Below are 56,606 nucleotides of genomic sequence, written 5' to 3' on the forward strand. Positions count from 1 at the left end.
CGACCTCGGCCACCTCGACGATCTCGCCGGCGTACATGACCGCGACCCGGTCGCACGCCTCGGCGACCACGCCGAGGTCGTGCGTGATGAGCAGGATCGCCATGCCGAACTCGTCGCGCAGGTCGAGCAGCAGGTCGAGCACCTGCGCCTGCGTGGTCACGTCGAGCGCCGAGGTCGCCTCGTCGGCGATCACGAGTTTCGGGCCCGCGGCCAGGGCGATCGCGATCGCGACGCGCTGCGCCATTCCGCCCGAGAACTGGAACGGATAGTCGTTCAGGCGGTTCGCGGCGTCGCGCACGCCGACCCGGTCGAGGAGCTCGGCGGCACGCACGCGCGCCTGTTTCTTGGACAGGCCGAGGTGCACGCGCAGCGGCTCCATGAGCTGCTTGCCGACCGTGTGCACCGGTGACAGCGCGGCCATCGGGTCCTGGAAGACGGCGGCGATCTCGGTGCCGCGGATCGCGCGGAGGTCCTTCTCGCCGCGGCCGGCGATGTCCTCGCCGTTCAGCAGGATCCGGCCGGAGGCCACGCCGATGCCGGGCGGAAGCAGGCCGAGGATCGAGCGGGCGAGCATCGACTTGCCCGAGCCGGACTCGCCGAGCAGGCCGACGATCTCTCCGCGGCCGATCGTGAGGTTCACGTCGCGCACCAGCGGCACGTGAGGTCCGCTGGCGGGGCGCAGCTCGACGTCGAGCCCCCGCACCTCGAGGATGTCCCCGCTCGAGCGGTCGGGCGCGACGCCGAGCGGCGGCAGGGCGCGCACGGGCTCGCGACGGTCGGCGTCGGGTTCGCCCTCGACGTCGCGATCGGTGACCGGCTCGGGCCAGATCGGCAGCGGGTTCACGACGGCGTCGGGCGACGGGTCGGTCGCGGGGACGACGGATGCCACGGCCGCCCCGGCTCGACGCGAGCGCCGCACGGGCTTGATGCGCTTGTGCTGGTCGCCCGCGAGCGCGTCGTTGACCGCGTCGCCGACCATGTTGAACGCGAGCACCGTGAAGATGATGACGAGGCCCGGCGGGAACGCGAGGAACGGCTGGATGGCCTGCTTCGCCGCGGCGACGCCGAGCAGCCCGCCCCACGAGGGCACTGCCGACTCGAGGCCGATGCCGAGGAAGCTCAACGCCGACTCGATGATGATCGCCGAGCCCGTGAGGATCGCGGCCTGGATGACGAGCGGGCCCGCGAGGTTCGGCAGGATCTGGCGGAACAGGATCGCCGATTCCCGGATGCCCGAGACCCTGGCGGCGTCGATGTAGAGCTTCGAGCGCTCCGAGAGCGTGATGGCCCGCGACATCCGCGCGAAGTTCATGCAGAAGATGAGGCCGATCGCGAGCATGAGCGACGGCAGGCCGCGGCCGAGGATCGCGATGACCGCGAAGGCGACGAGCATGCCGGGCAGTGCGTCGAAGATGTCGACGAAGCGCGTGCCGATGCGGTCGGACCAACCGCCGCGGAACCCGAGGAGCAGGCCGATCGGCACGCCGATGAGCATGGCCACGAGCACCGAGCCGAAGCCGACCGCGAGCGCGACGCGGGCGCCGAAGATGATCCGGCTGAGCACGTCGCGACCGTTCTCGTCGGTGCCGAGCCAGTGCTCGGCGCTCGGCCCCTGGAGCACCTCGTCGGGCGTGAAGTTGTTCTGGAGCGGGTCGTAGGGCGCGAGGACGTCGGCGAAGACCGCCCACAGCACGATGACGGCCAGCCAGGCGAAGGCGATGATCGCGAAGGGCTGGCGGGTGATGCGGCGTACGACGCGCGAGGCCTCCGAGCGCTCCTTCGGCGGTGCGAGCGCGCGGAACGCCTCGGTCTTGGGAGGGGTCGGCTTGTTCACTGCGGCCTGGCCTTCGGGTTGATGATGCCGTAGCTGATGTCGGCCACGAGGTTGACGAGGATCACGAGCGCGCAGACGATGAGCGCAGCGCCCTGCACCACGGGGAAGTCCTTCGAGATGACGCTCGAGAGCAGCAGCGTGCCGATGCCGGGGAACGCGAACACGCGCTCCATGACGAGGCTCGTGCCGAAGAGGATCGACACCGCGAGAGCGGAGGCCGCGAGCACCGGGATCATCGAGTTCTTCAGCGAGTACACCCAGATGATGCGGTGCCGGGGTACGCCGGCCGCGGTCAGGGTGTCGGCGTACTTCGATGAGAGGGCGGATGCCACGGCCGTGCGCGTCTGCCGGGCGATGAGCGCCGAGGCGCCGACGCCGAGGGCGAGCGCCGGGAGGATGAGCCCCTGGGCCCACTTCGCCGGGTCGACCGCGGGCGGCACCCAGGCGACGACGGGCGCCCAGCCGAGCTGGATCACGAAGACGAGGATCAGGATCAGTCCGAGCCAGAACTCGGGCACCGCCTGCATGATCGAGCTGAACGCCGTGACGCCGCGGTCGACCGGGCGGCGTGCGTGGGTTCCGGCGAGCACGCCCAGTCCGACGCCGATGACCATGGCGACGAGCAGGCCGGCTCCGACCAGCGAGAGCGTCGCGGGCAGGCGGTCCAGCACCATGCCGGTCACGTCGCGACCGTAGATGAGCGAGGTGCCGAGGTCGCCGTGCAGCGCGTTGCCGAACCAGGTCATCATCTGCTCGAGCATCGGTCGGTCGAGGCCCAGCTGCTGCTCGAGACGTGCGACCTCGTCCGCGTCGGCCGCCGCGTCGCCGAGGGCGACGGCGGCGGCCGAGCCGGGCACGAGGTAGACGAGCAGGAAGACGAGCATCGCGACGATGAACATCTGCGGGATCGCGAGGAGCAGTCGGGTTGCGATCAGCTTGATCACGGCCTGCCCTCCCGCCTCGTCGCGCGTGGATCCATCGTGTCGCCTGCCTTCCGTGGTGCGTGTGGTGCGAATGGTACGTCGTGCCGGTGGTGCGTCGTGCACGCGGTGCGTGCGGTGGTTGCGCGGCGCCGTGGGGGCGGCGCCGCGCACCGGGGTCACTGGCCCGCGGGGGTGACGGCCCAGTAGTCGATCAGGTTCGGCTCCCAGACGGAGTCGGACTGCTGCACGTTGGCGACCTGGTTCGTGTTGTAGGTGATGACCTGGTCGACCTGCACGTGACCGCAGGTGAGCGCCTCGTCGGTGACCTCGGCCATGACGTCCTCCCAGGCTGCTTCTGCGCCATCGGTGCCCGCCGCGCCGAACGCCTTGCCCGCGAGGCCCTTGAGCTCGTCGCTCGCGGTCTTCGACGGGTTGTTGCCCGCGGTCTCCGACCACCAGGCGCCGTACCAGTCCTGCGGGGTGATCTGGCCGTGCTGGCCGATGCCGAGCGCGTACTGCCCGCTCGCCCACGTGGCGATGTAGTCGGCCGGTGCGAGCTCCTGCACGGTGATGTTCACGCCGGGCAGCTGGTTGAACGCCTCGGCGTACACCTCGACCTGCTGCTTGTTGAACGGCGCGGCCGGGAACACGGTCTCGATGGTCGGGCTGCCCGCCTCGGCGAGGAGCGACTCGGCCTTGTCGAGGTCGACGGGGTAGCCGACGATGTCGGCGTTGTAGCCCTGCTCGCCCTCGATGAAGTGCTGGTCGGCCGCGTGCGTGGTCGGGTCGAGCGCCGTGTACACCGTGGCGTCGAGCGCGTAGCAGAACGCCTGGCGCACCTTCTCGTCGCCGAACACGCCGCCGGTGGCGCGGTCGAAGAAGGTCACGTTGTTGCGGATCGCGGGGTACTGGTACCAGTCGGCGACGCCCGAGGACTCGATGCGCGAGGTCTGCTCGCTCTCGGTGTCGGTCACGTCGATCTCGCCGGAGAGCACGGCCGCGACGGCCGCGGTGTCGTCGGGGATCGCGTAGAGGTCGATGTTCTCCATCGCGGGCAGGTCGCCCCAGTAGTCGTCGAACTTGTTGAAGGCCATCATGGTGCCCTCGATCGAGGCCGACTCGTCGTAGGCCCACGGGCTCGTGCCGACGGGGGTCGTCTCGATCGAGCCGTCGGCGATGGCCGCCGGGCTCGCCATCGGCAGGTTCCGCTGCGAGAGGAGCGTGGTGAACGTGCCGTAGGGGCGGGTGAAGTCGATCTGCACGGTCGTGTCGTCGACGACCGTGACGGCCTTCACGCCGGCCTTCAGCGGGCCGCCGAACTGGCCGCCCACGACATCCTTCACGTACTCGATGTTGGTCTTCACGGCCTCGGCGTCGAAGGGCGTGCCGTCGTGGAAGACGACGTCGTCGCGGAGCTTCAGGGTGAGCGAGAGTGCGCCGTCGCCGAAGGTCCACTCGGTCGCGAGGTTGGGCTCGATGGTGCCGTCGGGCAGGCGCTTCAGGAGCGTCTCGTACGGGATGCGCATGACCCCGGGCTCCATCGCCTGGGATCCGGGCGCCCACGTCTGGGGGAAACCGCCCCAGTTGACGCTGAGCGTGGTGTCGGCGGCCGAGGTGTCGGCCGAGTCGTCGCCGCCGGCGGTGCAGCCGGTGAGCAGGAGCGCCAGTACGGCGGCTGGGATGAGTGTGGTTTTCATGATGGGCTTCATGAGAGGACGCCCCCTTTGCGTCATTGCAATGCTCTTGGGTGGGTGCGGGCACGCACCCCGGGCGGGAGCGCGTGCCACCACGGTAGCCCGCACGCGCTCAACGACTGAGACCCGAGCCTGCAAGCAAACCGTGCAGGGAACGCACCCCACGCGAAGGCGACGGAGACCGGGGCGCCGCCGTCGTCCACCCGCCGACGCACCGAGGGGACGATACCCGAAACCGCGGTTCCGGAATCGCCCCCTCGGGATCCGTCGAGCAGCGCTCAGTGCGCGAGCGCGGGCAGCCTGCGGTTGCCCGAGCCCTCCTTGCTCTCGGCGAAGGGACGCTCGATGACCTTCGCGCGCACCTTGGTCTGCGCGTGCCGCTCGATCGCCGGGTTCGGCGAGCCGCCGTTCGGTTCGCCCCAGACGAGCTCGACGTCGTCGCCGACCTGCGCCTCGTCGTGCAGCGAGCCCAGCGAGATGAAGCTGCGCGTGTTGGGCGAGTAGACCGACAGGTTCATGAGGCCGACCAGCTCTCCTGCCTTCTCGACGCGGTCGAACTGGCTGGCCGTGTAGGTCGCCATGGGCGTCTCGAGGTACTTGAAGCGGTCGGCGCCCGTGTTGTACATCGAGGCGTAGATCGCGGCGACGTCGTCGCGGTTCCACTCGATCCAGGCCTTGCGGCGGTGCTTCTCGCCCTGGCGGGCCTCGAGCGCCTCGCGGCCGATGAAGTCGTGGTCGAACTTGGCGATGTGGGTGTACCCGATGTCCCAGGGGGTCACGTAGTAGTCCTCGACGCGCTCGCCGATGAAGCTGCCGCCGAGGGCGAGCGTGCCCTCGAACGAGCGGGCGTTCTGCCACTCGCGGAAGGGCTTCATCGCCTCTTGCGTGTAGATCGCGGGCAGGGTGTTCGCGATCCAGCCCGACTCGGTGGCCACCGCGGCGTAGGCGCGACCGCCGATCTGGGTGATGCCGTACTCGGCCCCGGCCTCGAGCAGCGTGGCGCGCACGCCCTCGAGGTCCTCGTACGGGCCGAAGAACTCCAGGCCAGGGAACCCCGACATGCGGTGGTTCAGCGCGGTCGCCTCGTAGGCGCCGATCCTGAACTGGCCCATGTGGAAGAACTTGATCTCGGGCATGGGGCCGCCGTTGACCTTCTCGAAGATCTCGTTCGCGAACGGGCCCTGCAACTGCAGGCGGTAGAGCTCGCGTCCCTTCGGGTTGAGGATCGCGCGCTCGTCCTTGCGGACGGTGACGTTCCAGTCGCCGGTCTCGGCGTGGAACTGCACCCAGTTCAGGGCCGGCGGGCGGCCGACGATGCGGACGAGGTTCTCGCCGAGGCAGAACAGGATCGCGTCGCCGACCATGTTGCCGTCGTGGCCGACGGCGATGAGCTGCTTGGCCTTCATCGGGCCGAAGTTGCGGAAGCTGTTCGCGCCGATGTGCTCGAGCAGGCGGAACACGTCGGGGCCCTCGACGATGAGGTCGGGCATGTGCAGCGAGAGGTCCATGAGGGCGACCGTGGTGCGCCAGGACTCCATCTCGTCGCGCCAGTTCGTGAACTCGGGCTTGACGGGGAAGACGTAGGCGCCGGAGCGGCCGCTGCGCAGGAGCTCGAGGGCTCCGCCGGCCTGTTGGATCTCTTCTTCGAGGGTGGCCATGGTGGTCCTTTCGGGGTTCTCGGATCGCACGACATCGTGGGAACGATCGTCACGTTATCAGTCATCTGAAACCTTTGCATCCTTCTCCAAGAATTTCCGTAGTGGATAATGTCTTCAGACACTAGGGAGTCACATGACCGCCGAGACCGCAGCATCCGCCACCGCCAGCGCCACCGCAGGGCGCTCCGAGCCGTCCGCGTGGCTCGACGGCCTGCCCTACCGGCTCTGGCGCGCGAACCAGGCCCTGCACCGGCAGGTCGTGACCGAGATCGAAGACCTGGGCGTCACCGTCACCCAGCTCGGCATCTGCGTGCACCTCGACGAGCTCGGCCACATGTCGGCCTCCGACCTCGCGAGGCTCTTCCGGCTCACGCCGCAGAGCGTGACGACCGCGCTCGGCCACCTCGAGCAGCTCGGCTGGGTCACGCGCCTTCCGCACCCGGTGCACAAGCGGGTCATCTGGTACGAGCTCACGCCGGCCGGCCTCGCCGCGGTGGTCGACGGGCGCGAGCGCGTGGCGCACGTCAACGCGAAGGTCGACGCCCTGCTCGGCCCCGAGACCCGCGCGGCGCTCGTCGAGGCGCTCGCCCTCATCACCGGCGAACTGGGCGACGACCTGCCCGTCGGCACGCTCTGGCCGACGGTGGGCGACGCCCGACGCAACGGGGCGCGCACCGAGCTCTGACGCCCGGCACGGGCCGCGCCGTCAGAGGCGCGCGATGGTCGCGATGTCCTCGAGGAACTCGCGCGCCGCCTCGGCCGAGACGGTCGCCCTGGTCGCGGCGAGCGCCGAGAGGTAGTGCTCGGTGCGCAGGTCGCCCGACACCTCGCTGACGGATGCCGCCTCCGCGCGCAGTGCGCGGGCGAGCGCCTCCTGCGAGGCGCGGCGGGCCGCGTACTCGATGTCGGCGGGCGTGAGCCCCTCGCTCGCGGCGGCGAGCTTGTCGACGTCGATCGTGCCGGCGACCACCGCGGGGATGTACCGGCCCCAGATCGCGACCCGCGCCTCGGCGTCGGGCAGCCCGATCGGGATCACGTAGTCGAACCGGCCGTGGCGGAGGAACGCGGCATCCAGCGCCCTGATGAAGTTCGTCGCGCAGATCAGCAGCCGGCCGTCGCGCTCGCGGAACTCGGCGACGAGCTTCAGCAGCTCGTTCGTCACCCCCTGCGTCGGCGAGGGCGGGTCGCCGCGGCGGCGCGACGCGATCTCCTCGACCTCGTCGATGAACACGACGGCGTGCTCGAGCTCGGCGACCTGCTCGAACGTCTGCCGCAGGGCGGCCGCGAGCCCGCCGGGGGTGTCGGCCATGCGCGAGGGGAACAGCTCGACGAACGGCCAGTCGAGGCGCGACGCGACGGCCTTCGCGAAGGTCGTCTTGCCCGTGCCGGGCGGCCCGAACAGCATCACGGCGCGAGGCGGCACCACCCCGAACCGGTCGGCCATCTCGGGCCGCGAGAGCGGGGTCACGAGGCGCTCCTCGAGCAACTCCTTCTCGTGGCGCATGCCGCTGACGTTCCGCCAGAGGTGGCGCGGCAGCACGCGGCCGCCGACGGACTTCAGCAGGTCGAGCTCACGGCGCTGCACCGGCATCCGCCGTTCGAGGTAGCGCAGCGGATGCCGCGTCTCGAAGCCGTTGGCCGTGAGGCTGTCGAAGCCCGCGCCGTCGTCGGCGACGAGCACCGAGAGCTTGCCGAGGCCGAGCGGGGCCATGCGCCGCTCGAGCGCGTCGAGCAGTCCGCCGCCGGCGCCTCCGTCGTCGCCGCGGCCCTCGTCGCTCCGCCTCTCGTCGCCCGACCGCTCGAGCACGTGGAAGAACACGATCCACCCCTGCGCGTGCGCCGCACGCCCGACGGCCGCGCCCACGAGCTCGTCGTCGCGCACGGCGACGACGGCGTGGTCGGCCTGGCACGAGGCGATCACCTCGGCGAGCGAGTAGACGTGGCTCGACCCGTGGGCGTCGGCGTCCTCCCAGAGGCGCACGATGCCGTCGAGGTCGTCGTCGTGGAAGTCGCGGACGTGGATTCTGCCGGTCGGGGTCATGTCGCTCGCCTTCGCGTCGGCCGGGTGGTGCGCAGTCGGTGCGGCGGGTGGTTCCGCGGCCCGGGGAGACGTCACCCCGGGCCGCGAGTCTCTCACACGGTCGCGTTCGAGCGATAGGCCGTGCGGGCGTACTCGTTGTACGGCGAGAGCTGCACGGTCGCACGGATGCGCTCGAAGCCGAGGTCGGCGTCGGGCGCGGTGCCGTGGCCCGGGTGCTCGCCCCAGACGACCTCGACCTGCGTGCCGGGCGTCGCCGCGACGGTGTCGACGAGCGAGAGCGCGAGCACGCGGCCGACGGGGGCGATGTTCGCGGTCCAGAACGTCATGCCGACGAGCTCGCCGTCGCGTTCGATGCGGAACCGGCCGTAGTCGTAGAGATGGCCGAGGTCGGCGCCGAACACGCGGCGCACGTCGTCCTCGTCGAACTCGAGCGTGACCTTCGTGCGGCGCACCTCGTCGCGTGCGGCCTCGAGGGCGTCGCGGCCGATGAAGTCGTGGTTGAACGAGATCGAGCGGCCGTAGCCGAGCTCCCACGGCGAGATGTAGTAGTCCTCGATGCGCTCCGAGTAGTAGCTGCCCGTGAGCGGCTTCTTGCCCTCGTACGAGAACGCCGAGAGCGACCGGCGGTAGTCCTCGAGGCGGGGGTCGGTGTAGATCGCGGGCGTCGGCGTGGGGATCCAGCCGCTCTCGACGCCGTTCGTGAAGTACGCGAGTCCCCCGACGTGTCGGAGTCCGAGCGGCTCCCCCGCCCGCATGAGCGCGCCCTTGATCGCGTCGTAGTCGGCGAAGTCGCCGATGAACTCGTAGCCGGCCTGGCCGGCCATGCCGTGGCGGAGCGCGCGCACGGGCCGCCCGTCGAGCTCGGTGACGAGCGAGTGGAAGAACTTCGTCTCGGGCAGCGGTCCGCCGAAGGCCGACGCCACGAGTTCGAGGGCGGCGGGCCCCTGGATCTGGAAGCGGAACACCTTCGGGTCGCCGCCGCGACGCACCGACGAGTCGGGGTCGGTCGTGTGCGTCACGTCGTAGCCGCCGCGGTCGGCGTGGAAGTTCACCCAGCTCTGCGATGCGGGCACGCCCGTGAGCACGTAGCGCTGCTCGGCCTCGCGCAGCAGGATCCCGTCGACGATGATGTTGCCGTCGTGCGCGACGGGTACGAACTGCTTGGCCTGGCCGATCGCGAACGACTCGTAGTTGTTCGCACTCACCTCGCTCAGCAGACGCGTGGCGTCGGGCCCCTCGTAGACGGTGTCCGACATGTGGAACGACAGGTCCGAGATCGCGACGGCCGACCGCCACGCCTCCTGCTCGAGCGCCCAGCCGTCGTACTCGGGCTCGACGACCGGCACGGTCCACGGGGCGGTGCCCGGCTGCCACAGCAGGCGCACGGGCGAGCCGGCCCGATCGATGGCCTCCTGCAGCGTGGGGGCGTTGGCGGGTGCGGTCATGGTGGTGCTCTCTTCCTCGAGATGGTGCGGATGCCGCGGGGCGGCGGAGTGCTGGCGGATGCCGCGGGCCGGCGAGCGTTCGCCAGGGCCGGCTCAGCCGGTCGGGCTCACTTGGCGCGGAACGCCTGGATCCACTCCGACGTCGCGGTGAGCCCGCCGAACGTGTAGAAGTGCAGGCCGACGCGGCCGTGGCGGGCCTCGTCGTATCCGGCGGCGAGGCCGGTGATGAGCTTGTCGGGGCCGGCCGTGCCCACGAGGTTCGCGAGCGAGAAGCCGTACTTCTTGATGATCATGGCGTTGGCGCCGACGCCGAACCGGGTCGCGAACGCGATGAGGCGCTTGACGCCCGCCGGCCCCGGCACGCCGATGCGGATCGGCAGGTCGATGCCCTCGGCGCGCACGCGCTCGATCCAGGCGAGCACGGCCTCGTCGTCGAACGCGAACTGGGTGAGGATCGTGCCGTCGAGGCCCTGCTTGGCGAGCGAGTCGGCCTTGCCGCGAAGGGCGTCCCACAGCAGCTCGTCGTCGATGTCGGGATGCCCCTCGGGGTATCCGGCGATGCTGACGTGGCGCACGCCGTACTCGGGCAGCAGGCCCGAGCGGATCACGGTCTCGGAGTCGGCGTAGGGACCCGCGGGGGTCGCGGGGTCGCCGCCGACCGCGAAGACGCGCTCGCTCGCGCCGGCATCCCGAAGCGCACCGAGGTACTGCTCGAGTTCGGCGCGGCTGGCGAGCCGTCGTGCCGAGATGTGCGGCACGGGCGCGAAGCCGCTCTCGAGCACGGCGCGGGCGGCCGCGAGGCGCATCGGCAGGTCCTCGTTGCCGAGGAACGTCACGTTCACGCGCGTGCCCGCTGGGATGAGCGGGGTCGCCTGACGCAGGTCGTCGACGTCCTTGCCGGTCATCTCCAGCGAGAAATCGGTGAGCAGGTCCATGGGGGTGAGCACTTTCGTCATTGAAGAGCCTTTCGAACGTCGGATGTGAGAACACCGGATGCCGCGGGCCTCGGCCGTGCGACTGCGGCGGGTGGGGTGCGGCGAGCGACGACGGGCGGGTCCCGGCCGCCCGCCGCCGCGGGCTAGAAGACGACCGTCTCGCGGCCGTTGCGCATGACGCGGTCCTGGCAGTGCCAGGTGACGGCGCGGGCGAGCACGGCGCGTTCGACGTCGGCGCCGCGGCGCTGCAGGTCGGCGGCGGTGTCGCTGTGGGTGACGCGCACGACGTCCTGCTCGATGATCGGGCCCTCGTCGAGGTCCTGCGTCACGTAGTGGGCGGTCGCGCCGATGAGCTTGACGCCCCGCTCCTTGGCCTTGCGGTAGGGGCCCGCGCCGATGAACGCCGGCAGGAACGAGTGGTGGATGTTGATGACGGGCACGCCGATCTGCTCGAGGAAGTCGCCCGAGAGGATCTGCATGTAGCGGGCGAGCACCACGAGGTCGACGTTGCCCTTCAGCAGCTCGACGATGCGGGCCTCCGCGGCGGACTTGTCGACGCCGCCGGACGGCACGTGCACGAACGGGATGCCGAACGACCGCACGTCGTCGGCGACATCCGTGTGGTTGGCGATCACGAGCGGCACGGTCATGGCGATCTCGCCGCGGCGCTGGCGCCAGAGCAGGTCGAGCAGGCAGTGGTCGCTCGTCGAGGCGAGGATCGCGACGCGCTTGGGCACCGAGCGGTCCGAGAGGGTCCACGTGAGGCCGAGCCCCTTGCCGAGCAGCTTCGCGAGCGACTCCTCGAGCGCGGGCCGCACGGCGGCGTAGTCGTTCACGTGGAACACCGTGCGCTGGAAGAAGCGCCCGCCCTCGGGGTCGTCGGTGTGCTGGTCGAGCGAGACGATGTTCGCCCCGTTCTCGGAGAGGGCCGACGAGATGGCCCGCACGAGGCCGGGGCGGTCTTCGCCGTGCACGAGCAGGACGCCCTCGTCGGAGGGCAGGCGCAGGCCGAGGTTGGGCGTGCGGGGTGCGACGATCGTCATTGTTCGCGCTCCTTCTTTGTTTCAGTTGACTGAAACATTACCATCCGACTTCAACCGCACAAGGGTTTGCGATGCAGGATCGTGCACGTACGAATGCAGAAACGGCGCGCATCGGATGTCGATGCGCGCCGTCCGGGCACGTGCGGATTCCGGAGCGGGCAAGCCTCGGCCCGACCGCTCGTCGGAGCTACCGGGTGCGGGCCTCCAGCGTCGTCGGGTCGACCTTCGCGTACCCGCGCACGTCGGGGAACGGCGGCACGCGGTCGGCCTGGAGGTCGACCTGGAAGGTGTTCAGGCACATGGAGAGCAGCGTGAAGTTGCCGAGCAGGCCGATCGCGTCGACGAGTTGCTGGTCGGTGAACACCTCGCGGGCGCGGGCGAACGTCTCGTCCGACACGAAGTGCGTCGTGAGCAGCTCGGTCGCGAACGCGTGGAACGTCGCGAGCTCGACGTCGTCGCCGAAGTCGGGCTCGCCCCACGTCGCGAGCGCTTCGACGGCCTCGGCCGGGATGCCGGTGGAGATCGCCTTGTCGAGGTGCGAGTTCCACGAGAACTGCGCGTCGAAGTGGCGCGAGGCGACGAGCAGCGCGTACTCGCGGATGCGCTCGGGCATGCTGCAGTCGAAGCGCACGAACGCGCCGAGCGCCTCGACCCGGTCGCACAGCTCCGGGCTGTGCAGCCAGACCTTGAACGGTCCGCCGATCTTGCCGCGCTTGGCGATGATGCGGTCGGCGAGCGCGCGCTGACGCTCGTCCATCTCGGCTTCGGGAATGACGTCGAGTCGCATGCTCGGCCTCCGGGGTGCTCGTGGTGCGGGTGTGGAGTGTGCGGAGAAGGGTCTCTCCGCTGGCGAGCGTAGGCGCGCGGCATCCGCTTCGGGATGCCCTGCTGAGCAAGCTCAGCGTGCATCACCCGACGCGATCGGCTGCCTAGCGTTGAGGCATGACGACCATCATCACGTTCGCCGACATCGAGGTGCTCGACCGCGGCGGAGCCGTTCGCACCTGGCCGCTGATCACCTCAGAGACGAGCCGCGGCGAGAACGAGCTCGCGACCGGCATCAGCATCTACCCCGTCGGCGCGGGCGCTCCCCTGCACTCGCACAACTGCGACGAGCAGGTGCTGATCCTCGAGGGCGAGGGCTTCGTCGAGGTGCACGAGGGCGGCAAGGATGTCGCGAGCGGCGTGCTGCGCAAGGACCTCGTGAAGGACGACACGGCCTACGTGAAGGCCGGCACGTTCCACCGCTACCAGAACACGGGCGAGACGCCCATGCGCATCCTCTGGATCTACCCGCAGGCGTACGTCACACGAACGTTCGGCGACACGGGCGTGACGGTCGAGCACCTCACGGCCGAGGACGCGATGGGCGGTCGCTGAGCCACTCCCCGCCGAGATGCCGAAGCGGCCCCCTTCTCGATGGGCCGCTTCGGCGTGTACTCCGGCTCAGACCGTGAGCACGACCTTGCCGCCCGCGTGCCCGGAGGCCACGAGCCGCAGCGCGTCCTTCGCCTCGGCGATCGGGAACGTGCCCGCGATCGCGAGCTCGAGCTCGCCGTCGGCGGCGAGGCCAAGCACCACGGCGCGCTGCGGCATCCGGAACGCGATGCTCGCGGGCGCCATGCCCGCCGAGATCCGCACGCCGGCGTCCTTCGCCCGCGGACCGGGCGCGAGCGTCGCGATCCGTGCGGGGTCGGCCACGAGCTCGAGCGAGACGTCGAGCGCCTCGTCGGTGCCCGCAGCATCGATCGCGGCATCCACGCCCTCCGGGGCGAGTGCGCGCACGCGACCTGCGAGCCCGTCGCCGTAGGTCGTCGGCAGGGCGCCGAGCGCGCGCAGCCGCTCCTGGTTCGCGACAGAGGCGGTCGCCACGACGCGGATTCCCGCGCGTCGCGCGAGCTGGACCACGAGCGAGCCGACCGATCCCGCGCCGCCGTGCACGAGCAACGTCTGCCCGGCCTCCGCGCCCGAGAGCGCGAGCAGCTCGGCCGCCACGACGCCGACGTGCAGGAGCCCCGCCGCGGTGACGTCGTCGACGCCGTCGGGCAGCGCGAACACGTCGCTCGCGGCCACGGTCAGCTCGGTCGCGAACGCGCCGGCGATCTTGAACGCCACTACCCGGTCGCCGACGCGCACGTCGCCCGTCGCGATCGAGGCGCCCTCGCCGACGGCGGTGACGATGCCGGATGCCTCCTGGCCGATGCCGACCGGCAGCAGCGACGGGTCGGCGTTCCAGCCGCCCGAGAGCGACTTCGCGTCGGACGGGTTGACCCCGACCGCCGTGACGCGCATGCGCACCTCACCTGGCCCGGGAGCCGGCACCTCCACGTCGACGAACTCGATCGCGTCGATGCCGCCGTACTCGGGCAGCACCCACCTGCGCGCCATGCTCAGCCGACCTCGATCGGTGCGGGCACCGCGACGCCCAGCGTTCCGGCGACCTCGACGAGCTCGTCCCAGAGCTTCTCGCCCACGGGGATGCCGTCGGCCGAACGCTGGTCGAACGTCTCGGCTCCGCGCTGGCCTGGCACGATCACGCGGTCGGAGCCGGCGGCGACCGGCAGCGCCTGGATCGTCTCGACCGTCTCGTCGACGTTGGCGGCGAACTCCTCGGGCGAGCCGACCGCCGACGGGTCGATCGCGATGAGCGTCGCGTTCTGGCGGTGCTTGCGGCCGTCGGGCGCTCCGCCGTGGAAGCCGGTGAGGATCGGCGCGGTGACGAGCACCGACGTGAGCAGCTCGAACATGAGCGAGAGGCCGGAGCCCTTCGCGCCGCCCACGGGCAGCGGGATCTTCGCCTCGTTCGGGTCAGTCGTGGGCGTGCCGTCGGCCGTGGTCGCGGCGCCCTCGGGCAGCGGCGTGCCTGCCCGCTTGAACTGCGCGATCTTTCCGAGCGCGATGACCGCGGTCGCCATGTCGAGCAGCACGGTGGGGTGCGCGCCCGTGCCCGGCACGGCGATCGCGAGCGGGCTCGTGGCGACGGATGCCCCGGCCGCTCCCTCGTAGGCCATGTTCGGCATGCCCGCGACCATGCCGAGCCCGACGAGGCCGGCGTCGGCGATGCGCGACGCGTAGTAGCCGATGGCCCCGGTGTGCACGGTGCCGCGGACGCTCACGAGGGCGATGCCCTGCTCGCGCGCCCGCTCGATCGCGAGGTCGGCCGCGCGCGTGAGCGCGACCGGGCCCGGTGCGCGGTCGGCGTCGACCACGACGACGCCCGGCTTCGACGAATCCACGGTGATGTCGGGCGTCGCGTTCGCCTCGCCGCTCGTGAAGAGCTCGAGGTAGCGCGGCACGCGGGCCAGGCCGTGGGAGTCGACGCCCCGCAGGTTCGCCCAGACGAACACGGGCGCCGCGACCGCGGCATCCGCTTCGCTGACGCCCGCGGCGACGAAGAGATCGGTGATGAACTGCTCGAGTGCAGCCGGGGTGACGTTCACGGAGCCGGGCATGTGAGGGCCTTTCGAAGGTGCCGCAGCGATGCGGCAGGAGGTGCGGGACGTACGGGACGACGAGTGGGTGTCGGTTCGCAGCGTGCGAACGATGGTGCGGAACGGGCCGGCGATCGCGCCGACCCGCTCCGGGTCTCAACGGCTGACGGCGACGTTCACGATCGCGGTCGTGCCGGCCTTGACGGCCGCCGCGGCCTCGGCGAGCACACGATCGAGCTCGCTCGCGTCGTCGACGGCCGCGTGGAACATGCCGAACGGCGCGGCGAACGCCGACAGCTCGGGCTGGGTCGAGAGGTCGACGCCGAGGTGGTTCGAGGTCGCCACGGCCGAGCCCTCCGGGTAGAACCGCAGGTGGTTCATCTTCATCGACAGGTACTTCCTGTTGTTGAAGATCACGATGAGCAGGGGCAGCCCGAGGTCTTTCGACGCGAGCAGGGACTGCACGACCGGGTTGTAGAGGAACGCCCCGTCGCCGATGGTCAGCACGACGAAGCCGTCGGCCACCGCGAGCTTCACGCCGAGCGCGACCGCGATGCCCTGGCCGAGCCCGCCCTGCACGTAGAAGTACGAGTCGGGGCGCTGCCAGCCGACGTGCCGCTGCACGACCCGGCTGTGCGTGATCGTCTCGTCGACGACCACGGCCCGCTCGGCCTCGACGAGCCCGCGCAGCTTCACGCCGAGCAGCACCGGGTCGATGCCGGACGCGCCGGACGCGCCGGACCCGCCCGCCCCGCCGGAACCCGCCGCCGCGAGCGCACGCTGCTCTGCGGCATCCGTCGCCGACCGCCACGCATCACGACCCGAGGCGAACTGCGCACCGCGCGCCGCGAAATCGCCGCCGCGCTCGAGCGTCGCCTCGCGCAGCTGCTCGAGCGTCTCGGGCAGTGCGCCCTCGAGGTAGTGGTCGGCGTTCAGCACCTGGTAGACGATGTGCGGACGCTGCGGAACCTCGTCGATGACGACCGTCTTCGCCTTCGCGGGCTTGCGGCTCGGCGGGTAGTACGGGGCACGGCAGTTGACGAGCAGGATCAGGTCGGCGTCGTCGATGTAGGGCTCGAGCTCGCCGCCGAGGTGCACGGGGCTGTCCTTCGGCAGGTTCGCGCAGACGGCCGAGGTGGGCTCGATCACGCCGATGCCGAGGTCTTCGGCGAGCGCGCGCAGCGCCTCGAATCCGCCGGGCTCTCGGCCGGCGGTCTCGGTGATGATGATCGGGCGCTCGGCCGCGGCGAGCAGGTCGGCCACGGCCGCGATGTCGGCGGGGTCGCTCTGCCGGCGGCCGCGCGGCACGACGGCCTTGCGCACGGGGCGCTCGCCCGCCTCGAGCAGCACCTCGAGCGGCACGTTGAGGTAGGCGGGGCCTGCGGGCTGGCGTTCGGAGAGCTCCCCCGCGCGCTTGACCAGGTCGTACAGCGTCGACACCGAACCGGCCATCTGCGACCACTTCGTGAACGGCTGCGCGATCTGGTGCGTGCCGCCCACGATCGAGAGGTTGCGGTACCACTGGCCGCCGGGGTCCTGGCCGGGCCCGTCGCCGTAGGTGAGCGACTCCGACGAGGCGACCACCATGGGCACGCCGGCGAGCAGTGCGCCGTGCACGGCCATCGAGCCCTGCAGCAGGCCTGGGGCCGCGTGCAGCAGTACGGCCTGCACGCGACGGGTCACGAGTCCGTAGCCCGTGGCCATGCCGGCCGCCACGGTCTCGTGCGTCAGGTCGAGGTAGCGGGGTGCGGCTTCGCCCTCCGCCTGGCGACGAGCGAACGCCTCCCATGCCGGGGCCCATTCGGACCCCGGCGAGGAGAAGACCACGTCGACGCCGAGGTCGGTGAGCGCATCGATGAGCAGCTCACCGCCGTCGTACGTCTTCGTCATGTCAGTTCCCGGCTGCCGCGCCGACCGTGACCGCCTCGGCTTCGGCGGGGATCTCCCAGTCGAGCACCTTGCAGATGCCCTTGCCCATGATCCAGTCCAGCTCCTCGGGCGAGAAGGAGTAGTACTTCGTGAATTGCTCGATCGTATCGGTCCACGTCAGGCCGTGGCCGAGCAGGCGCGTGATGTCGGTGCCGAAGTGCGCGCGCTCGGGGCCCATCTTGTCGACGACCTCGTGCACGTACTTCTCGATGTTGTAGTTCGGGAAGGGCTGGGTCGAGTACCCGGGCAGCGCCGAGACCTTGACCGAGATGTTGGGGTGCACGTGCAGGTCGGCGGTCTCCTGCACCCAGTAGCCGATGGCGTCGTCGACGCAGCGGGCCATGATGCCCATGTGGTCGATGATGATCTTCAGGTCGGGGTGCTTCTCGGCGATCTGGCCGAGCTCCGCCTTCCAGATGGGCGCGTGCACCATGGTCGGGATGCCCAGCTTCTCGGCGAGCGGCCAGTACCAGTCGTTGGTGCCGTCGATCATCCAGTTGCGGTCCTGCGGGCGGTGGAACGTGAGGCGCACGCCCTTGATGTGCTCGCTGTCCTTGATGAGGTGCAGCAGTCGCTCGCCCTCTTCGGGGTCGTTCTGCGGCACGCGCGCCATGATGCCGAAGCGGCCGTCGTACTGCTCGGCGGCTTCGAGCGCGTAGTCGATGCGGTCGCCCTCCCAGGAGGGCGGGAGGATGAGGGCGCGGTTGACGCCGGCCTCATCCATGAGCGAGACGGCCTCTTCTGCGAGGAACGCCTCCTCACGGTGGCCGTTGAGACGGATGCGCTCACGCGCGCCGGGCACCCAGGGGCGATCCGGCGTCTCTTCCTTCCAGAGGTGGATCTGCGAGTCGACGATGAACACGGGGTCTTTCCTTCAGGTCGTGAGGGAGCGCCGTTCGGTGCCGCGGTTCCGCGGCAGGCACCCACCGACCCATCGAGCTCGGGCCGGTGAAGCGAAGCTATCCCGGGGTCGAACGCGGTTCCAGCCTCGGCGACGCACCTTTAGTTGACGCATCGTGCACGCTCATCGGGCCCATGCGCTCGCGGCGGATGCTTTGCTGGAACGGGCCGCTCTGCTCACGAGCGACACGAAGGAGAAGACGACGATGACGGATGCCGCGACGGCACGAACCAGGCCGACGTCACCGGCTGCACGCGGGGCGTCCGATGCCCGCCGTGCGCCGGCCGACCCGGCCTCGCCCTTCTTCCGCGCCGGCGGGCGCCTGCGCTTCACGGCTCGCGAGGTGGTCGTGTCGGCCGTGTCGCGACCGGTCGACGAGTACGTGCGCGTGACGTTCTCCGGCGCGGATCTGGCCGACTTCGAGAGCAACGGGCCGACCGACCACGTGCGCGTGTTCTTCCCCGACCCGGCGACGGGCGAGCTCGTGGCCCCGGTCGCGGCCGGCCCCGGGGAAGACGGCATCGTGCGCCCCGACGGCCCCGTGGTCTCGCGGGACTTCACCCCGCTGGCGCCGCGCACCGACACGGCGACGGGCGCCCGCTCGTTCGACCTCGACTTCCTGCTGCACGACGACCCGGGGCCCGCGGCGAGCTGGGGTGCCGCCGCGAAGGTCGGCGATCGGCTCGTCGTCGTCGGCCCGCGCGGATCGAAGGCGGCGCCGCAGAACGCCGCACGCGTGCTGTGCGTCGTCGACGGCACGTCGCTTCCGGCCGCCGGCCGCTGGCTCGCCGAGGTTCCCGCGACGACCGCGGTCGAGGTGGTCTTCGACGACTCGGCCGCCGAGGCCGAGGGCGATCTCGTGTGGGTGCGCACGTACCTCCGCGGCGCCTCGGGCCGCGAGGCCTCCGTGCGCAGCAGCTCCGGCGACCTCGCCGACGAGGTGCTGCGACTCGGCGTCGACGCCGGTACGTTCGTGTTCGCCGCCGGCGAGGCCTCCCGGCTGGTGGGCCTCCGGCGCCTGCTCAAGGCGGAGCTGCGGCTGCCCCGCGACCAGTACGCGCTGAGCGGCTACTGGAAGCGCGGCACCGTCGGCTTCGATCACCACGCGCCGATCGATCCCGACGACCTGGAGGACTGAGCGGCACCCGTGCGCCTGGCTGTGCAGAACGGAAAACCAGCGATCGGGGTTACCCGTATGATGCTCGGGCGGGTCGGGCCTGCGAACGTACCCGGGGGCGGGGTTCGAGAACAGGGCGTACGCCTTCGCCCCTCCCGATCCCGGCGTCGCCCGTCGTCGCGGATCACCCCTGAACCCACCGGAGGCCCACCGTGGGCACGCTCGTCTACAACGGCAACGGCAGCATCCCGATCGACGACCGCCTGCTCGCGCACCTGCAGGTCGTGATCATCGACAAGCTGCGCCGTCAGGAGTTCTTCGCCTTCACCTGGGAGCTCGGTGGCCGCGAGTCCACCGTGTGGTTCGGTCCGTCGATCGCGCTCGAGTTCGTGTACTCGGGCGGGCGCGTGCCGTCGCTCAACCGAGCCTGGCTGCACCAGCTCGCCGAGGCCGCGTCGTCGAACGCCGGCCTCTCGGCGCTGCCCGAGCCGCAGATGCCCGGTGCCCCGGCGCCCGCGGTTCCGGTGCCGGCCATGGCGCGGTCGCTCGCCGCGTCGACCCCGGCACGCGCGACCGTCTGACCGTCCGTCCGTCCGTCCGCTCGTCCGTCCGACCGGCCTGACCGGGGCGGATGCCTCAGCGCGCCGCAGCCCAGTCGAGCAGCTGCTCGACCGGCCAGGTGTTCACGATCCGCTCGGCGGGCACCCCATTGGCCTCGGCGCGGGCGGCTCCGAGCTCGAGGAACGCGAAGTGCCCCGGAGCGTGCGCGTCGCTGTCGATCGAGAAGCGGCATCCGGCCTCGAGCGCGAGCTGGATCAGGTCGTCGGGCGGGTCCTGTCGCTCGGGGCGCGAGTTGATCTCCACCGCCACGTCGTGCTCGGCGCACGCGTCGAACACGGCCCTCGCGTCGAACGTCGACTGCGGGCGCGTGCCGCGCGACCCCTCGACGAGCCGCCCGGTGCAGTGCCCGAGCACGTTCGTGCGCGGGTTGCGCACCGCGCGCAGCATCCGCTCGGTCAGCTCCTTCGACTCGGTGCGGAGCTTCGAGTGGATGCTCGCGACGACCACGTCGAGCCGCTCGAGCATCTCGGGGCTCTGGTCGAGCGAGCCGTCGAGCAGGATGTCGACCTCGATGCCCGAGAGCAGGCGGATGCCTCCGCCGGGCCGCGCATCGCGATTCAGGCGGGCGAGCACGTCGAGCTGGTCGAGCAGGCGCTCGACGCTGAGGCCGTTCGCGATCGTGAGGTTCGGCGAGTGGTCGCTGACGACGAGGTACTCGAGCCCGACCAGTTCGGCGGCGCGGGCCATCGTCGAGATGGGCGTCGTGCCGTCGGACCAGTCGGTGTGGCTGTGCAGGTCGCCGCGGAGCTTCGCCCGCAGACCCGTCGGCGCCGCGCCCGCGGCCGGCCCGCTCTTCTCCCGGAGCGCCAGGAGGTAGGTCGGCACCTCGCCGGCGACCGCCTCGGCGATGACCGCGAACGTCGTGTCGCCGATGCCCGCCGTGCGCTTCAGCCGGCCGTCGCGCACCCGCTCGGCGAGCTCGGCCGCCGGGATGTCGCCGATGATGCCGGCCGCCTTGCGGAACGCCTTCGACTTGAACGCCGACGCCCGGTCGCGCTCGAGCAGGAACGCGATCTCCTCGAGTGCCGCGATCGGGTCCATCCGCCCATTCTGGCGCGGACGTGTCGGGCGGGCTAGAGCTCGACGACCGTCATGCCCGAGCCTGCGGCCCCGGCCGTGCCCATCGCGGCGAGCGCGTCGGGCACCTCGTCGAGGCTGATGCGACGGCCGACGAGCTCGATCGGGCGGAAGAACTCCTCGGCGACGGCGCCGAGCATCGACGGGTACTCGTGCGCGGCCATGCCGTGGCTGCCGAGGATCTCGAGCTCGCCCGCGATCACGGCGTCCATGGGCATCGCGGCGAGCGCGCTCGTGCCGACCATGAGGCCGATCTGCACGTGCCGGCCGCGCTTCTTCAGGCTCTGCACCGAGGCGAACGCCGTCTCGCTGCTGCCGAACGCGTCGACCGAGACGTCGACTCCGCCTCCGGATGCCGCGAGGATGCGCTCTGCGGCACCCTCGCCGCCGCGCACCGGCACGGCGCCGAGCTTCTCGGCCGCGTCGAGTGCGGCATCCGACACATCGACGCCGTAGACCGTGACGCCCGCGGCGACGGCGATCATGATGGCCGAGAGGCCGACCCCGCCGCATCCGTGCACCGCGATCTTCTCGCCCGGTGCGAGGCGGCTGCGCGAGATGATCGCGCGGTAGGCCGTCGCGAACCGGCAGCCGAGCGAGGCGGCCTCGACGAAGCCGAGTGCGTCGGGCAGACGGATGAGGTTGAGCTCGGCCTCGTCGACGACGACGTACTCGGCGAACGAGCCCCAGTGCGTGAAGCCGGGCTGCGACTGGGCGTCGCAGACCTGCTCGTTGCCCGAGAGGCACTCTGAGCAGCGTCCGCACGCGCAGATGAAGGGTGCCGTGACGCGGTCGCCGACCGCCCAGCCCGAGTCGGAGTCGATCTCGGAGCCGAGCTCGGCGATCTCGCCTGCGAACTCGTGGCCGGGCACGTGCGGCAGCGAGATGGTGTCGTCGTGGCCCATCCAGCCGTGCCAGTCGCTGCGGCAGACGCCGGTCGCGCGAACCCTGATCACCGCGCCGCGCGGCGGGCATTCGGGTTCGGGCACGTCGGCGAGCTCTGGTCGCTCGCCGAATTCGCTGAAGAGCACGGCACGCACGGGTCCTCCGTTGGGTCGACGGATGTCGCAGCTGAACGGGCGGGCCGCGTCGGGGTCGGCGGGGCGCTGGGGGACGCGCATCCGCCACGCGGCTTCGCTGGCGACAGGATGCGAGCCTACCGGCCCGCGCGGGCCGGGCGCGCGCGCTCGTGCTGGGCTGGGCTGGTGACACTCGGATGAAATTGTGGAACAATCGCGCACATGCGTTTCGTCGTGGCCGTACTGCTCGCGTCCGTGTGCTTCGGCACCACGGGTGCCGCCCAGGCGCTCGGGCCCGACGCCGACCCGGTCTCGATCGGCGCGGCGCGCATCCTCATCGGCGGCGGGGCGCTCGCCCTCGTGGCCGGCCTCACGACCTGGCGGCGCCGCACGTCCACGGCGACCGGGGCGACAGGGGCGGCATCCGGGGCAGCGGCTGCGGCGGCGAGGCCGGCGGTCGGGGCCCGCTCGCGGCATCCGCTCGGCACCGTGGTCGTGATCGCGATCGGCGCGGCCGGCGTGCTCGCCTACCAGCCCGCGTTCTTCGCCGGCACGGCCTCGAACGGGGTCGCGATCGGCACGGTCGTCGCCCTCGGATCGGCCCCCGTCATCACGGGCGCGTTCGACTGGGCGCTGCGTCGACGGTTCCCGGGTCGCCGCTGGCTCGTCGCGACCGCGATCGCGACGGTCGGCGTCGCCGTGCTCGCGGCGGCATCCGACCCCTCGCAGGCCGCGTCGAACCCGCTCGGCATCGCCGCCTCGGTCGCCGCGGGCGCCTCCTACGCGGTCTACACGCTCGCGGCGAAGCACCTGCTCGACCGGGGCTGGTCGCCCGCCGGGAGCATGGGCGCACTGTTCGGCACCGCGGCCGCGGCGAGCCTGCCGATCCTGCTGTTGACGGATGCCGCGTGGCTGACCACCGGCCCCGGTCTCGCGATGGCCCTGTGGCTCGGCCTCGTCGCGACCACGCTCGCCTACACGCTGTTCGGCGCGGGGCTCGCCGGACTCTCGCCCGCCGTCGTCTCGACGCTCACGCTCGCCGAGCCGATCACCGCGAGCGCGCTCGGCGTGCTCGTGCTCGGCGAGACCCTCGCGGCGGGATCGGTGCTCGGCCTCGCGATCCTCGGGGCCGGCATCGTCGTGCTCGCGTCGAGCGGATGTCGGAGGTCGAACGTACGTTCGAAGACATGGACATCATCCTCATCCCCGGCTTCTGGCTCGACGCCTCATCGTGGAACGACGTCGTCCCCCTCCTCGACGAGCAGGGGCACCGCACCCACCCAGTGACCCTGCCAGGGCTCGAGTCGGTCGACGCCGACCGCTCGCGCATCGGGCTGCGCGAGCACATCGACGCCGTCGTACGGCTCGTCGACGGCCTCGACGAGCCCGTGGTGCTCGTCGGCCACTCCGGCGGCGGCGCCATCGCGTACGGCGTGGCCGACCGTCGCCCCGACCGCGTCGCCCGCATCGTCTACGTCGACGCCGGCCCCCTCGCCGACGGCCAGGCGATCAACGACGCGCTTCCCGTGGTCGACGGCGAGATCCCCCTGCCCGAGTGGGAGGAGTTCGACGAAGCCGACCTCGTCGACCTCGACGACGAACTCCGCGGGGCGTTCCGGGCGCGCGCGGTGCCGCAGCCCGCCGCGGTGGCGAACGACCCCCTCGTGCTGCACGACGAGCGCCGCTACGACGTGCCGATCACGGTGATCGCGTGCGAGTTCCCGAGCTCCGTCCTGCAGGAGTACCTCGCGTCCGACGCGCCCTTCACGCGCGAGCTCTCCCGGGTGCGGCAGGTCGACTACGTCGATCTGCCCACGGGGCACTGGCCTCAGTTCACGAAGCCAGTGCAGCTGGGGCAGGCGATCGCCGCGGCGATCCGCTGACGCTTCGGGTCTGCGTCTGGCGGTTCTCCGTCTGGCGGGTTTCCGCCTGGCGGTTCTCCGCCGATCGGAGTTCCGTCGGCCGGATCTCCTGCCGGGTCGTCACCCGACCGGCGTTCGCCTGCCCCGGCTGCACGCTGTCGATGGGGCCGCCCGGCCGCGAGTACCAGTGGTCGACGCCTCGACCGCAGGTGCAGGCGAGTTCGACGGTCTCCTGGAGACCGGCTGCCTTGAAGAGTTCACGGTGCGGCACGGTAGGGGTGCTCTGGCGGCGCATGGGGCTTGCTCCCGTCGCTCACGGCACGCCGACTGCGTGCCCTCACCTGAGAGACGCGAATCCGGTCCGATCATGACGCCGATGTCGCGACGAATCCCGCCGGGCCGCCGAAGCCGGCCGCTCGAGCCGGGCGCCGAGCCGTTGCTAGAGCTGCGAGCCGTCGATGCCGAACGTGTCGCAGGCGGCCGCACCCTGCTCGTACCCGGTCGTGAACCAGCGCTGTCGCTGCTCGCTCGTGCCGTGCGTGAACGTGTGCGGGGTGACCTGGCCCTGCGCGGCCTGCTGGATGCGGTCGTCGCCCACCGCGGCCGCCGCGCTCAGCGCATCCGCGACCTCGGAGGCCGTCGGCGGCACGAGGAACGCGACGCCCTTGTCGTCGGTCGTGTACGCGGCGTTCGCGACCCAAGCGCCGGCGAAGCAGTCGGCCTGGAGCTCGGTTCGCACGCTGTTCGAGGTCGGCCCGGTCTGCCCGTCCTGGGCGGCGCTGAGCGTGCCGGCGAGGTTCTGCACGTGATGACCCCACTCGTGCGCGACGACGTACATCTGCGCGAGCGGACCGCCGCTCGAACCGAACCGCGTCTCGAGCTCGTCGAAGAACGTCACGTCGACGTAGATCGTCTGGTCGGGCGGGCAGTAGAACGGGCCCGTCGCACTCGTCGCGCCGCCGCATGCGGTGCTCGTCGACTGGTCGAAGAGCACGAAGTCCTGCGGAGCGGTGTACGAGACGCCGAGCTCCTCCGGCGCCGCCTGCTCCCAGTAGGTCTCGAGCGACGCCGAGGCACCCTTCATGCGGCAGTCGACCCGTTCGTTCGCCGCCTGCCCGGTCAGGCACTCCTCGATGCTGGCGTCGGGCGTCGACGGCTCGCCGCCCCCGCCGAGCAGACCCGTGAGGTCGACGCCGAGCAGCTGCGACACGATCACGAGCGCGATCACGCCGAGCCCTCCGCCGACGGCGATGCCGGTGTTGCGCCCTCGCTTGGACGCCTTCCCGCCGCTGATGTCGGCGTTCGGGTTGAAGGTCATGCCCCGAAGCTACTCCTCGCGGGAACCGGCAGAGGTGTCGTCGACGTCGGGGCCGACTTCTGGTATTGGGCCGGAATCGGCTTGCGCAGCATCCCGGTCCGCTTCGGCATCGGCCCGGGCCTCGGCCCCGTCGTCGCCGAACACGTCCTCGTCGACATCGTCGATGAGATCGTCGTCCTCGATCGCGGCGTCGTCCTCGATCACGGCGTCGTCCTCGATCACGGCGTCGTGGCGGACCTCGGCGAACCGGTCGGTGGCCTCGATGAGCGCGTCGAGGATGCCCGGCTCGTCGAACGCGTGCCCGGCGTCGCCGATGATGCGCAGCTCCGCCTCGGGCAGCGCCCGGTACAGGTCCCACGCCGTCATGACGGGGGTGCACATGTCGTAGCGACCCTGCACGATGACCGTCGGGATGCCGGCGAGTCGGTGCGCGTCGCGGATGAGCTGGCCCTCGTCCCACCATCCGCCGTGCCGGAAGTAGTGGTTCTCGATGCGCGCGAACGCGGTCGCGTACTCGGGCGAGACGAACTTCGAGATGGTCTCGATCTGCGGCAGCAGGGTGATCGTCGTGCCCTCCCAGCGCGACCAGGCCACCGCGGCCGACTGGTGCACCTCGGGGTTCGGGTCGGCGAGCAGTCGCCCGTACGCCTCGATGAGGTGCGCGCGTTCGACCGCCGGGATCGGGGCGAGGAAGTCCTCCCAGAGGTCGGGGAAGATCGCCGAGGCCCCGCCCTCGTAGAACCAGTCGAGCTCTTGCCGGCGCAGGGTGAAGATGCCCCGCAGCACGAGCTCGCTCACGCGCTCGGGGTGCGTCTGGGCGTAGGCGAGGGCGAGCGCGCTCCCCCACGAGCCGCCGAACACCTGCCATCGGTCGACGCCGAGGTGCACGCGCAGCCGCTCCATGTCGGCGACGAGGTGCCAGGTCGTGTTCGCCGAGAGGTCGGCGTCGGGCTCGCTCGCGTGCGGGATCGACAGGCCGCAGCCGCGCTGGTCGAAGAGCACGATCCGGTACTTCTCTGGGTCGAACAGGCGTCGGTGCGCCGGGCTCGTGCCGCCCCCGGGGCCGCCGTGCAGGAACACCACGGGCTTGCCCTCCCGGTTGCCCGAGATCTCCCAGTAGATGTGCTGTCCGTCCCCCACGTCGAGCATGCCCGTTTCGAGCGGCTCGATCTCCGGATACAGGTCTCTCATGACCACACGGTAGCGAGCCGTCGCCCGCGCGCGGCGTAGGCTCGGCACATGAGCGTGAAACCGGTCACCATCACCATCACGGGGGCGGGCGGCCAGATCGGCTACGCCCTCCTGTTCCGCATCGCCTCTGGCGCGATGCTCGGCGCCGAGACGCCGGTGCGACTGCACCTGCTCGAGATCCCGCAGGGCGTGCGAGCCGCCGAGGGCGCGGCGCTCGAACTGCAGGATGCCGCGTTCCCGCTGCTGCACGGCGTCGAGGTGTACGACGACCCGAGGTCCGCGTTCGAGGGCACCGAGATCGCGATGCTCGTCGGCGCCCGTCCACGCACCGCGGGCATGGAGCGCGGCGACCTGCTCGCGGCGAACGGCGGCATCTTCGGCCCGCAGGGCGCGGCGATCAACGCCGGAGCGGCCGACGGCGTCCGAGTCGTCGTGGTCGGCAACCCCGCCAACACGAACGCGCTCATCGCCGCTTCGCATGCTCCGGATGTCCCGGCCGACCGGTTCACGGCGCTCACCCGCCTCGACCACAACCGTGCACTCGGCCAGCTCGCCGCGACGCTGGGCGCTCGGGTCGGGTCGCTCCGCGACGTCACGATCTGGGGCAACCACTCGGCGACCCAGTTCCCGGATGTCTCGCACGCGACGGTCGACGGCGAGCCCGTGCCGCACCTGCTCGCCGCCCGCCTCGGCGGCGTCGACACCGCGAAGGAGTGGCTCGTCGACTCGTTCATCCCGCGGGTCGCCAAGCGCGGAGCCGAGATCATCGAGGTGCGCGGTTCCTCGTCGGTCGCCTCGGCGGCGAGCGCCGCGATCGACCACGTGCGCGACTGGGTGCACGGCACGACGAACGGGTGGACGAGCGCGGCCGTCGTCTCCGACGGGTCGTACGGCGTGCCCGAGGGACTCGTGTCGTCGTTCCCCGTCGAGTCGGTCGACGGCGCGTGGCGCATCGTGCAGGGGCTCGAGGTCGACGCGTTCGCCGAACACCGCATCTCGGCATCCGTCGCCGAACTCGTCGAGGAGCGCGAGGCGGTGCGCGCGCTCGGACTCATCTGAGCTCGCGCCCGCGAGACCCGCGAACGAGGCCGGTCGGCCGTGACATCCGACCGACGTAGGCTTGACGCATGGCCAAGCCGATCACGCCCGCGCGTCGCAAGCAGCTCATCGTCGGACTCGTGATGGGCATCATCGTGGGTCTCGTGATCAGCTTCATCACGGGCTTCTGGCTGTGGCTGGCCGCCGGCGTGGTCATGGGCCTCGCCACGGGCGCCATCATGAAGCCGCCTACGGAGTAGCGCGCCCCCGCACGTACGCCTCGATGCCGTCGATCACCCGTTCGAGGCCGAACGTGAAGCTGCGTTCGGGGTCCGAGGCCGAGCCGTACGCCTCCCCTGCCGCCAGGCCGACCCGGCCCGAGATCGGGTAGCGGGCGGGGTCCATGATCTCCTCGAGGATGGGCGCGTTGCGCTCCCACCATTCCTCGTCGGTCTCGGCGACGGCCCGGTGCAGGCGCTCGGCGTCGAGGTAGGCCCGTGCCGGTCCGCTGACGTACCCCGTGATCAGCGTGATGACCTGGTCCATGTCGAGGTCGTCGAGGCCGAGGTCGTCGATGGCCCGCAGGCTCCACTCCCAGCGATCGGAGACGTTCGGCCCGAGCGGCGGGCGGCTGGTGTCGATCGAGAGCAGCCACGGATGCCGCAGGTACTCGTTCCACGCGAGCTGCGCGATGCGGGCGAGCCGCTCACGGAGCGGGCCGTCGAGTTCGGGCAGCGCCTGCTCGCCCGCGACCCGGTCGACCATGAGGTCGATGAGCTCGGCCTTGCCCGGCACGTAGGTGTAGACCGACATGGGCTTCAGGCCGAGGCGCTCGGCGATGCGTCGCATCGAGAGCGCCTCGACGCCCTCGTCGTCGGCGATCTCGATGGCGGCGTCGACGACGGCGTCGACGCTCGTGCGCTGCTTCGGGCCGCGTGATCCGACGGGATCGCCGAGGCGATCGCGCCACAGCAGGCGCAGGGTGCGATCGGGCTCTCCCCGCCCCGTGGATTCGGTCGGCATGCACGCCAGCATACATTCTCCGTATGGTGTACGGTTAATCCCCCAAGAACTCCGTACGCAGTACGTTGAAAGGAAGCGATGCATCCCCGACCGGTTCCACCACGCCCCGCCCTCGAGGCCGTCGGACTCCGCAGGCGCTACGCGAAGACCCAGGCGCTCGACGGCTTCGACCTGCACGTCGCCGCCGGCACCGTGCACGGCCTCCTCGGCCCGAACGGCGCAGGCAAGACCACCGCCGTGCGCTGCCTCACGACGCTCACCGACATCGACGAGGGCTCCGCGGCGATCGACGGCATCGACGTGCGCCGCGATCCGGCCGCGGTGCGCGAGCGCATCGGGCTCGTCGGGCAGTTCCACGCCGTCGACGAGGCCCTCACCGCGCACCAGAACCTCGTGCTCTTCGCGCGGCTCAGCGGGCTCTCGAAGCCGCGTGCGAAGTCACGGGCCGATCAGCTCCTCGAGGCGTTCGGATTGACGGATGCCTCGAGCCGCCCGGTGTCCGGCTTCTCGGGCGGCATGCGGCGACGGCTCGACATCGCCTCGAGCCTCGTGCTCACGCCGGCCGTCCTGTTCCTCGACGAACCCACCACCGGACTGGATCCGCGCGGACGCGCGACGGTCTGGCAGGCGGTGCGGGAGGTCGCGTCGATGGGCACCACCGTGCTCCTCACCACCCAACTGCTCGACGAGGCCGACCAGCTCGCCGACCGCGTCAGCGTGATGGACCGCGGCCGGGTGATCGCCGAGGGCACGCCATCGGAGCTGAAGCGACGGCTGGGCGGTGACCGCATCACGGCCGCGTTCGCCGCCGCGGACCTCGACCGGGCAGCGACCGTCGTTGCGAGAGCGGTCGGCGCCGAGGCATCCGTCGATCCCGACTCGTCGACCCTCACGGTCGAGGTCGAGAGCGGATCGGCCGCACTCGCCCCGATCGTCCGGGCACTCGACGCCGAGGGCCTCGCGGTCGACGACCTCGCACTTCGACGCCCCACCCTCGACGAGGTGTTCCTGCACCTGACGGGCGCTCCGCCAACCGACGCGGTCGCAAGCGACCCTGCGCAGACCGACCTGGAGGCGAAATGACGACCACCGACACCATCGCCGCGACCGGCCGACGCGACCGGCGGCCCAATGCGCTCCGCGAGGGCTGGCTCATCGCCGGGCGCGACCTGCTGCACTGGGTGCGCGAACCCTGGGGACTCGTCTTCGGGCTGGCGTTCAACATCATGCTGATCCTGCTGTTCGGCTTCCTCTTCGGAGGGGCGATCGAAGTGCCGGGCGGCGGCGAGTACATCGCGTTCCTCCTGCCCGGCATGTTCGCGCTCACGATGCTGTTCGGCCTCGAGGGCACGATGACCACCATGGCCGAGGACGCGAAGCGCGGCATCACCGATCGCTTCCGCTCGCTGCCCATCTCGAGCGCCGCCGTCGCACTCGGGCGGGCCATCGCCGACCTCGCGAACTCGGCGCTGAGCCTCGGGGTGCTCATGGTCGGCGGGCTCCTCATCGGCTGGCGCCCGACCACCGGGCCCGCCGAGATCGCGCTCGGCGTCGTGCTGCTGCTCTGGCTCCGGTTCGCCCTGCTCTGGCTCGGCATCTTCCTCGGCCTGAGCTTCCGAGGCACGGGCGCGACGACCGCCGTGCAGGTGCTCGTCTGGCCGATCGGGTTCCTCTCGACCGTGTTCGTCTCGGCCGAGACGATGCCCGGATGGCTCGGGGTCATCGCCACGTGGAACCCGGTGTCGGCCACGGCGACGGCCGCCCGCGAGCTGTTCGGAAACCCGACCGGCGTCACGAGCGGGTGGATGGCCGAGAATGCCGTGCTCGCGGCATCCGTCTGGCCGCTCGTGATCGCCCTGGTGTTCCTGCCGCTGACGGCCACGGCCTACCGCCACCTGCGCCGGTAGTCGGTCTGCTGTTCTGGGGGCAGCGAGAAGGCCGGACCCGATCGGGTCCGGCCTTCTCGGCGGATGACGCTCGTGCCTACTTCTTGGGAGTCAACCCCACCGGCGGGGGTCGGGGGTGGGGTGTGGGGGGGCCCCCTCGCCCCCCGCCCCCGCGGGGGCCCGCCCTTCTCGGCGGATGACGCTCGTGCCTACTTCTTGCTCTTCTCCGGAACGGGGAGCGTGCCGTCGGCGCGCTTCGCGGCGTAGTACGCCCGCGCCTCGTCCTGACGCTCCTGCTCGGCACCCGACGCGATCTTCGCGCGCAGGTGCTCGGGGCCGTAGCCGAACGCGTCGACGAGGTCCTGGGCGTGGGGACGAAGGCGCTCGATGAGACGGTCGATGTAGGCCGTCACCGACTGCGCGCGCTTCGGCGAGAGCCGGCCGTTGATGAGGTACCACGCGGCATGCTGCTCGATGAGGCCGAGCCCGAACAGGTCGCGAACCCACGTGAGCACCTGCTTGGTGCCGGGGTCGGTGACCTTCGCGAGGCCGCGCGTGAACGCCTCCCACTGCAGCAGCTCGGCGTGCGCCCGGGCCGCCTCGATGAGCTCGTTCTGGTTGCGGTTGAAGAGCGCCGCGCCCTCGGCCTTCGACAGCTTGCGGGCCTCGCGCAGCCGGCCGGCGATGTCGGAGATCATCGTCTCGACGCGGTCGGTCAGCAGCGAGCGCTGGGTGTCGGCGTCGCGGAGCTCCGCGACCGAACGCGCGGTCGAGCCGAGGTCGGCGATGTTCTGGCCGAGGCGACGAAGGCCGGTGCCGTGGTACGCGCGCTCGGCCGTCGAGGTGACGACGTAGCGGGCCATGGCCCCGACATCCGCCTTCGCGAACTGCTTCGAGAAGTCGGTGAGCAGGCGCTTGGCGACCAGCTGGAGCAGCACGTTGTTGTCGCCCTCGAACGTGACGTACACGTCGAGGTCCTGGCGCAGGCCCACGAGGCGGTTCTCGGCGAGGAAGCCCGAGCCGCCGCAGGCCTCGCGCGCCTCCTGCAGGGTCTCGAGCGCGTGCCACGTCGACAGCGGCTTGAGCGATGCCGCGATCGTCTCGAGGTCCTGGCGGTCGTCGTCGGTGTCGGCCTTGCCCGAGAACACGGCGTCGAACTTCACGAGGAACTCGTCGTGCGCGAAGATCTGCGCGTAGGTCGTCGCGAGCTTCGGCAGCAGGCGGCGCTGGTGGCGCTGGTAGTCGAGCAGCACCTCTTCATCGGTCTCGCTCGCGGCGTTGAACTGGCGGCGCTGGTTGCCGTAGGTCACGGCGATCGCGAGGGCCGCTGCGGATGCCGCGGTCGCGGCGCCATCGAGCGAGACGCGGCCCTGCACGAGCGTGCCGAGCATCGTGAAGAAGCGGCGGCCCGGGCTCGAGATCGAGCTGGAGTACGTGCCGTCCTCGGCGACCGACCCGTAGCGGTTGAGCAGGTTCGCGCGCGGCACGCGCACGTCGGTGAAGTGCAGACGGCCGTTGTCGATGCCGTTGAGGCCGCCCTTCAGGCCGTCGTCCTCACCGCCGATGCCCTCGAGGAATGCGCCGTCGGCGTCGCGAAGCGGCACGTAGAACGCGTGCACGCCGTGGTTGACGCCCTTCGTGACGAGCTGTGCGAACACGACCGCGGCCGTGCCGTGCACGGCGGCGTTGCCGAGGTAGTCCTTCCACGCCCCGCGGAACGGGGTGTCGATGACGAACTCCTGCGTCGCCTCGTCGTAGGTGGCGGTCGTGCCGATGGCCGCGACATCCGACCCGTGACCGGTCTCGGTCATCGCGAACGCACCGGGAACCTCGAGCGACATGATCGCCGGCAGGAAGGTCTCGTGGTGGTACTCGGTGCCGAGGTGCAGCACCGCTGCGCCGAAGAGGCCCCACTGCACGCCCGACTTGATCTGCAGGCTCGGATCGGCGAGCACGAGCTCCTCGAATGCGGCGATGTTGCCGCCGTGGTCGTCGTGACCGCCGACCGACTTCGGGAAGGCGCGGTGCACGGCGCCCTGCTCGACGAGGATCCTCAGCTGTCCGAGCACGCGCTCACGGTGCTCGTCCATCGACTGGCCCTCGATGCGCTGCAGCTCGGGCTCGCCGGCGCGCTTGCGCGCCTCGAGGCGGATCTCGGGCCACGAGCCGAGCAGCTGGTGACTGAGCGAGGCCACGTCGATGCGCGGTCCGGCGGGACGGGCGCTCGCCGCGGGCGCGGGGATCGGGGCCGCGGCCGCCTCACGCGCGGGCGTGGCGGGAACGGTCGTCGCGTCGTTCTTGGTGGTTCGGGATGCCGTGTCAACCATCGTCGGTTACGTCCTTCGTCTGCGCGGGATCAGCTCATTCCACGGTATGACCGGCCTCCGAACACCCCAAGCGCGGGGTACGACGACGACAAAGGCGCGCGGAGACGGCTCGGCGGCGACTGTGCGATTGCTACAAAACGGATGCCGGGGCCCTATGCGGTCGACACAACGGCGCCGGGCACGCGGCATCCGCCCGTCGCACTCAGCTGTTGAAGAACGCGCTCGCCCGCTTGGTCCACAGCAGCATCAGCGCGATGAAGGAGACGAGGATGCTGAGCCACTCGCCGACCGGGTTGCCGAGGTTCGCGACCGCGATGAACAGCGACGAGATGATCGACAGCACCTGCACGACCGTGACGATGAGGCGCGCCGCCATGTTGCCGCGGAGCAGGCCGAACGCCACGATCACGGTGATCAGGCCGAGGACGATCGACACGATCGCCGACGAGTAGACGGTGCCCGCACCGCCCCACTGCGGGGCGACGGCGATGGCGCTCGCCTGGAAGAACAGGATCGTGCCGACGACGATGTCGATCGCGCCCGAGATCCAGGCGATGACGGCGACGATCGTGACGCCGGCAGGACGGCCGGTGCTCTGAGACATGGTGGCTCCCCCTCCGCCGGGCCGCGGGTCTGCCACCCGGCTTCACGATGATCGTAGCGAGCCGGGGGCCTCGAACGGCAGAGGCGGTGACGGATGCCGCGGGCGGGCGGCCGCGGCATCCGTCACCGTACCGAGGGCGCGGGTCGCGCTGCGACTCAGGCGCTCCGCTGGTAGGTGCGGAACGCCCGCGTCGCGAGCCAGCCCAGCACGAGCGCGAACACCGCGAGGAACCCGAGGTGGGACCACACGCTCGCCCAGTCGGGGTCGGCGGAGAGCAGCGCCTCGCGCCCGGCGACGACCGCCCATTCGAACGGGTTGAAGCGCGCGACATCCGCCACCCAGTCGGCCGACAGCGAGGTGTCCATCAGCGCCGAGCTCAGGAACATGAGCGGGATCGTGATGAGCTGCGACAGCCCGATGAGCACGTTCTGGTCGCGCGCGAGGAGCGCCGCCGCATTCGAGAGCGCCGAGAACGACGCCGTCAGCAGCATCGCCGCGGCGAGCAGCACGAGCACGCCCGCGATGCCACCGTCGAAGCGCGCGCCGAGCAGCCACGCCACACCCAGCACGATGAGCGTCTGCACGAACGTGAGCACCGCCTGGTACACGAGCGACGCGACCATGAGCGCGCCGCGATGCGTCGGCGAGGTGAGGAGGCGATCCATGACGCCGCGGTTCATGTCCTCGATGAACGAGGTGCCCGCCCACGCGCTGCCGAACAGCGCCATCATCACGACGATGCCCGGCGTCAGGAACTCGAGGTAGTCGGCGCCGCCCGAGAAGCCCGGGATCTCGACGACCGACTTGAAGAGCTGCCCGAACAGCAGCAGCCAGATGAGCGGCTGCACCAGGTTCATGACGACGAACGCCGGAACCCGCACGGCCGCCCGCAGCTGCCGCAGCGTCAGCACCGCGGTGTGGCGGAGGAAGCCCGTGCCGGCGGTCGACGGGAGCGTCGAGGTCGGACGAGACAGGACTGGAGTGGTGGCGCTCATGCTGCACGCTCCTCTGATTCGGCGGCGCGGGCGGGTGCGGAGCCCGCGAGATGCGCCGATGAGAACGACCGCCCGGTGTGGGCGAGGTAGACGTCGTCGAGGCTCGGCCTCGCGACCGTCGCGGAGGCGACCCGCACCTGTTCGGCATCGAGCAGCGCGAGAACGATGGGCAGCGCCTGGCCGCCCTCGTCGGTGCGTGCCCGCACGGTGCGGCCCTCGCGCACGACGTCGCGGAACGCCTCGGTGCGACCGATGAGCACGAACGCGGCCTCGACCGCGGCGTCATCGTGGAGCTCGAGCACCACGGCGTCGCCGCGGAGCGCCGACTTGAGCTCGTCGGGTGCGCCCTCGGTCACGACCCGGCCGTTCGCGACGATCGCCAGGCGGTCGGCCAGCCGGTCGGCCTCCTCGAGGTAGTGCGTCGTGAGCAGCACGGTCGTGCGCTCGTCGGCGGCCATGCGCTCGATCTCGGCCCACATCTCGGTGCGCGCTTCGGGGTCGAGGCCGGTGGTCGGCTCGTCGAGGAACAGCACGTGCGGACGGTGCATGAGACCGATCGCCACGTCGAGCTTTCGGGCCATGCCGCCCGAGTACGTCTTGACCTGGCGTCGCGCCGCAGCGGCCAGCCCGAAGCGCTCGAGCAGTTCGCCGGCGCGGGACTTCGCGTCACGCGTGGCCATGCCGTGCAGCTGGCCGGCGAGCACGAGGTTCTCGAGCCCGGTGTCCATCGGGTCGGAGACCTGCTTCTGGGCGACGAAGCCGATCGAGCGGCGCACCGCGGCGGCCTGGGTGCGCACGTCGAAGCCCGCGACGAAGGCCTCGCCGGAGTCGGCCGCGCTGAGCGTGGCGAGGATCTTCACGGTCGTCGACTTGCCGGCGCCGTTCGGCCCGAGGAGGCCGAAGACGGTGCCCTCCTCGATGCCGAAGCTCAGCCCGTCGAGGGCGATGACAGGCGGCCTGCGCCGGCCCTGCGGATAGCGTCTGACGAGGTTCCTGGCCTCGAGGGCCAGCCCCGGTGTCGCGGTGGACATGGTGTTCTCCGATCTCGGTGGAGCGCGCTCGGTCGAGCGCGCTCATCGGAGTCGGTTCAGCGCTGGGCGGTACGCTGGCGGCGCGCACTGGTCTCGCGTTCGGCTTCGCACTGAACGACTCGGTTGCGTGGGCGGCTCGGGTGTTGCAGCACTCGGGCCGCCGCCTTCTGATGCCGGGCCATTCGTCGTGTGTCGACGGAGGTCACGACATCGTCATGTTGTTCATCTCGATTAGTACTGTATCAGATCAAATACTCGACGAGAAGAAATACATCTCCTTCGCCCAGGGAGCTTGCTACCGCGAGCCGCGTGTCGGCGAGGAGTTCGCTACCGCGACGTGCGCATCGACGAGGGGATCGTCAGCGCGCGAGGTGCGCGTCGACGACCGCGACGAGCGCGTCGCCGTAGGCCTCGCGCTTCTTCGCCCCGATGCCCGAGATGCCGTCGAGCCCGGCGATCGACCGCGGACGCTCGGTCGCGACCGCACGCAGGGTCGCATCGCCGAAGACGATGTAGGCGGGCACGCCCTGCTCGCGCGCCTCGGCGCCGCGCCAGGCACGCAGCGCCTCGAACAGCTCGGCGTCGTCTGCGCTCAGGTCGGCGGCGGCCGATGCCGCCTTCGGGCCGCGTCGCGAGGCCGCGCGCTCGGGCTCTGCACGGAGCATGACCGTGCGCGTGCCCGCGAGCACCTCGTTGCCGGCCTCGGTGACCGTGAGCGTGCCGTACTCGCCCTGGGTCGCGAGCAGCCCCTGCGCGAGCACCTGTCGCACGATGCCGCGCCACTGCTGCTCGGAGACGTCGGCGCCGATGCCCCAGGTGGCGAGCGTGTCGTGGCCGTACTGGGTCACGCGAGGCGTCTGCTTGCCGCGGAGGATGTCGATGAGGTGGCCCGCGCCGTAGCGCTGGCGCCGTTCGCGCTCGAGGCGCACGATCGTGGACATCAGCTTCTGCGCCGGAACCGTGCCGTCGAGCGCGGTGGGCGGCTCGAGGCAGGTGTCGCAGTTGCCGCAGGGCGTGCTCTGCTCGCCGAAGTAGGCGAGCAGGTTCTGCCTGCGGCACTGCACGGTCTCGCAGAGCGCGAGCATCGCGTCGAGGTGGGAGGCCATGCGGCGCCGGTGCGCGAGGTCGCCGGGGCTCTCGTCGATCATGCGTCGCTGCTGCACGACGTCTTGCAGTCCATAGGCGAGCCAGGTCGTGGCCGGACGGCCGTCGCGGCCCGCGCGCCCCGTCTCCTGGTAGTACCCCTCGACGGACTTCGGCAGGTCGACGTGGGCGACGAAGCGCACGTCGGGCTTGTCGATGCCCATGCCGAACGCGATGGTCGCGACGACGACCACGCCGTCTTCGCGCAGGAACCGCTCCTGCGTTCGGCGACGCACGCCCGCGTCGAGGCCTGCGTGATACGGCAGCGCGTTGACGCCGTTCTGCGCGAGGAAGCCCGCGATCTTCTCGGTGCTCGCCCGGGAGAGGGCGTAGACGATGCCCGCGACGGGGGTGCCGTCGGCGTCGACGCCCTCGGTGCGGACGAAGTCGAGGAGCTGCTTGCGCACCTCGGACTTGGGAGCGATGCGGTACTGGATGTTCGGGCGGTCGAAGCTCGACACGAAGTGCCGGGCGTCTTCGAGCGAGAGTCGCGTCGTGATCTCGCGGTGCGTGGCCTCGGTCGCGGTCGCCGTGAGGGCGATGCGCGGCACGTCGGGCCAGCGCTCGCTGAGCTCGGAGAGCGCGAGGTAGTCGGGCCGGAAGTCGTGACCCCACTGGGCGACGCAGTGGGCCTCGTCGATCGCGAACAGCGCGACGGTGCGCTGCTGCAGGAACCGCTTGACGGGCTCGGAGCTCAGCCGCTCGGGCGCGATGTAGAGCAGGTCGAGCTCGCCGGCGAGGTACGCCCGCTCGACCTCGTCGCGCTCGAAGGACTGCTGGCTCGAGTTGAGGTAGGCGGCGCGCACGCCGTTGCGCTGGAGCGCATCGACCTGGTCGTGCATGAGCGCGATGAGCGGCGAGACGACGATGCCCGTGCCCTCGCGGAGCAACGACGGGATCTGGTAGCAGAGGCTCTTGCCGCCGCCGGTCGGCATGAGGACGACCGCGTCGCCGCCGCCGGCGACCTGGGCGATGATCTCGGCCTGCTCGCCGCGGAAGCTGTCGTACCCGAAGACCGTGTGCAGCGCTTCTTCGGCGGTCGCGAACTGCGCGGGGGCTGCACGCACCGAGCTCGGGTCGACCGACGCGAACCGCGCGGTCGTCGAGGTGGGAGCCGAGGCCGGCGTCGAACGCGGCGACGCCCGGAACTCGTCATCGGCCGGCGGCACCCAGCCATCGTCGGCGGGCGGCGCCCACTCGTCGGCCGGCGGTGCGAACTCGTCGAGCGGCCACGGCACGTCGTCGTAGGGATCGGGTTCGGGATTGCGGCTCACCCGTCGAGTGTAACGAGCACCCCCGACGGGTGAGCCGGACGATCCCCAGGCTCGGCCGCTCAGTCGCGGCGGCGAACCACGAGCCAGGTCGCGACGCCGGCGACGAGCACCACGACGACGCCCGCCCCGAGCCACAGCAGGTCGGTCGAACCGGATGCCGCGGCATCCGCCCCGCCGTCTGCTGCCGCGTCGGTCGCGTCATCCGTGCCGGACGCATCGGGCTCACCGGCGCCCGTCGCGTCGCCGCCGCAGGCGGGTGCGTCGGTGCCGGTGCCGAGTTCGGTGCCCTCGGCGGGCTGCCACTCGAACGTCCACTCACCCGAGATCGGGTGGCCGTCGGTCGAGACGACCTGCCAGATCACCGTGTACGTGCCCGGCTCGCCGAGGTCGACCACGGACGAGGCCGTCGCACCGTCGATCACGGCGCAGCCGTCGCCGTAGGACAGGCCGTCCGGGCCCTGCACGAGCAGCGCGGCGCCCGTTCCGAGGTCGAGCAGCGCATCGTTGGTCGTGAGCGAGACCGTGCCGGGCTGCTCGGTCACGACCGCACCGTCGGCCGGCGTCGTCGAGATCACCGAATTGTGCGCCGACGCCGAGACCGCCGGCATGGTCGCCAGCAGGGCGGATGCCGCGACGAGCAGCATCGCGCCGACGGCACCGCGGGTGCGCGGCCGACGACCGACGCCTGCCCCGGCGGGCATCACGCGTCCTTGCGGAGGCGGCGTGCGGCGAGGGCGACGACGAGGCCGACGACGCCGACCGCCAGGCCGCCGATGCCGAGCACCCGCGCGACCGTGTCGCTCGAGTCGGCGTCGGCTGCGGCATCCGCCTCGTGCTCGTCGGACTCCTCGGCATCGGCCGAGCCGCCGTGGTGGCCGCCGGCGACGGCCTCGGTGACCGTGATGCTCGGCGCCGGGTGCTCGGGCTCGGCCTCGCCTTCGACCATCGGCTCGCTCCAGTCGGTCTCACCGGTCTCGCAGGTCTGCAGCACGGGGAACTCGAGGGTCGTGCCCGCGGCGTCTTCGGGGAGCGGCATCTGCAGCGCGATCGTGTCGCGGTAGCCGTCTGCGAGCGGCGTGACCGCCGTGTACACGACCTGGCTCGTGCGCTCGCCGTCGGCCACCTTCTCGATGGTCCAGTTCGGGTTGACGGTGGGCGTGACGGACTCGATCTCGTCGGGGATGTCGACGGTGAGGCTCGTGGTGGGCGAGCCCTCGCAGCCGTGCCCGACCGAGAAGGTCAGCACGCTGTAGCTGCCGGCTGCCGTGTCGGTGGGCGTGACCGTGACGTGCGCGCTCGCGGCGAGCGGGGCGCCGAGTGCGAGCAGGGCGCCTCCTACGAGGGCGGACGAGGCGATGGCAGCGGTGCGGAAGGTCATGGGGTTCCTCTTCGTGGGTGCGCGACGGCGCCGACGCTCGGCGGTCGCGGATCTGGTGGTGCGATGCAGGTGGTTCGGAGCCGTCGGCCGAGCAGATGCACGAGGCGGGCTGCGGGCGGACGACGGCGTCGCCGACGTCGGGCGGGAGGCCCGGACACGTCAGGCGGCGGCGAACCCCTGCGGCGGCCCACGGTGCCGCATCACGGAGAGGTGGAGCAGGCCCGCGAGCATGCGCGGGGCCTCGAACCGGGCGGCGGGCGCCACGGTCGCCTTCGGCGCGAGCACGACGAGAGCCGGCATCGACGGGAGCACGGATGCCGCGAGCAGGCCGCCCGCGCGGAGCGCCGCCCGGAGTGCCGCGTCGCCGTGGCGGATCGCCAGCACCGTGACGACGACGGCGGCCACGTGGGTCGCGAGCATCGAGAGGTCGTACGAGAACGGGGCGGCGGAGGTCACGGCCGCGGGCAGCGCGAAGGCTGCGTGGTGATGGGCGCCGGCCGCGTTCGCGACGCTCGAGCCGACGGCTGCGGCACCGCCGCTCGCGCCATGCACCGAGTACAGCGCGTGCAACGCGAACTGCGCGATCGAGACGGCGACGACCGTGCGAACGGCCGAGAGCTTCGCTCCGACCACCGCGATGCAGAGCAGCGCCGAGAAGGCGAACGACAACCCGATCGCGAGGCCGCCCGGGGCGCTGCCGCCGCCGACCGTGTGCGAGACGGCAGCCACGAACGTCGCGAAGGCGGCGATCACGCCGCCGCGTGCGACGCGGGCCCACCTCGAGGTCATGCGCACCAGCCTAGACGAGGCGGACCGGCCGAGCGGGCGCCGGGTACGCCGAAGGGCGGCGGGCACGAGGCCCGCCGCCCTCCGTCGGATCACCAGGCCAGGACGGGAACCTGGAACATGCGCGAGTCCGTGTAGGGCTCGGTGCCGTCGAACGTGGCCCGCAGCAGGTGCACGCCACGCGACAGCTTCGGCACGGTCACGCTGACGCGGCCGTTCTGGGCTGCCGTGAGCTCGACCGTGGCGACGAGCTTCGATCCGTCGAACACCGAGACGGTGCCCACCGGCTTCGACCCGTCGGTCGCGAAGACCTGCGCCTTGTACGTCACCGAGCTCCCGGCACGCACGAGGAGCGAGGTGGGTGCACCGAGCGTGATCGTCGCGATCGGAGCCTGCGGCTCGGGCGCTTCGACCGTGATCGGAACGCTCACGCTCGTCTTCGTCGAGGCGACGGCGATCTCGAGCGAGGTCGCGCCGTCGATGCCCTCGGGCACGGTGACGGTGAGCGAGGCACGGCCGCCCTCGTCGGTCGTCGCGACGACCGTGCGGTCGACCGGCGCGGTGCCGACGGCGATGCCGCCGATCGAGACGGTGACCTCGCCCGCGGCGACCTCGGTGGTGCTGAAGTCGAGCGAGCTGAGCGCGAGGTTCAGCGTCTCGCCGGGCACGTACGCGGTGCCGTTGGCGGGAGCCGGCAGCACGAGGCCCACGGACCGCTGCGCCAGGTCGGGCGTCGCGGTCTTGTTCGCGGTGAACCAGTCCACCATCGCCTGCAGGTCGACCTTGCCGGTGTCGGCGCGGCCGGTTCCCTTGCCGAGGGTGAAGAAGTTGTCACCGCCCGCTGCGAGGAACGAGTTGGCCACGACCTTGTAGTTCGCCGCGGGGTCGAGTTCGACACCGTTGAGCGAGACGTGGGTCACGCGGGATCCGACCGCAGCGGTCGGGTCGTAGACGACCTCGAGGCCGGTGCTGACGCCGAGCTTCAGGAACGGACGCGACGCGGCAGCGAGCTGCCACTGCTCCTCGAGCACCTGCTTGACCTGGGCGCCCGTGAGCGTCTGGGTGAAGAGGGTGTTCGCGAACGGCTGCACGTTGGCGGCCTCACGGTAGGTGACGTTGCCGTCGGGGTCGGCGGCACCGGTGCTCTTGAACTTCAGGTCGGTACGCATGCCGCCCGGGTTCATGAACGCGATGTCGGCCGTGCCGTCCTGCTTGGCGGCCCAGAGCTGCACATCGGCGACGAAGTTGCCGATCGTCGACTCGGCGCCGCGCGCCTCGACCGTGATCGGGTTGCCGTTCGCGTCCTTGCCGGGCATCTGGCCTCGGTTGAAGTCGGCCGTGATGTCGCCGACCTTGACTGCACCGAGCTCGTTCGCCTTCGCGGTGGCCGCGCCGACGATCGCCGCGACCTCGGGGTCGGCCGGGTAGAGCGCCTTGGCGGGCACCGGCGGGTTCGTCGTCGCGGTCGTCATGAGCGGCTTCAGCTCGTTCGAGATCGAGACGAGTTCCTTCGTCTTGCCGTCGACCTCGAGCTTCATGAGGCCGAACTGCTCGCCGTACTGGCCGGCCGAGACGACCGGGCGGCCGTCGACGACGTGGTTGTACGGGAGGTGCGTGTGCGCCGAGACGATCGCGTCGACCTCGGGGTCGACGCCGGCGACGATCTTGCCGAACACCGAGCCGTCGGTGACGGCCTCCTTCGCGGCCGTGGCCGCGCCCTCGTGCACGAGGAGGATCAGCACGTCGGCCTCGCCGTTGGCGGGGTCGCCGTCGGTGAGGTTGTCGGCCTGCGCGTTCACCGATGCGACGATCGGACGGACGTCGAGGTCGGCGATGCCGGCCGGGCTGACGAGCGAGGGCAGCTCCTCGGTGACGGCGCCGATGAAGCCGACGGTCACCCCTTCGAAGGTCTGCGTGTAGTACGGCGCGAGCGCCGTCTCGTCGGTGCCCTTGAGGAAGACGTTCGAGCTGATGTACTCGAAGTCGGCCTCGCCCTGCACGCGGTCGCGCAGGTCGGCCCACCCCTGGTCGAACTCGTGGTTTCCGGCGGCGCTCACGTCGAGTCCGGCCGCGTTGAGGGCGGCGATCGTCGGCGAGTCCTTCTGGATGAACGAGGTGAACGTCGAGGCGCCGATCAGGTCGCCCGCCGCGGCGAAGACCGTGTTCGGGTTCTCGGCACGGACGGCGTCCGCGGCTCCCGCGAGCACCGCGGCGCCCGCGGCGGGCGCGGACTGCTCGATGCGGCCGTGGAAGTCGTTGATCGTCATCACGCTGATGTCGACCACGTCGGTGAGCTTCGCGCTGTCGAGGCCGATGACCTGGGGGTCGTGGTCGCTCGAGCGGAACACCGAGTCGTCGGGCGAGCCGTTCTCGTACTGGCGGTCGCTCCACTCGGGCGAGTTGATCGCCCAGCGGCCGATGCCCGTGACGCCCTGCACGGCCGCGGCGTTGCCGAGCGCGTGGTCGAGCGAGCCGAGCTCGCCGTCGAACGTGTACGTGTACTGGTCGTCGGTGCGGTCGGGCAGCAGGTCGGAGTACCCGGCCTCGGTCAGCACCTGGATCGGGTCCTCCTCGGAGTACGAGTTGAAGTCGCCGAGCAGGAACACCTCGCCTGCTTCGGCGGCCAGCGAGTCGGCGAGCGTCAGGAGCGACGTCGCCTGCGCGACGCGGTCGGCGTTGAAGAAGCCCTGGCCGTCGGCCGGCTGCGTGCCGGTGCCGCTCTTCGACTTGAAGTGGTTCGCGACGACCGAGAAGTCGTTGCCGTTCGGAAGGGTGAAGACCTGGCCGATGGGCTCGCGGGCGTTGCCCCAGACGCTCTCGTCGACCACGGTCTGCGCGTCGCCCTTGGGGGTGACGGCGTCGGTGCGGTAGATGATCGCGCTCTGGATGTAGTCGGTCGTCGCCGCCGTGAGCACGGACGGCGTCGGGACGTACGCCCAGACGTCCGAGCCCTGGGCCTCGTTCAGCGCGGCCACGAGCGTGGCGGTCGCCTCGTCACGTGCCTCACCGAGCTTGAACGAGTTCTCGATCTCCTGGAGTGCGACGACCTCGGCGTTCAGGGCGATGATCGCCTTGACGATCTTCTTCTCCTGGAGGGCGAACTCCTCGGCCGTGGCGGCGCCGCGCGCGTTGGAGTTCTCGCTCGAGAGGGTCGTGAAGTAGTTCAGGACGTTGAAGACGCCGACCTGGAGGTCGCCGCCCACCGCGGGTGCCGTCTCGACACGCGGGTTGAGCGTCTCGAAGGTGGGCTTCACGGAGGCCGGGCTGGTGCTGTCGATCGGCGTCGTCGGCTGCAGGCGCCAGGCGTCGAATCCGTAGCTCAGCACGTACGGCGTCGAGGGCAGGATGACGCGGTCGCCGTTGCGGACGACCTGGTCCTTCGTCAGGTACGGCTGCTCGTTCGGGTGCGCTGCAGAGGTGACCGCGCTGTTCCAGCCGTCGTCGAGCACGAGCAGTCGGCCGCGGTTCGCAGCGGCGATCGCGTTCGCGTCGGCTCCGGCGTCGACCAGCTCGGTGCTCTTGACCGGCAGCTTGTCGCCGGCGGCGAGCCAGAGCGAGCCGTAGTTGTAGACCTCGTGCGTGCTCGAGAGCAGGTAGGTTCCGGTGGGCGCGACGAGCATGCTCTCGAGCGCCTCGCGGGCGCCTCCGACCGTGGAGTCGGGCAGCGGCTGCGCGTCGGGCACGCCGACGCCTGCGGTCAGGACCTTCGCGCTCGCGGCGTCGGCCGTGATCTGGGTGAGGCCGAAGTACTCGCTCACGACGCCGGTGACCTGCACGAGGTCGCCGACCTGGCCGACTGCGGGCATGCGGAACACGAAGAGGCCGTCGGAGACTCCGGGGGTCGTGTCGGCGCCGGGCGTCTGGATCGTCACGCCGTTGTAGCCGCCCGTGCGGTAGTCGGCCGTGACGACGCCTTCGACGGTGACCGTCTTGCCCACGAGCGGGCTGGTGTCGGTCGAGCCCTGCACCTCGGCGATGGTCGAGACCTCGGGCTCGGGTTCGGGTTCGGGGTCGACGACCGAGCCAGAGTTCTGCGGGGTCGGCGTGGAGCCGAACGCGAAGTCCGCGGCGTTGTTGTCGGTGTCGGCGCCGGCCGTGCGGGAGATGCTGCCGGGGACGGTGTTCGCGTTCGGGTGCGCGGCGGCTGCACCCTCGAAGTTCGAGGACGTGCCGTAGCCCACGTAGTCGACCACGTTCGCGGCGTTGATGATCGAGCCCGTGCCGGGATTGAGTGCGGTCGCGACGTTGGCGAGGATCACCGAGCCGCCGGTGCCGCTCAGCGCGACCTCCTTGGACGCATCGGGAGTCGGCAGCGCCGCGCCGTTGGCGCCGTTGCTGTTCAGCCCGACGAGGTAGTACCCCTTGGCCGGGATGGACTTGCTCAGTTCGATGACGCCCGTCGAGGCGGTCGTGCTCGCGGCCGCTCGGTACTGCACCGACCACCCAGCGAGCGAGACGGCGGAGTTCGTCGGGTTGTACAGCTCGACGAATTTGTTCGTGAACGGCTGGTTGGCACTGCCGCCGCGCGCGTAGACCTCGTTGATGACCACGCCTGAGCCGTCGGTCGCGGCGAACGCCGGTGGCGCCCCCAGCAATCCGACGAACAGTGCCGCTGCAGCCGTAGCTGCGACGGCGGACAGGCGTTGGGCCGTTCGACCACCCTGCATGACGCTCCCCTGAGTCGTATCGCACCGTCTGGACGCGGCGCGCCGGTGTGCCCCGAACTGGGGCATCGTTACCCCCTTCCGGGGGCATTCGGGCGTCAGCCTATGAGCGCGCTGTGCCGATGCCAAGGGGTTGCCGCGAATCGGCGACCCGATTTCACGAGTCGTTTACGAATCCCCGCGCACGCGAGCGAACCCGTCGAAAATCGGTGCTCAGATGAGCAGATTCGGGGCTGGGTCTTGTGCGGCGAGCGTGGGTTGTGGGTGGGTTCCGATGGGTCGGTGTGCGGCATCCGTCGTCGCGATCGCTCGCTCGCTACGATGAGGCCTCATGCTGACCGCCGTGTTCTCGCTCACGGGCGCGCTCGTGTTCGGTGCTGCTGACTTCCTGGGCGGACTCGCGGCGAAGCGCATCAGCGCGCTGCTCGCGACGGCGATCGCGGCGCTCTCGGGCGTCGTGCTGCTGTTCCTCGCGCTGCCCCTGATCGGCGGCGAGTGGAGCGCGCACGATGTGCTCTGGGGCGCGATCTCGGGCGTCGTCGGATGCATCGGCATCGCGCTGCTCTATGCCTGCCTCGCGATCGGCCCGATGAGCATCCTCTCGCCGACGACGGCCGTGGTCTCGGCGGTCGTGCCCGTGATCTACGGCCTCGTGGTCGGCGGCGAGCGCTTCGACGCGATCGGCTACTGGGGCCTCGGCCTCGCGCTGGTCGCCGTGGTGCTCGTGGGATTCGTGCCAGAGCGCGGCGCCGTGCGTCCGTCGCTCCGCGGCATCCTCATGGCGATCGGCTCGGGTGCGGCCATCGGCGGGTTCTACATCGCGATCGACCAGACCTCGCACGAGAGCGGCATCGTGCCGCTCATCCTGAACCGCGGGGTCAATGCGGCCCTCATGTTCGCGGCGGTCGGGGTCGTCGCCGTCGTCGCGGCCGTGCGGGCGCGCAAGACGGCCGTCGAAGCCTCGGCCCAGCGGATGCCGCGGGCGGCCCGCCCGGCTCCGGCCGCGGGCATCCGGCTTGCCGTGGCCTGCGGCCTGGTCGACGCGACCGCGAACGCGCTGCTGCTCTTCGGCATCCGCGCAGGCGACCTCTCGATCGCCGCCGTGCTCGGCGCGATGTACCCGGCGGGCACGATCCTGCTCGCGGCGCTCGTGCTGCGCGAGCGCATCGCGCCCGTGCAGTGGGCCGGCCTCGTGCTCGCCCTCGCCGCCGCGGCGATGCTCGCGGTGGCCTGACCGGAGCGCCCGCACCCGGCCCGCCCTGCCCGGCACCGTTCCGCCCGGCCCCGGCACCGCACCGCCCTGCGCCGCCCCCCGGCCCCGGCACCGCACCGCCCGACACCGCACCGGGACCCGCGAGACATGTGGCGTTTTCGCCTCCCGGTGTTCCGACGGTCCGATACGTTCTCGAACGGGGCATGCCAGTTCCGCCTCAACGATGAGGCGGAACCGGCATTTCAACGTCGGCGGGGCCCGACCACCCGCACGTGCAGCGTGCAGGTGGCGCGACGTGGACGAGTCGGGAGGTGCCGGTTCGGCGGTGGCGAAGGCGCCTACAGGCGCACGACCTCCGTCACGCGCAGCACGGCCGTGCCCTCCTCGGCCGACGCCTCGAGGTCGACCTCCGCGCGGATGCGCCAGTCGTGGTCGCCGGCCGGGTCGTCGAGGATCTGCTCTGCGCGCCAGAGGCCGGTCGCGGCATCCGTCTCGTCGATGACCACGAGCTGCGGCGAGCGCGCGGCGGCGCCCGTGCCGAGGTCGTCGTGCTCGGCGTAGTAGCGGTCGAGTGCATCGGGCCAGCCGACGTCGGGGTCGAGGGCGGCGAGCTCGTCGTCGCGTTCGAGGGCGGCGAGCTGCACGCGGCGGAACAGCTCGTTGCGCACGAGCACCGTGAACGCGCGGCGGTTGGTGACGACGCTCGGCGGGGCGGGCGGCACGACGGCCGTCTCGTCTTCGGGCAGGTGCGCGCTGGGGTCGACGAGCTCGTTCCACTCGTCGACGAGGCTCGAGTCGACCTGGCGCACGACCTCGCCGAGCCACTCGATGAGGTCGAGGAGCTCCTCGGTCTTCGCGTCGTTGGGCACGGTCTGGCGCACGGCGCGGAACGCGTCGGACAGGTAGCGCAGCACGAGGCCCTCGCTGCGGGCGAGCTGGTAGGCCGAGACGTACTCGCCGAACGACATGCTGCGCTCGAACATGTCGCGCACGACCGACTTGGGCGACAGCTCGAAGTCGCGCACCCAGGGCTGGCTCGACGCGAACGTCTCGAACGCCTGCGCGAGCAGCTCGTCGAGAGGCTTCGGCCAGGTGACCTCCTCGAGCAGCTCCATGCGCTGGTCGTACTCGATGCCCTCCTGCTTCATGGCGGCGACGGCCTCGCCGCGCGCCTTGAACTGCTGCTGCGAGAGGATCGGGCGCGGGTCGTCGAGGGTCGACTCGATGATGCTCACGACGTCGAGCGCGTAGTGGCCCGTGCCGATGCCGGTTCCGGGGGCCGCCTCGGGGTCGAGCAGGTCGATCGCGGCGAGCGCGAACGGCGAGAGCGGCTGGTTCAGGGCGAAGTTGGGCTGCAGGTCGACCGTGAGGGCGACCTTCACGCCGAGACCGCCGCCCGCGGCATCCGGAGTCAGCTCGACGACGCCCGCATCGGCGAGCGTGCGCAGGATCTCGAGTGCGCGGCGGGCGAGCTCGAAGCGGCGGGTGCGCGATTCGTGGTTGTCGAACACGAGCGAGCGGATGCCGCCGACGACGTCTCCACCACGGCCGATCACGTTGATGAGCATCGCCGCGGTGAGCTTCAGCTGCGGCGTGAGCGGTTCGGGCTCGGCGGCGACGAGCCGGTCGTAGGACGCCTCGCCCCACGTGATCTGACCGGCGGGCGCCTTCTTTCGCACGATGCGCTTGAGCTTCTTCGCGTCGTCGCCGGCCTTGCGCACGGCGACCTCGTTCTCGATCTCGTGCTCGGGCGCGAGCACGACGACGGTTCCGGCGGTGTCGTAGCCGGCGCGGCCCGCGCGGCCGGCGATCTGGTGGAACTCGCGCGCGCTGAGCTGGCGCATCTTCTGCCCGTCGAACTTCGTGAGCGCGGTGATCAGCACCGAGCGGATGGGCACGTTGATGCCGACGCCGAGCGTGTCGGTGCCGCAGATCACGCGCAGCAGGCCGCGCTGGGCGAGCGTCTCGACGAGGCGCCGGTAGCGGGGCAGCATGCCCGCGTGGTGCACGCCGATGCCCGCACGCACGAGTCGCGAGAGGGTCTTGCCGAACGCGGTCGTGAAGCGGAACCCGCCGATGGCCTCGGCGATCTCGTCGCGCTGCTCGCGGGTGACGACGCGGATCGACGAGAGCGCCTGCGCGCGCTCCATGGCGGCGGCCTGAGAGAAGTGCACGATGTAGACCGGCGCCTGCCGGGTGCCGAGCAGTTCCTCGACGGTCTCCTGCACGGGCGTCTTCGCGTACGAGTAGTGCAGCGGCACGGGGCGTTCGACGCCCGTGACGCGGGCCGTCGTGCGGCCGGTGCGCCGCTCGAGGTCCTCGGCGATCGACGTGACGTCGCCGAGCGTCGCCGACATGAGGATGAACTGCGCGCGCGGCAGCAGGAGCAGGGGCACCTGCCACGCCCAGCCGCGGTCGGGGTCGCCGTAGTAGTGGAACTCGTCCATGACGACCTGGTCGACGTCGGCGTCGGCGCCGTGCCGCAGCGCGAGGTTCGCGAGGATCTCGGCCGTGCAGCAGATGATCGGCGCGTCGGGGTTGACCGAGCTGTCGCCCGTGACCATGCCGACGTTCGCGGCCCCGAAGATGTCGGCGAGCTGGAAGAACTTCTCGCTCACGAGCGCCTTGATGGGCGCCGTGTAATAGGTGCGGCCACCGGAGGCGACGGATGCAGCATGGGCGGCGACCGCGACGAGGGACTTGCCCGTACCGGTCGGCGTCGACAGGATCACGTTGGCGCCCGACACGATCTCGATGACCGCCTCGTCCTGTGCGGGATAGAGCTCCAGCCCCCGATCGGAGGCCCAGTCGACGAACGCGACGTACATGGCGTCGGCGTCGTAGGGTCGCGGCGCTCGCTCGAGCAGTGACTGGGTCATCCCCCGAGTCTGCCGTACAGCGGCTGGGCGCGAGCCCGCCGAGCTGCCGCCCGCCCCGTCAGCCGGGGTCTCGTGGCAAAGGGGGAGCCGGCCTGCTCCGCGATCGGGACGCGGAGCCGGCCGGCTCACGATCGCACTGCGGTGACAGTTCCCCCTGCGGTCCGCCTGCGATCGGTACAAACCTAGAAGGGCGACGGATGCCGCGCCTCAGTGCTACCCCTGAGGTTCACGCCGAGGCGGCCGCACGCTCCTGCGCATCGCGCGCGAGCACCTCGATCGTGCGCACGAGCACCGCGCGGCGGGCGGCCACGCGCTCCTCGCCGCGATCGGGGCTGCCGACCATGAGCGTGTCGAGGTGCGAGAGCACGGGCCACGCGTTCACGAGCGAGACGAGGGTGAGCAGCAGTTCGCCCGCGCCCGCGTGATCGAGTCCGGGGAGCATCTGCCGGAACCGCTCGACCTTGGTGTGGTGGTATTCGGCTCGGGCCTGGTCGGCGACGGCGAGCTCGGCTCGCTCGAGGCCCTCCCAGAAGACGAGGCGCGGGATGACGCCGTCGAGGAGGTGATGGTCGAACAGGCGCCCGGCGTAGTCGGCCGCGGCCTCCGGCCCCTCGCCGTCCATGGCGACGGCGTCCATCGAATCGCGGAGCTGCGCACCGAGCACGGCGGCGAAGAGGTCGTCCTTCTTGCCGAAGTACTGGTAGATGCGCTCCTTGTTGACCCCGGCCGCGGCGGCGATGCGATCGATGCGACCGCCGGCGAGCCCGTGCTCGCTGAACTCGGCCGTCGCCGCGTCGAGCAGCAGCCGCTTCGTGCGTTCGGTGTCCCAGGCCATGGCCCGAGTGTAGCAATTCCAACTGATTGGTTGCAAAGGTTCGATCGGCGTGCTTCAATAGCAACCATTCAGTTGGAACCAACCATCCGGTTGGCGAATGAGGAGACATCATGACCACCACGCAGACCACCGAACTCGAGCTCGCCGCCGCTCCGGCAGAGGCCGCTCCCACATCTGCCGCTGTTCCTGCTGCTGCCAGCGCGCCGGCCGTCACCCCGCCCTCGATCCACGTGCGCGCACTGCTCACCTGGATCGCGATCTTCCCGCTCGTGACCCTCGGGCTGACCGTCATCGCCCCGTTCGCCGAGGCGTGGCCGCCCGTCGTCCGCTCCCTCGTGCTCACGCTCGTCGTCGTGCCGCTCGCCGTGTACCTCGTCGTGCCGCAGCTGCTCAAGGCCCACGGGCGGCTCGCCCGTCGCCGCGCCGCACGTCGAGGCTGAACGCGCGCCGCGGCATCCGCCCCGCCCGTGATCGAACGCGCGCCGCGGCATCCGCCACCCGAACGGGAGGTCAGTGCTGGCCCGGAATTCCGCGGATCTCACTTGTCGGGTGCTCCCGCGCAGCGCTAGTTTCGGATCGTCCTGCACCGATCGCGTCCCGCGAGCCCCGGAGGCTGCCATGCGTCTCGTCCCGATCACCGAACCGAACCCCGCGGGCGAGGCCGAAGCCGCCGAGGCCGAGGCCGCCGCAGAAGAGGCCGCCGAAGCCGCGGCCTCCGAGACCGAACCCCCCGGGGTCGGCGCGAAGACCTCCCCCGACCCTGCATCGACGGCCCCCGCCGCAGACGCCGAGTATGACGTCGCCCTCGTGGTCGTGCACGGCATGGGTGCGGCCTACAAGAGCCAGATCCTGCTGGAATGGGCGGAGCCGATCCTGTCGCGCATGGATTGGATGGCCCGCGACAGGATCTACGGTGCCGACGACACGTACGGGGTGCAGCTGAAGGCCTCCGACCTCGCGGGCGACGAGCCGATCGTGGGGGCCACGGTGACCTTCCCGAAGCGCCGGACGACCGATGAACGCGGCCGGCCGATCGGACCGGTCGTCCCGGTCACCAAACGCGTCGCGATCGTCGAGGCCCGCTGGTCGGAGGAGTTCGTCCCGCTCTCGCGCAGCCAGATCTTCCGCTGGGCCGGGCCGTTCATGTGGCGTGCCGTCATCCGGATGCTCCGGCTGTTCTGGGCGACGATGGTGCTGCTGCCCTGGTACACGCTCATCGAGCACCCGCGCACGCCGCGAAAGCACCTCGCCCTGAAGTTCTACACGCCGACCGCCTTGGTCGACCTCGTGCGCCTCGTGGTCGGGTTCGCGGTCTACGTGCCGGTCGCGGCGGGCGCCCTGCTGCTCGCCGCCGTCCTGACGGTGGTGCTGCCGCTCATCAGCCCCCTGCTGCTGATCCCGGCCGTGAAGAAGGCCGCCGGTTCGATCATCGACGGCGTCGCCGGGTCGATCGGCGACGTCACGGCCTGGAAGGAGACGCCCGTTCGCGCGACGGCGATGCGGCTCGTCGTACGCGACGCGATCGTCAGGGCGAAGGGCCTGGTCGGCGACGGCGACGTGCACGTGTTCGCGCACTCCCAGGGTGCGGCCGTCTCGACGTTCACGCTGTTCGAGGAGATGGACCCGCACGCCTACAACGTGCGCCAGCTGACCACGGTCGGGGCCGCCGTCAGTCTGCTCGGACGAGAAGGATGGCGGGGCCGTGTCGACTCCTACACGCCGGTGGCGAACTGGATCCGGCGTCGCACGGGCGATACCCACACGGTCGGGTGGGCCAACCACTGGGCGATCTGGGACCCGTTCTCGGCCGGGCCGATCGCCGACGACGCCCGCAGGGCACGACAGCGGTGGCGCGCCTCGTACTTCCCGAAGCGCGCGGGCGGGGCCGAGGGGCCCGAGGAGCATGCCGTGCACAACGTGAGCCAGCCGATCTTCGACCACACGTACTACTACAAGAACACGCTGCAGGTCGTCGAGCCGACGATCCGCAACCTGCTCGGCCCCGACCTGCCCGGCCCGCCGGACGAGGTCGCGTACATCGACAACCGCCTGAACGTCATCAACAAGAAGGCACTCGGCACGAACATGATCGCGGCGGTCATCATCGCGGTGCTGCTTCCCGGCATCACGGCGGCCTCGGCGTTCTTCGCCGGGCTGGTCGTCACGGTGGCCGGCTGGTTCGACCGGGTCGCCGGACTCTTCGGCGGCGGCTCCACGGGCGGCGATGCCTCCGACGCGGGCGCCGTCAGCAGCGTCGGGTTCCTGCATGCCGACGGGTACCTCACCGGATGGGGCTGGCTCATCGCATCGGCCCTCATCGCGGCGTTGCTCATCTGGATCAACGAGGCCATCTGCGGATACATCGAGCGCACGCTGCTCTGGGACCGGTGCCCCCTGCCGGTTCGCTGGTGGCTCGCCCTCACGAGCCTTCCGAGGCTCGCCTACGTGGCCGGGGCCGCCGCGGTGGTGTGGTTCTCGCTGGACCAGTGGTTCGCATTCGACGGCGCGGCGCAGATCTGGGTCATCGCCGTGATCGCGATCGTCGCGCTCTCGGCGTTCCTCGAGGCCCGGTTCGCGCCGGTGCCCGTCGTCGTGCCCGCGCGCACGACGAAGAAGGACGTCGAGGGGGTGCGGGTCGGCGGCGAGCATCCGTTGACGCTGCACGAGACCCGGAAGAGCAGCACGTACCTGGACGTGCTCGAGCAGCGGCAGGAGCTGCTCGAGCCACGGGGGCTGTGGGCCGTGACGTGGGCGCGGACATTCCACGGCTGGCCGGCGAAGCAGGAGCAGGCGGCAGCAATGGCCGCCGCACGCGCCGAGGCGTCCACCGCGAACGCAGCGGGCGCAGCCGCGGCGAAGGACTCCGCCACCGAGGACTCCAGGGAGAGCGCGCCTACGCGGGTGTGACGCCGGCCGCGCGGAGGCCCGCCACGGCGCGGTCGACGATGTCCTCGATCGAGGCATCGACGTCGACCAGCACGCCGAGCTCGTCGTCGCCCAGGGATTCGAGCGTCGCGAGCTGCGAGGCGAGCAGGCTCGGCGGCATGAAGTGCCCGGTGCGCCCGGCGGCGCGGGCGGTGAGCACGGCGTCGTCGGCGTGCAGGTGCACGAACGCGGTGGTCGGCGCCTGCACGCGCAGCCGGTCGCGGTAAGCGCGCCGCAGCGCCGAGCACGCGATCACGAGGCCGGATGCCGCGGCCGACTGCAGTTCTCGCCCGACGATGTCGAGCCAGGGCCACCGGTCTTCGTCGTCCAGAGGGGTGCCCGCGCGCATCTTCTCGACGTTCGCCGCGGGGTGCAGGTCGTCGGCGTCCTGGAAGGGGACGCCGAGGCGATCGGCGATCTGCGTTCCGGTCGTTGACTTGCCGACGGCGGAGACGCCCATGACGACGATGAGCGGTTCGGTGCGGATCATCCCACCATCTTGCCTGCGAAGCATCCGGATTACTGGCAGGATTCTTTACCATGTCGAACGAAGTACGGGCCGCCCGTTGGTCGCTGCTGGTGCAGTTCGCGCTGTTCGGGCTCATCATGTCGTCGTGGCTCAGCCGCATGCCGTCGATCCGTGAGGCGCTCGACGTGAACGCCGCCCAGCTCGGCGGGCTCCTGGTCGTTGGCGGGCTCGGTTCCCTGACCGGTGCGCTGACGATCGGCGTGATCGTGGCGCGCTTCGGCGGCCGGAGGGCGCTGCTCGGCGGCACCATCGGCAACGTCCTCGGCTTCGGCTCCATCGCGTTCGCGACCGCGACCGGCGACCTGCGGTTCTTCATCGCGGGCGCGTTCGTCAACGGGTTCTGCGGCGCCCTCGTGAACGTGCCGATCAACACGAACGCCGCCGAGGTCGAGCGGCGCATCGGCAAGGCGATCCTGCCGCACTTCCACGCCTGCTTCTCGATCGGTGCGGCGACGGGCGCGGTCGTCGGAGCCGGGTTCGCGGCGCTGCACGTGTCGATCACCGTGCAGATCCTCGTCGTGCTGACGGCGGTGACGATCACCCGGCTCGTGCTGTTCCGCCCGGCCACGGCGCTCACCCTGCACGTTCCCGTCACGACCGAGACGGGCTCGATCTCGGCCGAGGCGACGAGGCACCGCAACCGCGGCGCGGTGCGACAGGCGCACGGCGCCTGGCTGGAGCCCCGCACCCTGCTGCTCGGCGTGGTGCTGCTCGCGGCCTCGCTCGCCGAGGGCACGGCGATCACCTGGCTCTCGCTCGCCGTGGTCGACGGCTTCGCGACCGCCGAGGCCGCCGGTGCCCTCGCCTACGGCACGTTCGTCGCCGCGATGACGGTGTTCCGCTTCCTCGGAACGCCGCTCATCGACCGCTTCGGCCGCGTCGCGGTGTTGCGCGTGTCGGGCCTGGCGACGTTCACGGGCGTGCTCGTCTTCGTGTTCTCGCCGAGCCTCGCGACCGCGTGGATCGGCGTGCTCCTCTGGGGCTGCGGCGCGGCGCTCGGCAACCCGATCGCGATCTCCGCGGCATCCGACGACCCTGCGCACTCGGGCCCGCGCGTGGCCGTGGTCACGTCGTTCTCGACGGTGTCGTCGCTCGCGGCTCCCCCGTTGCTCGGCCTGCTCGCGAGCGAGGTCGGCGCCCGCAACGCGATGCTCGTGGTCGCCGCGGTCGCCGTCGTGAGCTTCTCGGTGGCCTCGCAGGCGAGGCGGCGACCGGTCAGCCCAGCAGCAGCGCCACCGCGAGCAGCACCGGAACCGACCCGATCGTCGTGATGAACACGGTGTCGCGCGCGACGATCTCGGCCGTGTCGTACTGCTGTGCGAACACGAACACGTTCTGCGCGGTCGGCAGCGCCGCGAGCACCGTCACGGCGTAGAGGTCGATGCCGTCGAGCCCGAACACGAAGCGTCCGAGCGCCCACGCCGCGAGCGGCATCGCGACGAGCTTCAGTGTCGACGCGAGCAGCACGTCGCGCCGACCGGTGCCCGGCTCGAGCAGTCGCTGGCCGTGCAACGAGAGGCCGTAGGCGATGAGCATGAGCGGCACGGCCGCGTGGCCGATGAGCTCGATCGGGTCGAGCACGACCGGCGGCAGCTCGATGCCCGAGACCGAGACGAGCACGCCGAGCAGGGATCCGATGATGATCGGGTTGCCGAACGTCGTGCGCAGGATGAGGCCGACCGAGGTGCGGCCCTCGACGCTCGCGCCGAGCACCGACAGCGCGATCGGCACGAACACGAGCAACTGGAGCAGCACGACGGGCGCCGAGTACGCGGCATCCCCCAGCATGTAGACCGCGATCGGGATGCCGAAATTGTTGCCGTTGACGTACCCCGAGGCGAGCGAGCCGATGACCGTTCGGGCGGCGCCGCGGCGCCAGACGAGCAGCGAGACGAGCGCGAAGCACGCCATGATCACGACGGCGACGATCGCCGAGACGGGCAGCAGCACCGAGAACAGGGCGTGCACGTCGGCCGTCGCGAGCACCGAGAACAGCAGGAACGGCGCGAGCACGTTGAAGTTCAGCTGCGCGAGCACCGGGCGGGCGCTCGGGCCGAGCACACCGAGGCGCCCGGCGAGCCATCCGACGAAGACGGCGAGGGCGATGACCGCGAAGCCGGTGAAGATGCCGCTCACCAGCGGGCGTGCACCTGCGCGCGGATGCTGCGGTCGTAGAGCTCTCGCACCGCGGCGTCGAACGAGGCGGGCAGCTCGAGCGAGCCGGCCGCGGCGTTCGCGCGCGCCTGGTCGACGTTGCGCGCACCCGGGATCGCCGAACTGACGCCCGGCTGCGCGGCGATCCACGCGAGCGCGACCTGGGCGGCCGTGGCGTCGGGGGCGGCGGCCCTCGCGAGCGACGTGAACTCGGCCGCAGCGGCGACGCCCGTCTCGTAGTCGACGCCCGAGAACGTCTCGCCCACGTCGAAGGACTCGCCGTGGCGGTTGAAGGTGCGGTGGTCGTTCGCGGCGAACACGGTCTCGTTCGTGTACCGGCCCGAGAGCAGTCCGCTCGCGAGCGGCACGCGCGCGAGGACGCCGACGCCGGCCTCGACGGCGGCGGGCAGCACGGCGTCGAGCGGCTTCAGCCGGAACGCGTTGAGGATGATCTGCACGGTCGCCACGTTCGGGCGTGCGATCGCGGTGAGCGCCTCGTCGACCTTCTCGACGCTCACGCCGTAGGCGGCGATCGACCCGTCGGCCACGAGCGCATCGAGCGCGTCGAACACCGCGTCGTCGCCGTAGACCGAGGTCGGCGGGCAGTGCAGCTGCACGAGGTCGAGCGTGTCGACGCCGAGGTTCGCTCGCGAGCGGTCGACCCACGCCCGGAAGTGCTCGGGCGAGTAGTTCTCGTGCTCCTGCGGCAGGCGGCGGCCCATCTTCGTGGCGACCGTGACGCCCGAGTCGGGGTTCGCGCGCAGCCATGTGCCGATGAGCGATTCGCTGCGGCCGTCGCCGTAGACGTCGGCCGTGTCGAAGAACGTGACGCCGGCCTCGTGCGCGGCGTCGAGCACGGCGAGCGCGTCGGCCTCGTCGACGTCGCCCCAGTCGGCGCCGAGCTGCCAGGTGCCGAGGCCGATGACCGAGACCGAGCGGCCGGTACGGCCGAGCGTGCGACGCTGCATGGGAGTCCTCCAGGGGTACGAGTGCGGTGCGTGACGACGAGCGAGACGTGATCGATGCGATGACGGATGCCGCGTGCGGCCGTCGTGCGAGCCGCCGACGCGGCTGCCTTCCGAGCCTACGCCGCGTCGCGGCATCCGCCCTTCGCAGGAGACCGCGGACGGCGTGGCCGTCGCTGACGCCGGAGCCGCCTCAGGACGCCTTGGCCGGATGGAACCTCGTGGCCGACCACGCGTCGGCGATCGCGCTGACCTTCGTGTCGCGCCACCCGCTGTCGCGGAGCGCGCTGCGCACGGCGTTGTCGCCTGGCGCCGTCGTGCGCCGGCCCTTGCCGTGCACGACCCACACGGGCGACGCGACGCCGCACTCGCGGAACCAGACGGGCAGCGAGGCGAGTTCACCCTGGTCGCGCACGACCACGACCACGAGCTCGGCCTCGAACGGTGCCACGCGCGTGGCCTCGGCGAGCGCGTCCTCGAGCTCGGCGACCGGCAGCTCGCCGCGCACGGCGACCGTGCGACCAGCGGCGATGCCGAGCTTCTCGGCGAGCGTCGGCGGGGCGGCGACGAGCGCATCGGCCCAGGCGGATGCCGCAGCGCCCAGCCGGAACCGGTAGGTGTCGCCCTGCGCCACGAACGAGACGACCCCGTCGGTCGCCTGCACCTGCGTCAGCGCCGCGCGCGGCAGACGAGCTCGACGCTCACCCGAGACCTGGAGCCCGCCCGACTCGAGGTGGAGCGTGACGGCGGCCAACCCGTCGTCGCCGATCCAGGTCGCGCGTGCTTGTCGTCCCATGCAAATCCCCCCGGTTCATGATCGTCGTCCGGCACGCTCGACGCAATGCCCCCGAACGGATGTGACCGTCCGATCTCGTGGTCGTGCCGCGCGTTCAGTCCCCGGGGGCCGGAATCGGCACG

47 protein-coding genes and 1 pseudogene (2 of these 48 running past the window's edge) are annotated in these 56,606 nt (G+C 71.3%); 14 read left to right on the forward strand and 34 right to left on the reverse strand.

Going from position 1 to position 56,606, the window contains the following annotated elements; genetic code table 11:
- From GQR16_RS10315 to GQR16_RS10330, 4 genes are all read right to left on the reverse strand, one after another.
- Nucleotides 1-1,834 carry the 5' portion of a dipeptide/oligopeptide/nickel ABC transporter permease/ATP-binding protein gene (locus tag GQR16_RS10315; RefSeq protein ID WP_170298458.1) on the reverse strand. Its footprint begins 257 nt before the window's first position, so 1,834 of the gene's 2,091 nt are visible here — the first part of the coding sequence; it begins with the start codon at nt 1,832-1,834; the stop codon falls past the left edge of the window.
- A complete protein-coding gene (locus GQR16_RS10320) occupies nt 1,831-2,778 on the reverse strand; it encodes an ABC transporter permease (protein ID WP_157415052.1) in 948 nt (315 codons plus the stop codon). Before GQR16_RS10320 ends, GQR16_RS10315 begins: the two co-directional genes overlap by 4 nt.
- 155 nt (nt 2,779-2,933) lie before the next feature.
- Entirely contained in the window at nt 2,934-4,454 is a 1,521-nt protein-coding gene (locus GQR16_RS10325) for an ABC transporter substrate-binding protein (protein WP_170298459.1), read from the reverse strand.
- Between the two features lie 275 nt (nt 4,455-4,729).
- Nucleotides 4,730-6,109 carry an aminomethyl transferase family protein gene (locus GQR16_RS10330; RefSeq protein WP_157415054.1) on the reverse strand — a complete coding sequence of 460 codons (1,380 nt, stop codon included), beginning with the start codon at nt 6,107-6,109 and terminating at the stop codon, nt 4,730-4,732.
- 133 nt (nt 6,110-6,242) lie between these two features.
- Between GQR16_RS10330 and GQR16_RS10335 the strand changes: the two genes are divergently transcribed.
- On the forward strand, nt 6,243-6,794 hold the full coding sequence (locus GQR16_RS10335; RefSeq protein WP_157415055.1) for a MarR family winged helix-turn-helix transcriptional regulator: 552 nt from the start codon (nt 6,243-6,245) through the stop codon (nt 6,792-6,794).
- 21 nt (nt 6,795-6,815) lie between these two features.
- On the opposite strand, the gene GQR16_RS10340 is transcribed toward GQR16_RS10335, so the two are convergent.
- From GQR16_RS10340 to GQR16_RS10360, 5 genes are all read right to left on the reverse strand, one after another.
- Nucleotides 6,816-8,150, reverse strand: coding sequence for an ATP-binding protein (locus GQR16_RS10340; RefSeq protein ID WP_157415056.1), 1,335 nt, complete (start codon nt 8,148-8,150; stop codon nt 6,816-6,818).
- A gap of 92 nt (nt 8,151-8,242) precedes the next feature.
- A complete protein-coding gene (locus GQR16_RS10345) occupies nt 8,243-9,595 on the reverse strand; it encodes an aminomethyl transferase family protein (protein WP_157415057.1) in 1,353 nt (450 codons plus the stop codon).
- A gap of 107 nt (nt 9,596-9,702) precedes the next feature.
- Nucleotides 9,703-10,551, reverse strand: coding sequence for a methylenetetrahydrofolate reductase (locus tag GQR16_RS10350; RefSeq protein WP_157415058.1), 849 nt, complete (start codon nt 10,549-10,551; stop codon nt 9,703-9,705).
- 122 nt (nt 10,552-10,673) lie between these two features.
- The gene (gene purU / locus GQR16_RS10355) at nt 10,674-11,573 is read right to left on the reverse strand and encodes a formyltetrahydrofolate deformylase (RefSeq protein ID WP_157415059.1); all 900 of its coding nucleotides are present in this window, start codon (nt 11,571-11,573) and stop codon (nt 10,674-10,676) included.
- Nucleotides 11,574-11,760: 187 nt separating this feature from the next.
- Nucleotides 11,761-12,360, reverse strand: coding sequence for a carboxymuconolactone decarboxylase family protein (locus GQR16_RS10360; protein ID WP_157415060.1), 600 nt, complete (start codon nt 12,358-12,360; stop codon nt 11,761-11,763).
- Between the two features lie 155 nt (nt 12,361-12,515).
- On the opposite strand from GQR16_RS10360, the gene GQR16_RS10365 reads away from it, so the two are divergent.
- Complete coding sequence (locus tag GQR16_RS10365) at nt 12,516-12,953, forward strand: cupin domain-containing protein (RefSeq protein WP_157415061.1); 438 nt, start codon at nt 12,516-12,518, stop codon at nt 12,951-12,953.
- 66 nt (nt 12,954-13,019) lie between these two features.
- On the opposite strand, the gene GQR16_RS10370 is transcribed toward GQR16_RS10365, so the two are convergent.
- From GQR16_RS10370 to GQR16_RS10385, 4 genes are all read right to left on the reverse strand, one after another.
- Nucleotides 13,020-13,961: an NADP-dependent oxidoreductase gene (locus GQR16_RS10370; RefSeq protein ID WP_157415062.1), complete on the reverse strand. Its 942-nt coding sequence runs from the start codon at nt 13,959-13,961 to the stop codon at nt 13,020-13,022.
- A gap of 2 nt (nt 13,962-13,963) precedes the next feature.
- Nucleotides 13,964-15,025 (reverse strand): Ldh family oxidoreductase, encoded by a 1,062-nt coding sequence (locus GQR16_RS10375; protein WP_157415063.1) that lies wholly within the window; start codon nt 15,023-15,025, stop codon nt 13,964-13,966.
- Between the two features lie 135 nt (nt 15,026-15,160).
- Nucleotides 15,161-16,894: a thiamine pyrophosphate-binding protein gene (locus GQR16_RS10380; protein WP_157415064.1), complete on the reverse strand. Its 1,734-nt coding sequence runs from the start codon at nt 16,892-16,894 to the stop codon at nt 15,161-15,163.
- Between the two features lies 1 nt (nt 16,895).
- Complete coding sequence (locus tag GQR16_RS10385; RefSeq protein WP_157415065.1) at nt 16,896-17,795, reverse strand: amidohydrolase family protein; 900 nt, start codon at nt 17,793-17,795, stop codon at nt 16,896-16,898.
- Between the two features lie 193 nt (nt 17,796-17,988).
- On the opposite strand from GQR16_RS10385, the gene GQR16_RS10390 reads away from it, so the two are divergent.
- Nucleotides 17,989-18,972: a siderophore-interacting protein gene (locus tag GQR16_RS10390; RefSeq protein ID WP_246200723.1), complete on the forward strand. Its 984-nt coding sequence runs from the start codon at nt 17,989-17,991 to the stop codon at nt 18,970-18,972.
- A 191-nt stretch (nt 18,973-19,163) separates the two neighbouring features.
- Complete coding sequence (locus GQR16_RS10395; protein ID WP_157415066.1) at nt 19,164-19,532, forward strand: DUF7882 family protein; 369 nt, start codon at nt 19,164-19,166, stop codon at nt 19,530-19,532.
- Nucleotides 19,533-19,587: 55 nt separating this feature from the next.
- Here the strand turns inward: GQR16_RS10395 and GQR16_RS10400 are convergent, their stop codons facing one another.
- Nucleotides 19,588-20,613 (reverse strand): PHP domain-containing protein, encoded by a 1,026-nt coding sequence (locus GQR16_RS10400; RefSeq protein ID WP_157415067.1) that lies wholly within the window; start codon nt 20,611-20,613, stop codon nt 19,588-19,590.
- A gap of 32 nt (nt 20,614-20,645) precedes the next feature.
- A complete protein-coding gene (locus GQR16_RS10405; RefSeq protein ID WP_343032906.1) occupies nt 20,646-21,770 on the reverse strand; it encodes a zinc-dependent alcohol dehydrogenase family protein in 1,125 nt (374 codons plus the stop codon).
- Nucleotides 21,771-21,890: 120 nt separating this feature from the next.
- Between GQR16_RS10405 and GQR16_RS10410 the strand changes: the two genes are divergently transcribed.
- Together GQR16_RS10410 and GQR16_RS10415 are read left to right on the forward strand one after the other, a co-directional pair.
- Complete coding sequence (locus GQR16_RS10410) at nt 21,891-22,955, forward strand: DMT family transporter (RefSeq protein ID WP_157415068.1); 1,065 nt, start codon at nt 21,891-21,893, stop codon at nt 22,953-22,955.
- Entirely contained in the window at nt 22,856-23,551 is a 696-nt protein-coding gene (locus GQR16_RS10415) for an alpha/beta fold hydrolase (protein ID WP_157415069.1), read from the forward strand. Before GQR16_RS10410 ends, GQR16_RS10415 begins: the two co-directional genes overlap by 100 nt.
- A gap of 418 nt (nt 23,552-23,969) precedes the next feature.
- Here the strand turns inward: GQR16_RS10415 and ypfJ are convergent, their stop codons facing one another.
- Nucleotides 23,970-24,848 (reverse strand): KPN_02809 family neutral zinc metallopeptidase, encoded by an 879-nt coding sequence (gene ypfJ, locus GQR16_RS10420; protein ID WP_157415070.1) that lies wholly within the window; start codon nt 24,846-24,848, stop codon nt 23,970-23,972.
- A 237-nt stretch (nt 24,849-25,085) separates the two neighbouring features.
- Nucleotides 25,086-26,039 (reverse strand): annotated as a pseudogene (pip, locus tag GQR16_RS10425) (prolyl aminopeptidase); the annotation flags it as partial.
- A gap of 48 nt (nt 26,040-26,087) precedes the next feature.
- Here pip and GQR16_RS10430 point away from each other — a divergent pair.
- Nucleotides 26,088-27,098: a malate dehydrogenase gene (locus GQR16_RS10430; RefSeq protein WP_157415071.1), complete on the forward strand. Its 1,011-nt coding sequence runs from the start codon at nt 26,088-26,090 to the stop codon at nt 27,096-27,098.
- 68 nt (nt 27,099-27,166) lie between these two features.
- Complete coding sequence (locus GQR16_RS10435) at nt 27,167-27,337, forward strand: HPP family protein (protein WP_157415072.1); 171 nt, start codon at nt 27,167-27,169, stop codon at nt 27,335-27,337.
- Here the strand turns inward: GQR16_RS10435 and GQR16_RS10440 are convergent.
- Nucleotides 27,327-28,100, reverse strand: a complete 774-nt coding sequence (locus GQR16_RS10440; protein WP_157415073.1) for a TetR/AcrR family transcriptional regulator — start codon at nt 28,098-28,100, stop codon at nt 27,327-27,329. The genes GQR16_RS10435 and GQR16_RS10440 overlap by 11 nt on opposite strands.
- 78 nt (nt 28,101-28,178) lie before the next feature.
- On the opposite strand from GQR16_RS10440, the gene GQR16_RS10445 reads away from it, so the two are divergent.
- Nucleotides 28,179-29,183 carry an ATP-binding cassette domain-containing protein gene (locus GQR16_RS10445; RefSeq protein ID WP_157415074.1) on the forward strand — a complete coding sequence of 335 codons (1,005 nt, stop codon included), beginning with the start codon at nt 28,179-28,181 and terminating at the stop codon, nt 29,181-29,183.
- Nucleotides 29,180-30,007, forward strand: a complete 828-nt coding sequence (locus GQR16_RS10450; RefSeq protein WP_157415075.1) for an ABC transporter permease — start codon at nt 29,180-29,182, stop codon at nt 30,005-30,007. The genes GQR16_RS10445 and GQR16_RS10450 overlap by 4 nt, the downstream gene beginning before the upstream one ends.
- Nucleotides 30,008-30,195: 188 nt before the next feature.
- Here the strand turns inward: GQR16_RS10450 and GQR16_RS10455 are convergent, their stop codons facing one another.
- From GQR16_RS10455 to GQR16_RS10495, 9 genes are all read right to left on the reverse strand, one after another.
- Complete coding sequence (locus tag GQR16_RS10455; protein WP_157415076.1) at nt 30,196-32,313, reverse strand: acyl-CoA dehydrogenase family protein; 2,118 nt, start codon at nt 32,311-32,313, stop codon at nt 30,196-30,198.
- A gap of 202 nt (nt 32,314-32,515) precedes the next feature.
- Complete coding sequence (locus tag GQR16_RS10460) at nt 32,516-32,917, reverse strand: DUF7144 family membrane protein (protein ID WP_157415077.1); 402 nt, start codon at nt 32,915-32,917, stop codon at nt 32,516-32,518.
- A gap of 155 nt (nt 32,918-33,072) precedes the next feature.
- Nucleotides 33,073-33,912, reverse strand: a complete 840-nt coding sequence (locus GQR16_RS10465) for an ABC transporter permease (RefSeq protein ID WP_157415078.1) — start codon at nt 33,910-33,912, stop codon at nt 33,073-33,075.
- Complete coding sequence (locus GQR16_RS10470; RefSeq protein ID WP_157415079.1) at nt 33,909-34,943, reverse strand: ATP-binding cassette domain-containing protein; 1,035 nt, start codon at nt 34,941-34,943, stop codon at nt 33,909-33,911. Before GQR16_RS10470 ends, GQR16_RS10465 begins: the two co-directional genes overlap by 4 nt.
- A 359-nt stretch (nt 34,944-35,302) precedes the next feature.
- Nucleotides 35,303-37,360, reverse strand: coding sequence for a DNA helicase RecQ (gene recQ, locus GQR16_RS10475; protein WP_170298460.1), 2,058 nt, complete (start codon nt 37,358-37,360; stop codon nt 35,303-35,305).
- 59 nt (nt 37,361-37,419) lie between these two features.
- Entirely contained in the window at nt 37,420-38,061 is a 642-nt protein-coding gene (locus GQR16_RS10480) for a copper resistance CopC family protein (protein ID WP_157415080.1), read from the reverse strand.
- The gene (locus tag GQR16_RS10485; RefSeq protein WP_157415081.1) at nt 38,061-38,738 is read right to left on the reverse strand and encodes a YcnI family copper-binding membrane protein; all 678 of its coding nucleotides are present in this window, start codon (nt 38,736-38,738) and stop codon (nt 38,061-38,063) included. Before GQR16_RS10485 ends, GQR16_RS10480 begins: the two co-directional genes overlap by 1 nt.
- Nucleotides 38,739-38,897: 159 nt before the next feature.
- Complete coding sequence (locus tag GQR16_RS10490; RefSeq protein ID WP_157415082.1) at nt 38,898-39,527, reverse strand: hypothetical protein; 630 nt, start codon at nt 39,525-39,527, stop codon at nt 38,898-38,900.
- Between the two features lie 89 nt (nt 39,528-39,616).
- The gene (locus GQR16_RS10495) at nt 39,617-44,191 is read right to left on the reverse strand and encodes an ExeM/NucH family extracellular endonuclease (protein ID WP_246200725.1); all 4,575 of its coding nucleotides are present in this window, start codon (nt 44,189-44,191) and stop codon (nt 39,617-39,619) included.
- A 328-nt stretch (nt 44,192-44,519) separates the two neighbouring features.
- Here GQR16_RS10495 and GQR16_RS10500 point away from each other — a divergent pair, with 328 nt between their 5' ends.
- Nucleotides 44,520-45,422 carry an EamA family transporter gene (locus tag GQR16_RS10500; RefSeq protein WP_157415084.1) on the forward strand — a complete coding sequence of 301 codons (903 nt, stop codon included), beginning with the start codon at nt 44,520-44,522 and terminating at the stop codon, nt 45,420-45,422.
- 317 nt (nt 45,423-45,739) lie between these two features.
- On the opposite strand, the gene GQR16_RS10505 is transcribed toward GQR16_RS10500, so the two are convergent.
- A complete protein-coding gene (locus tag GQR16_RS10505) occupies nt 45,740-48,280 on the reverse strand; it encodes a DEAD/DEAH box helicase (protein WP_157415085.1) in 2,541 nt (846 codons plus the stop codon).
- A 226-nt stretch (nt 48,281-48,506) separates the two neighbouring features.
- Entirely contained in the window at nt 48,507-49,115 is a 609-nt protein-coding gene (locus GQR16_RS10510) for a TetR/AcrR family transcriptional regulator (protein ID WP_157415086.1), read from the reverse strand.
- Between the two features lie 110 nt (nt 49,116-49,225).
- On the opposite strand from GQR16_RS10510, the gene GQR16_RS19905 reads away from it, so the two are divergent.
- Both GQR16_RS19905 and GQR16_RS10520 read left to right on the forward strand, forming a co-directional pair.
- Nucleotides 49,226-49,555: a hypothetical protein gene (locus tag GQR16_RS19905; protein WP_157415087.1), complete on the forward strand. Its 330-nt coding sequence runs from the start codon at nt 49,226-49,228 to the stop codon at nt 49,553-49,555.
- A gap of 178 nt (nt 49,556-49,733) precedes the next feature.
- The gene (locus GQR16_RS10520) at nt 49,734-52,022 is read left to right on the forward strand and encodes a hypothetical protein (protein WP_157415088.1); all 2,289 of its coding nucleotides are present in this window, start codon (nt 49,734-49,736) and stop codon (nt 52,020-52,022) included.
- Here GQR16_RS10520 and GQR16_RS10525 read toward each other — a convergent pair.
- Nucleotides 52,009-52,530: a gluconokinase gene (locus tag GQR16_RS10525; protein ID WP_211373489.1), complete on the reverse strand. Its 522-nt coding sequence runs from the start codon at nt 52,528-52,530 to the stop codon at nt 52,009-52,011. The two genes, GQR16_RS10520 and GQR16_RS10525, sit on opposite strands and share 14 nt — an antisense overlap.
- A 50-nt stretch (nt 52,531-52,580) precedes the next feature.
- Here GQR16_RS10525 and GQR16_RS10530 point away from each other — a divergent pair, with 50 nt between their 5' ends.
- Nucleotides 52,581-53,840, forward strand: a complete 1,260-nt coding sequence (locus tag GQR16_RS10530) for an MFS transporter (protein ID WP_157415089.1) — start codon at nt 52,581-52,583, stop codon at nt 53,838-53,840.
- On the opposite strand, the gene GQR16_RS10535 is transcribed toward GQR16_RS10530, so the two are convergent.
- The 4 genes from GQR16_RS10535 to GQR16_RS10550 form a co-directional block, all read right to left on the reverse strand.
- Nucleotides 53,785-54,705 carry an AEC family transporter gene (locus GQR16_RS10535; protein ID WP_157415090.1) on the reverse strand — a complete coding sequence of 307 codons (921 nt, stop codon included), beginning with the start codon at nt 54,703-54,705 and terminating at the stop codon, nt 53,785-53,787. The two genes, GQR16_RS10530 and GQR16_RS10535, sit on opposite strands and share 56 nt — an antisense overlap.
- Complete coding sequence (locus tag GQR16_RS10540) at nt 54,702-55,691, reverse strand: aldo/keto reductase (protein WP_157415091.1); 990 nt, start codon at nt 55,689-55,691, stop codon at nt 54,702-54,704. The genes GQR16_RS10535 and GQR16_RS10540 overlap by 4 nt, the downstream gene beginning before the upstream one ends.
- A gap of 190 nt (nt 55,692-55,881) precedes the next feature.
- Nucleotides 55,882-56,484 carry a hypothetical protein gene (locus GQR16_RS10545; RefSeq protein WP_157415092.1) on the reverse strand — a complete coding sequence of 201 codons (603 nt, stop codon included), beginning with the start codon at nt 56,482-56,484 and terminating at the stop codon, nt 55,882-55,884.
- 94 nt (nt 56,485-56,578) lie between these two features.
- A protein-coding gene (locus GQR16_RS10550) for a PhzF family phenazine biosynthesis protein (protein WP_157415093.1) crosses the window boundary here: on the reverse strand, nt 56,579-56,606 show its 3' end. It continues 887 nt past the right edge of the window; only the last 28 of its 915 coding nucleotides appear in the window; its start codon lies off the right edge, out of view; it ends in the stop codon at nt 56,579-56,581.

This window comes from Agromyces allii, from assembly GCF_009749385.1.
Classification (GTDB): Bacteria; Actinomycetota; Actinomycetes; order Actinomycetales; family Microbacteriaceae; genus Agromyces; species Agromyces allii.

What these genes read in the sequence shown, in the direction of transcription:
- GQR16_RS10490 (WP_157415082.1), bottom strand. Translation starts at nt 39,527, where the DNA reads ATGACCTCGAGGTGGGCCCGCGTCGCACGCGGCGGCGTGATCGCCGCC.
- GQR16_RS10360 (WP_157415060.1), bottom strand. Translation starts at nt 12,360, where the DNA reads ATGCGACTCGACGTCATTCCCGAAGCCGAGATGGACGAGCGTCAGCGC.
- GQR16_RS10530 (WP_157415089.1), top strand. Translation starts at nt 52,581, where the DNA reads ATGTCGAACGAAGTACGGGCCGCCCGTTGGTCGCTGCTGGTGCAGTTC.
- GQR16_RS10340 (WP_157415056.1), bottom strand. Translation starts at nt 8,150, where the DNA reads ATGACCCCGACCGGCAGAATCCACGTCCGCGACTTCCACGACGACGAC.
- GQR16_RS10480 (WP_157415080.1), bottom strand. Translation starts at nt 38,061, where the DNA reads ATGCCCGCCGGGGCAGGCGTCGGTCGTCGGCCGCGCACCCGCGGTGCC.
- GQR16_RS10540 (WP_157415091.1), bottom strand. Translation starts at nt 55,691, where the DNA reads ATGCAGCGTCGCACGCTCGGCCGTACCGGCCGCTCGGTCTCGGTCATC.
- GQR16_RS10525 (WP_211373489.1), bottom strand. Translation starts at nt 52,530, where the DNA reads ATGATCCGCACCGAACCGCTCATCGTCGTCATGGGCGTCTCCGCCGTC.
- GQR16_RS10330 (WP_157415054.1), bottom strand. Translation starts at nt 6,109, where the DNA reads ATGGCCACCCTCGAAGAAGAGATCCAACAGGCCGGCGGAGCCCTCGAG.
- GQR16_RS10370 (WP_157415062.1), bottom strand. Translation starts at nt 13,961, where the DNA reads ATGGCGCGCAGGTGGGTGCTGCCCGAGTACGGCGGCATCGACGCGATC.
- GQR16_RS10380 (WP_157415064.1), bottom strand. Translation starts at nt 16,894, where the DNA reads ATGACGAAGACGTACGACGGCGGTGAGCTGCTCATCGATGCGCTCACC.
- GQR16_RS10350 (WP_157415058.1), bottom strand. Translation starts at nt 10,551, where the DNA reads ATGACGAAAGTGCTCACCCCCATGGACCTGCTCACCGATTTCTCGCTG.
- GQR16_RS10545 (WP_157415092.1), bottom strand. Translation starts at nt 56,484, where the DNA reads ATGGGACGACAAGCACGCGCGACCTGGATCGGCGACGACGGGTTGGCC.
- GQR16_RS10520 (WP_157415088.1), top strand. Translation starts at nt 49,734, where the DNA reads ATGCGTCTCGTCCCGATCACCGAACCGAACCCCGCGGGCGAGGCCGAA.
- GQR16_RS10505 (WP_157415085.1), bottom strand. Translation starts at nt 48,280, where the DNA reads ATGACCCAGTCACTGCTCGAGCGAGCGCCGCGACCCTACGACGCCGAC.
- GQR16_RS10325 (WP_170298459.1), bottom strand. Translation starts at nt 4,454, where the DNA reads ATGAAAACCACACTCATCCCAGCCGCCGTACTGGCGCTCCTGCTCACC.
- GQR16_RS10375 (WP_157415063.1), bottom strand. Translation starts at nt 15,025, where the DNA reads ATGCCCGGCTCCGTGAACGTCACCCCGGCTGCACTCGAGCAGTTCATC.
- purU (WP_157415059.1), bottom strand. Translation starts at nt 11,573, where the DNA reads ATGACGATCGTCGCACCCCGCACGCCCAACCTCGGCCTGCGCCTGCCC.
- GQR16_RS10450 (WP_157415075.1), top strand. Translation starts at nt 29,180, where the DNA reads ATGACGACCACCGACACCATCGCCGCGACCGGCCGACGCGACCGGCGG.
- GQR16_RS10435 (WP_157415072.1), top strand. Translation starts at nt 27,167, where the DNA reads ATGGCCAAGCCGATCACGCCCGCGCGTCGCAAGCAGCTCATCGTCGGA.
- GQR16_RS10405 (WP_343032906.1), bottom strand. Translation starts at nt 21,770, where the DNA reads ATGCGCGTCCCCCAGCGCCCCGCCGACCCCGACGCGGCCCGCCCGTTC.
- GQR16_RS10335 (WP_157415055.1), top strand. Translation starts at nt 6,243, where the DNA reads ATGACCGCCGAGACCGCAGCATCCGCCACCGCCAGCGCCACCGCAGGG.
- GQR16_RS10410 (WP_157415068.1), top strand. Translation starts at nt 21,891, where the DNA reads ATGCGTTTCGTCGTGGCCGTACTGCTCGCGTCCGTGTGCTTCGGCACC.
- GQR16_RS19905 (WP_157415087.1), top strand. Translation starts at nt 49,226, where the DNA reads ATGACCACCACGCAGACCACCGAACTCGAGCTCGCCGCCGCTCCGGCA.
- GQR16_RS10365 (WP_157415061.1), top strand. Translation starts at nt 12,516, where the DNA reads ATGACGACCATCATCACGTTCGCCGACATCGAGGTGCTCGACCGCGGC.
- GQR16_RS10345 (WP_157415057.1), bottom strand. Translation starts at nt 9,595, where the DNA reads ATGACCGCACCCGCCAACGCCCCCACGCTGCAGGAGGCCATCGATCGG.
- GQR16_RS10440 (WP_157415073.1), bottom strand. Translation starts at nt 28,100, where the DNA reads ATGCCGACCGAATCCACGGGGCGGGGAGAGCCCGATCGCACCCTGCGC.
- GQR16_RS10495 (WP_246200725.1), bottom strand. Translation starts at nt 44,191, where the DNA reads ATGCAGGGTGGTCGAACGGCCCAACGCCTGTCCGCCGTCGCAGCTACG.
- GQR16_RS10510 (WP_157415086.1), bottom strand. Translation starts at nt 49,115, where the DNA reads ATGGCCTGGGACACCGAACGCACGAAGCGGCTGCTGCTCGACGCGGCG.
- GQR16_RS10465 (WP_157415078.1), bottom strand. Translation starts at nt 33,912, where the DNA reads ATGAGCGCCACCACTCCAGTCCTGTCTCGTCCGACCTCGACGCTCCCG.
- GQR16_RS10415 (WP_157415069.1), top strand. Translation starts at nt 22,856, where the DNA reads ATGGACATCATCCTCATCCCCGGCTTCTGGCTCGACGCCTCATCGTGG.
- GQR16_RS10455 (WP_157415076.1), bottom strand. Translation starts at nt 32,313, where the DNA reads ATGGTTGACACGGCATCCCGAACCACCAAGAACGACGCGACGACCGTT.
- GQR16_RS10430 (WP_157415071.1), top strand. Translation starts at nt 26,088, where the DNA reads ATGAGCGTGAAACCGGTCACCATCACCATCACGGGGGCGGGCGGCCAG.
- GQR16_RS10445 (WP_157415074.1), top strand. Translation starts at nt 28,179, where the DNA reads ATGCATCCCCGACCGGTTCCACCACGCCCCGCCCTCGAGGCCGTCGGA.
- GQR16_RS10460 (WP_157415077.1), bottom strand. Translation starts at nt 32,917, where the DNA reads ATGTCTCAGAGCACCGGCCGTCCTGCCGGCGTCACGATCGTCGCCGTC.
- ypfJ (WP_157415070.1), bottom strand. Translation starts at nt 24,848, where the DNA reads ATGACCTTCAACCCGAACGCCGACATCAGCGGCGGGAAGGCGTCCAAG.
- GQR16_RS10470 (WP_157415079.1), bottom strand. Translation starts at nt 34,943, where the DNA reads ATGTCCACCGCGACACCGGGGCTGGCCCTCGAGGCCAGGAACCTCGTC.
- GQR16_RS10500 (WP_157415084.1), top strand. Translation starts at nt 44,520, where the DNA reads ATGCTGACCGCCGTGTTCTCGCTCACGGGCGCGCTCGTGTTCGGTGCT.
- GQR16_RS10485 (WP_157415081.1), bottom strand. Translation starts at nt 38,738, where the DNA reads ATGACCTTCCGCACCGCTGCCATCGCCTCGTCCGCCCTCGTAGGAGGC.
- GQR16_RS10400 (WP_157415067.1), bottom strand. Translation starts at nt 20,613, where the DNA reads ATGGACCCGATCGCGGCACTCGAGGAGATCGCGTTCCTGCTCGAGCGC.